This window comes from Nocardia goodfellowii, from assembly GCF_017875645.1.
In the GTDB taxonomy this organism is placed as follows: Bacteria; Actinomycetota; Actinomycetes; order Mycobacteriales; family Mycobacteriaceae; genus Nocardia; species Nocardia goodfellowii.
The window spans coordinates 3,534,028-3,591,698 of the sequence record NZ_JAGGMR010000001.1; the positions used below are offsets into that span (position 1 = coordinate 3,534,028).

A 57,671-nucleotide genomic window follows, 5' to 3' on the forward strand; every position below is an offset into this window, starting at 1 on the left:
AATGTTCTCGGCGACCGCCGCCCCGAATACCGGGAACAGTTCGGCGACGAGCCGCTGCCGTGGACCAGATCCAATCGCTGGCCACGCACTCCCACCGATTTTCGCCAGACCTGGCTCGACTACACCGATGCGATGGAGCGGTTGGCCGCGAACCTGATGGAACTGTTCGCCGTGGCTCTCGGCCTGGACCACGAGTTCTTCGCGGACAAGATCGATCAGCACATCTCGACCATCGTCGCGAACTATTACTACCCGCAGACCGTCGCCCCGTTGCCCGGTCAGCTGCGCAAAGGAGAGCACACCGATTGGGGCAGCCTCACCATCCTCTATCAGGACGATATCGGCGGCCTGCAAGTCCGCCACGGCGACCGCTGGCGCGAGGTACCGTTCGTTCCGGGCAGTTTCGTGATCAATATCGGTGACATGATGGCGTTCTGGACCGGCGGTCGGTGGGTTTCCACGATGCATCGTGTCGGTAATCCCGCGCATGGCGATTCCCCTGCGCGGGTCTCGATTCCGTTCTTCCATCTGCCCAATTTCGATGCGCGCATCGAGCCGCTGTCGGCGCTTCGATCGGCCGCGGGACCGGCCACCACAACACCCGGGCAGTGGTACCGGGAGAAAATGGCTGCGATCTACTCCTGATTCGACGTGGCCGGGTCGTCCTCCGCTCGCTCGCCGCGGTCGCCGGCCCGGCACACTGCCCTTCCTTCCAGCTGCGAAAACGGCGGCGGGCCAAGGGCTTCGGTAGCGTGGCGGCTGTCAGCGCCTGAGCGTCTGGGCAGGCGGAGCGGGTGTGGGTAGCGAGGTCAGCGTGGGCGAAATCGGGATCGATGAACCTATCAAAATGGTGGGGGGCGATTTTTACGCCGATCCGCACCAATATTACGAGCGGTGGCGTGCGTACGGGCCGGTGCATCGGGTGCAGTTCACGCACGGCGTGGCCTGCTGGGTGATCATCGGCTATGCCGAAGGGCGCTCGGCGCTGGCCGATCCGCGGCTGCGCAAGAACGCCTCGGAGATGTATGAGCTGTTCCGGCGGAAGAACGCGGAGATCCTGACCGACGAGAGTGCCGAGGCGCTGGGTTCGCACATGCTCAACAGCGATCCGCCCGACCATACGCGCTTGCGAAAGCTGGTCACCAAGGCGTTCACGCCCCGGCGGGTGGCGGCGTTGCGGCCGCGGATCGAGGAGATCACGGCCGCGCTGCTCGACGAGATGGCCGGGCGCGACGAGGTCGATCTGCTGCAGGCGTTCGCGAATCCGTTGCCGGTCACCGTGATCTGCGAACTGCTGGGCGTACCGTTCGCCGATCGGGCCAACTTCCAAGCCTGGACCAGAGTGCTGGTCGGTGTGGGCAACAAAAAGGAAGAGCCCGCCGCGGCGACGCTCGCGATGACCGAATATCTGCGAAAGTTGATCGCCGCCAAGCGTTCACAACCGGAGGCGGACCTGCTGTCCAGCCTGGCGCAACCCGCCGAGGACGGTGAGCGGCTCGACGAACAGGAACTGATAGCGATGTCGTTCCTGTTGCTGGTCGCCGGGCACGAAACCACGGTGAACCTGATCGCCAACGGGACCTACGCGTTGCTGCGCGACCGTGACCAGTGGGATGCCCTGCGCGCCGACCCGTCGGGCATCCCGGCCGCGGTGGAGGAGTTCCTGCGCTACGAAGGACCGGTCGGCTGGTCCACCGTTCGCTACACCTCGGAACCGATGCGCATCGGCGGCATCACCATCCCGGCGGATGAACTGGTGTACGTCGCGCTGTCCGCCGTCAATCGAGATCCGGCCCGCTTCGAAGATCCCGGCCATCTCGACGTCACCGCCAATTCCTCCGGGCACCTGGCCTTCGGACACGGCATCCACTTCTGTATCGGCGCGCCGCTGGCTCGCATGGAAGCCGAAATCGCCTTCTCGGCGCTGCTGCGCCATTTCCCGGACTTGGATTTCGCCGATCGCGCGTTCACCCCGGAATGGCAGCACAGCATCCTGTTTCGTGGTCTGGGTGAGCTACCGGTCCGTCCTGGCGGCTGAAACCAACCGAAAAGGCGGCAGCCCCCGCCGGATTCGTCCGGCGAGGGCTGCTGCGCGTATTCCGGACTACTTGTTGGTGATGTCCACGCCGGGCGCGGCATCGGTGAGGATGGAGTCCGCGGCCAGCACCGCGCGCCCCTTCTTCGTCCGCGTCCGCAACCGTTGCTCCAGCTTCGTCGCCAGCATCGTGAGCGTGCTGTTGAAGAAGATCATGATCAGGCCCACCACCAGCAGCGCCGGAATGGTGTTCTGCAGCGCGGCGCCCATCTGGAAGCCCGAGCGCACCAATTCGGTGTAGAGGATGAGGTAGCCCAGCGCCGTATCCTTCAGCGCCACCACCATTTGCGATACCAGCGCGGGCAGCATGGCGGTGATCGCCTGGGGGAGCAGCACCAGTCGCATGAGCTGGTTCTTGCGCATACCCAGCGCGACCGCGGCCTCGCTTTGACCCTTGGGCAGCGACCGGATGCCCGCGCGCACGATCTCGGCGATGACCGACCCGTTGTAGATGGTCAGCGCCGCCACCACGGCCGCCAGCGTCCGCTGGTCGGAGTCGAAGACCTTGTACTCGGCGAAGATCGCGTAGAGGAAGATCATCAGGATGAGCACCGGGATGGCACGCGCGACCTCGACCAGCGTGCCCGCGAAGCCGCGCATCAGCCGATGATCCGAGAGCCGCAGAATGCCGAAGACCATGCCGACGAGGAGCGCGAGCACGATCGCCAGCGCCGCGGCCGTCAGCGTGCCGCGCACACCGGGCAGCAGATAGGTCTCCCAGATCTCGGCGTCGGTGAACGGCTTCCACTTGTCGGAGGTGAACTGGCCCTTGTCCTGGAACTGCAGGAACAGCCACACCGCGCCCGCGAGCACGGCCACGATCACCACGATCGAGTAGACGAGATAGCGGACCCGCGCCTTCGGACCCGGCGCGTCGAACAGAACGGAAGCGCGTTTGGTCATCGGGCCACCTCGAATCGCTTGGCGAGCCAGCCGAACAGCAGGCCCATCGGCAGGGTCAGCAGCACGAAGCCGAACGCGAAGATCGCGCCGATGGCCAGCAGCGCGGCCTCGTTCTCCAGCATCTCCGACATGAGCAGCGCGGCCTCGGACACGCCGATCACCGCGGCGACGGTGGAGTTCTTCGTCAAGGCGATGAGCACGCTGCCCAGCGGTGCGATGACGGAGCGGAAGGCCTGCGGCAGCACGATGAATCGCAGATTCTGGCTGAAGGTCAAGCCGAGCGAGCGGCCGGCTTCCGACTGGCCCAGCGCCACGGTGTTGATGCCCGAGCGCAGCGATTCGCAGACGAACGCGGCGGTGTAGACCGACAGGCCGATGATGGCCCAGCGGTAGTTGGTGTCGGTGAGCTGGTCACTGCCGAGCGTCCAGCCGAGCGTCGAGTACAGGCCCAGCGAGCAGAAGACGATGATCAGCGTCAGCGGCGTATTGCGGAAGACGGTGACGTACGCGGTGCCGACCGCGCGCGCGATCGGAACGGGGGACACGCGCATGGCGGCGATGACGGTGCCCAGGATGAGTGCACCGACCGCGGAGAAGGCGGTCAGTTTGATGGTCACCCAGAAGGCTTCCAGGATCTTGGTGTCATACCGCGAGATCAGGTCGAACACGTGGGCGCGGCCCTCCGATCGGATGTGGATTTGCTAATCGGTTGGAACTGAGTGCGGGTGGTTCGAGGATCGCCCGAACCACCCGCGGAGGGGGAACCTCAGTAACGGTTCACCGTCGGCTTCTGGGTGGCCTGGAAGCCCGAGGCGCCCACGGTGGCGGCGATGGCCTTCTCCCACGAGCCGTCGGCGATCATCGCCTCGATCGCGTCGTTGATCTTGTCGCGGAGCTCCTTGTCGCCCTTCTTCACACCGATGCCGTAGTTCTCGGTGGTGAAGCTCTTACCGACGACCTTGAGCTTGCCGGGGGACTGCGCGGCGAAACCGGCGAGGATGATGTCGTCGGTGGTCAGCGCGTCGACCGAGCCGTTGAGCAGCGCCTCGACACACAGCGAGTAGGTGTCGAACTCCTGCAGCTGAACGTCCTTGGCGTACTTCTCCTTGACGTTCTGCGCCGGGGTGGAACCCTTCACCGAGCACAGCTTCTTGTTGCCGTTCAGCGATTCCGGACCGGTGATGTCGGTGTTCTCCGACTTCACCAGCAGCGACTGGCCGGCGACGTAGTACGGGCCCGCGAAGTCCACCTTCTCCTTGCGCTTGTCGGTGATGGAGTAGGTGGCGACGATGTAGTCGACCTGGCCGTTCTCCAGCAGCGACTCACGCTGCGGGGTGGGCGATTCCTTGAAGGTGATGTTCTCCGGCTTCACACCGAGCTTGTCGGCGACGTACTTGGCGACCTCGACGTCGAAGCCGCTGAACGAGCCGTCCTTGTTGCGCAGGCCCAGACCCGGCTGGTCGTACTTGATGCCGACGGTCAGCTTTCCGTCCTTGACGTTGTCCAGAGCTGACTTCTCGTCGCCGCCGCCACAGGCGGAGGCAGCCAGTGCCAGGGCGAGCGCCCCGACACCGAAGCGAAGTGCACGGGTGATCCTCATCGGGTTCCTAACTACTCTTCTCGGGTTTTCGAAGACGTTCAGTGGCTCAAGATCTTGCCGAGGAAATCCTTGGCGCGCTCGGATTTCGGGGCAGTGAAGAAGACATCGGGCGTGGCGTCCTCGACGACCTCGCCGTCGGCCATGAACAGCACCCGGTTGCCGGCCCGGCGCGCGAAGCCCATTTCGTGGGTGACGACCAGCATGGTCATCCCCTCCTTGGCCAGCGACACCATGACGTCGAGCACCTCGTTGACCATTTCCGGGTCCAGGGCCGAGGTCGGCTCATCGAACAGCATCACCTTCGGATTCATCGCCAGGGCGCGGGCGATCGCCACCCGCTGCTGCTGGCCGCCCGACAGCTGCGCCGGGTATTTGTCGGCCTGATTGGCGATGCCCACCCGCTCCAGCAGCTCCATGGCGCGGGTGCGGGCGTCTTCCTTCTTGATCTTGCGCACCTTCATCGGCGCGAGCATCACGTTCTCGAGGATGGTCTTGTGCGCGAAGAGGTTGAACGACTGGAACACCATGCCCACGTCGGCGCGCAGCGCGGCCAGTGCCTTGCCCTCGGCGGGCAGCGGCACGCCGTCGATGGCGATATCACCCGAGTCGATGGGCTCGAGCCGGTTGATGGTGCGGCACAGCGTCGACTTACCCGAACCCGACGGGCCGAGCACGATCACGACCTGCCCCTTGGGCACTTCGAGGTTGATATCGCGCAGCACATGCAGGTCGCCGAAGTGCTTGTCCACCTTTTTCATCGAGATCATCGGCGGACCGCTGGCGGCGGGCCCCGGATCTGTGGTCGGGGCGTCCTTGGTCAGCGTCGGCGGCGCGGAGGTGGTAGCGCCTTCGTCCCCGGTTGAAGCGTTCCCGGTTGTGTCGGGCGCGGCAGCGGCGTCGGTCATGGTCCAAGACCTTAAGGGGAAAACGTGCATTCGCCCCGATTTTGAGAACACGCCGCGCCGACACGCCGATGTGTCACATAGATGTAACAGTTCCATGTGATCAACCGCAGGGGGTGACGCGCGGAAAGCCCAGTTTGCCTACCCCCGTACCCTGGATGGGTGGATTGGAACGGACAGGTAGTGGTAGACGCACGCAGTTACGAGGTCCGCACCTTCGGTTGCCAGATGAACGTGCACGATTCCGAGCGCTTGTCCGGCCTGCTCGAAGACGCGGGATATGTGAAGGCCGCGCCCGGCGCGACGGCCGACCTCGTCGTCTTCAACACCTGCGCGGTCCGGGAGAACGCCGACAACAAGCTGTACGGCACCCTGGGCCACCTCGCGCCGATCAAGGCCGGTCGGCCGGGCATGCAGATCGCCGTCGGCGGCTGCCTCGCGCAGAAGGATCGTGACGTCGTCGTCCGCAAGGCGCCGTGGGTGGATGTGGTGTTCGGCACGCACAACATCGGTTCGCTGCCGGTGCTGCTGGAACGCGCCCGCCACAATGCCGAAGCCCAGGTCGAGATCCTCGAATCGCTGGAAGCCTTTCCCTCCACGCTGCCCGCCAAGCGCGAGTCCGCCTACGCGGGCTGGGTGTCGATCTCGGTGGGCTGCAACAACACCTGCACGTTCTGCATCGTGCCCGCGCTGCGCGGCAAGGAAGTCGACCGGCGTCCCGGTGACGTGCTCGCCGAGGTGCGGGCGCTCGTCGACCAGGGCGTGCTCGAGGTGACGCTGCTCGGCCAGAACGTGAACTCCTACGGCGTGAACTTCGTCGACGAATCCGAGCCGCGCGACCGGTCCGCCTTCGCGAAACTGCTGCGCGCCTGCGGCGCCATCGAGGGGCTCGAACGCGTCCGGTTCACCTCGCCGCATCCGGCCGAATTCACCGACGACGTCATCGAAGCCATGGCCGAGACGCCGAATATCTGCCCGCAGCTGCACATGCCGTTGCAGTCCGGTTCCGATCGGGTGCTCAAGGCGATGCGCCGGTCCTACCGCAAGTCGCGCTATCTCGGGATCATCGAGAAGGTGCGGGCGGCCATGCCGCACGCCGCGATCACCACCGACATCATCGTCGGTTTCCCCGGCGAAACCGAGGAGGATTTCCAGGAAACCCTGGACGTGGTCCGCCAGGCGCGCTTCACCAGTGCCTTCACCTTCCAGTACTCGATCCGTCCCGGCACGCCCGCCGCGGACATGGCCGACCAGGTGCCGAAAGCCGTTGTGCAGGAACGCTATGACCGGTTGATCGCGCTGCAGGAGGAAGTCTGCCTGGAAGCGAACCGCGAACTGATCGGCACCGAGGTGGAACTGCTCGTCGCCGAGGGCGCGGGCAAGAAGAACGCCGCCACCGCCCGGATGAGCGGCCGTGCCCGCGACGGCCGGCTGGTGCACTTCCGGCCGGGCGGCACGGACGAGACGATCCGTCCCGGCGACATCGTCGTCGTGGACGTCACCGAGGCGGCCCCGCACTTCTTGATCGCCGACGCGCCGATCAAGTCGCACCGCCGCACCCGCGCCGGTGACGCGCACGAGCGCGGTATCACGCCGAAGACGGAACCGATCGGCGTCGGGCTGGGGCTGCCGCGGATCGGCGCTCCGGTCCTCGAACCGGTCGCCGCGGCCGGGTGCGCTACGGGGTGCGCCAACTGACACTCCCGCCGTACCGGTCCGGAAACCTCGGTGTTCGATCGGCGGGGTGTGGTACTACCGGGACAACGCAGGAGGTGGCATGGACGGCGGCAACGCGGGCTCGGCGCATGGCGAACCGGATGATCGAGACGACGCTACTACCGGACGTAGTGGGCCGACTGATCCGGCGGCGAGCGGGGATGGCACAGTAGACACGCCAGGCGCCGCCGATTCAGCCGAAGGAGACTCTGTGAACTCGGTCGAGAGCAGCAAGGACTTCGAGCAGTTCCGCGCGGAACTCGACGCCGTCGAGCGACGCATCGCGGGGGAGATCGACCCGGGGATGCGCGCGATGGTGGTGGCCGGTGCGGTATTCGCGCTGCTGCTGTCATTGGTGCTGCCGCATGCCGGCGCCGCGCGCGGCTTCGACGTGCTGCTCGGCACCGACGTCACCCGGCTCGAGCACATCGGACTGCCCTCGCGCATCTTCGTCTGGTTCGCGGTCGTCTTCGGCGTCGGCTTCTCGCTGCTCGCGTTGATGACCCGTCGCTGGGTGCTGGCCTGGATCGCTGTCGCCGGCTCCGCCATCGGCTGCGCGTTCGGCGTCTTCTCCATCTGGCACCGGCAGACGCCCGGCGTCGGCAATATCTATGGCTCCGGCCCCGGCATCGGATTGATCCTCGGCACCCTCGCCATCATGGTGCTCACCTTCCACTGGGTCCGGGTCGTCTGGAGCCGTACCACCTTGCAATTGGCCGCGGAAGAACAGCGCCGCATCGCCGCCGCCGAGGCGGAGGAGCGCGATCGTCGCCGTCTCACCGGCGAATGACCTCAGTTCATTCTGGCGAGGATTCGGGCGCTGTAGGAGCGCTGCCGTTCGCTGTGCCACCGGCAGAGATATGCGCCGATGCCCGCTCCGGCCGCGTTCATGAGCACGTCGTCGACCGACGTGTAGCGGCCCAGATCCAGCACATACTGGGCGATCTCCAGCACCGTCGACAAGACCGCGCCGATCAGCGTCATCCGCAGGACGCCCGTCAGCTGCGGAAACCGCAGCGGCAGTAGGAAACCCAGCGGGATGAACAGCACCAGGTTCGCGGTCACCTGAACCACAGTGTTGGTCGACGCCTCGGTGAGCGTCTCGAACAGATCGACCAACGGAACCAAGATCACCTGCCCCGCACCTCCCGTGGGCGTCAGGATCATCCATACCCATGGCAGCGTCCCGCCGACCACCCCGGCCTCGGCCGCCGTATGCCGAAACGCCCGAACCGGCTCCTGCCCGCACCGCACCCGCAGCCGAAACCCCAACCCCGCCCCGGCAATCAGCACCGGCACCGCCAACGCCCACACGATCAGCACATCGCCCCATGACTCCCACACCTGCCGCACCATGCTGACGCTATCGCCGGATCACCACCCCTATTGCCGCCGCGACAAGACCCGCCCCAACCCTCCACACCCTCCGCACATGCGTGCGCCGATCGACCATTCATGCGAATCGGATCCGTACGTGCGCCGAAAAACGGCTCGCGCCAACGCCATCGGCTCGCATACGGTTGGCCGCGGCCATGGAGTAACTCAGTCGGTAGAGTTCCCTCACTGCATGGGGGGAGTCGCGGGTTCGATTCCCGCCTCCATGGCCGCCTGCGTCTTTCGAAGGGGTTCACCAGCCGGGCTTGACCCGGCCGCGCCGTCAGAGGTTGCTGACGGCGCCTTCCGCGGCTTCGGCCCACTCGCGCCACTGCTGGGCTTGGGCGAGGGCTTTTTCCGCGTCGCGAGTGTTGCCCGCGGCCTGGGCTTTCGCGGCTTGTTCTTCGAATTGGGCGACGCGCTCGCGGAATTGGGCGGCGCGGGCCACGGCTTCGGGGTCGCTGCGGCGCCATTGGGCGTCGGCGGCTTCGCGGACTCGCTTTTCGATGGTGCGGAGTTTGCCTTCGAGTTCCTGGATGCGTTCGCGCGGGACCTTGCCGATGGCGTCCCACTTGTCCTGGAGTTCACGCAGGGCGGCACGGGCGGCGTCCAGTCCAGTGGCCGGGTCGATGTGCTCGTAGGCGCGCAGCAACTCCTCCTTGGCGGTGGCGTTGTGCTCGAACTCGGCATCGCGTTCGGTGACGGCCGCGTTGCGGGCGGCGAAGAAGACATCCTGGGCGCTCTTGAACCGCCGCCACAGTGCCTCGTCGGCTTCGCGGGGTGCGCGGCCGGCGGCCTTCCATTCGGTCAGCAGATCGCGGAAGACGGCGGCGGTGCCGGCCCAATCGGTGGAGCCGGACAATTCCTCGGCCCGCACACACAGCTCTTCCTTGCGGGTCTTCGCGGCCGCGCGTTCCCGATCGAGTTCGGCGAAATGCGCGCCGCGCCGCCGGTTGAACGCTTCGCGGGCCTTCGAGTACCGCTTCCACAGCGCGTCGTCGACTTTGCGATCCACCCCGCGGATCGACTTCCACTCGTCGAGGATCTCGCGCAGCCGATCACCGGCCGCCTTCCACTGGGTGGATTCGGCGGCGATCTTCTCGGCCTCCAAGCACAGCGCTTCCTTGCGCTCGGTGTGCTCGTGCTTGGCGCGTTCCTTCTCCTCTTTGGCCTGCGCGGCCGCTTCCTCGGAATGCTCGGCGATTGCCCGCAGGCGCCGGGCGAGACTTTCGATATCGCCGATCACAGCGGCGGTGGGCAAGGATTCGGCCAGTGCGACGGCGGCGGCTTTGGTCTTGCGGGCATCCGCGCCCGCGGCCAGGCGCGCTTCGAGCAATGCCACCTCGGTGGCCAGATCATCGAAGCGGCGGCCGAAATGCGCCAGCCCCTCGGCGGCGTCACCGGCCTGCCAGGAACCGATGACCCGTTCGCCCTCAGCGGTTTTCACCCAGGCGGTGCCGTCTTCGTCGACTCGCCCCCAGGCGCTGGGATCGGAGACGGCGGGCACGACGACGGGATGCGGATGCGGCTGGGACGGGCCCGGAACAGGCTTCATCGCATGGGGCTTGGGATGGGGGGTGGGTCCGGGCTTCGGGGCACCGGAGTCCTGCGTGTCCTTCGCGGTCCCGTTGCTGTCGCTCATTGCTCTCCGTCCTTGCCGCGCGTCACGGCTGCCTGGTTACGCCCTAGCTCATTCCATTGAACCCGGTCCGAGCTCTTCGAGACCATCGATCCACGCTCTCCCCCGGTGGATTCCGGCGGATGTCAACCCATGATGACCTGGGTTGTAGCACCTCGACAGTATCAATCCCCGGCTCGGATCGGCGCAGAGACACTCGAGCCGGCGGCGCGCCGGGGCCGTCGTGTTCCCCGCGTCGCCGCGCACGGTGGTGCGTGAGCCGGTAGACGGCAACGACTACCGTTTACGAAGTGTTCTCCCTAGCGGCCCTGGTCCCGTCGCCGCCGATCCTGGTCCCCGAGCTCGGCGGCGCTGTCGCGCGCACCGCGGCGGACCCGGTGGCGCCGTTGCGTGCGGCGGCGTTGGAGGCGGTGCGGGCGCTGGACGCGGCGGGGGAGTGGGTCGTGGTCGGGATCGGCGACTCCACGCGGCGGACCCTGGAGCCGGATCATGGCACCGGAACCTTCCGCGGCTTCGGTGCCGACGTCCGGGTGGCACTGTCCGGACCCGCTCTGCGGGGAGCGGGCGACCAGGACGCTACCGCGCCGTGGCCGCTGTCCGCTTTGATCGCTGGGTGGCTGCGCGGGCAGGCCGCACCCGATACGCGCGTGTCGGTGTACTTCGCCGACGCCGACGAGCCCAGCGCGGAGTGCGTGCGCCTCGGGACAGCGCTGCGCGCGAGCTTCGGTGCCAGCCGGACGGCCGTCGGCGCGTTGGTGATCGCGGATGGTTCGTGCAAGCTGACCACCACATCGCCCGGCTACCTGCATCCCCGGGCCGCCGGCGTGCAGGCGGAGCTCGATCGAGCCCTGGCCACCGGGGACGTGGCCGGCGTGCTCGCGCTGGACCCGGAACTCTGCGCGGAGGTCGGCATCTCCGGCCGCGCCGCCTACCAGGTGCTGGCGGGCTTGTTCGCCGAGGACTGTATCGCGCCGAAGGCTGAAACCCTATATCAGGGCGCTCCTTTCGGCGTCGGCTACCACGTCGGTCTGTGGCGACCGGGTGGCTCCGCATGACCCGGTCCGTCGCGCCACACCACGACGTAGCGGGTGGTGGGTGGTGACGAAGAAGATCACACCGATCGCCGTGGTCGGGCCCACCGCCACCGGTAAATCCGATCTGGGCCTGGAGCTCGCGCAGCGGCTCGGCGGGGAGATCGTCAATATCGACGCGATGCAGCTCTATCGCGGCATGGACATCGGCACCGCGAAACTGCCTGTCGCGCAACGGCGCGGGATTCCGCACCACCAACTGGACGTGCTGGAGGTCACCGAGTACGCCACGGTCGCCGCGTACCAGTCCGCCGCCATCGCGGACGTCGAGGCGATCATGGCGCGCGGCCATGTGCCGGTGATCGTCGGCGGTTCGATGATGTATGTGCAAGCCTTACTGGACAATTGGGAGTTCCCGGCGACCGACCCGGCGGTCCGCGCGCGCTGGGAGGAGTTCCTGGCCGACCATGGCGTCGCCGCGTTGCACAAGGAATTGAAGCGGGCCGATCCCGCGGCGGCCTCGACGATCCTGCCGACCGACGGCCGCCGCATGGTGCGTGCGCTCGAGGTCGTCGAACTCACCGGCCGGCCCTTCGCGGCCTCCGCACCCACCATCGGCGAACCTCGTTGGGGCACAACCATTATCGGCGTCGACCGGGACACGGCCGAACTCGACGCCCGGATCGAGCTGCGTACCGCGCTGATGTTCGAGACGGGTCTCGTCGACGAGGTCCGCGGCCTGATCGGTCAGGGCTTGCGCGACGGTGTCACCGCCCGCCGTGCCATCGGCTACGCACAGGTCCTGGCCTACCTGGATGGCGAGTACGACCTGGCTCAGGCCCGGGAGCGCACCCTGATCGGCACTCGGCGCTATGTTCGGCGGCAACGGTCCTGGTTCCGCCGGGACCCGCGTGTGCGCTGGGTGGACGGCGCCGATCCGGATATCGTCGCGACCGCCCTCGCGGAATTACCCAGCGCCCCAGCAACTCTCACCTCCGGACCCGGCGCACCCGAACCGCGCATCGCCGACCGGTTCGACTCGACGAAACGGACAACGCAGTGAACCAGAACTCTCGGCACCGGCCGGGCCGCACCGAGGACGGCGGCGCTCGCCGGGTGAGCACCCGCAATGCCTCGGTCCAGGTCTGGCAGGCATATCTGACCAACCGCGCCACCCGCAACCGTGACTCCCGGTTCCTGATCCAGGGCGTGCGCCCGATCACACAGGCGATCGCCAACGATTGGCCGCTGGAGACACTGCTCTACCGCCTCGGCGCGCCCGACTTGTCCAGCTGGGCAAGAGAATTGCTGGACACCACCGACGTGCCGTGCATCGGACTGGTCCCGGAGTTGATGGCCGAGCTCGGCGAGAAGTCCACCGGCATACCGGAAGTGGTGGCCGTCGCGGAGTCCCGGCAGGACAGCCTGGACACCTTCGAGCCGGGAGAGCCGGGAGATTTCCCGATCATCGTGGTCTTCGACCGCCCCAACTCGCCCGGCAACCTCGGCACCCTGATCCGCTCGGCCGACGCGTTCGGCGCCAGTGGCGTCATCGTCACCGGTCACGGCGCCGACCAGTACGATCCGCAGGCAGTGCGCGCCTCCACCGGTTCGCTGTTCGCGATGCCGGTGCTCCGTGCCTCGGGCGCGGCCCAGGTGGTCGCCTTCCGGGATCGGCAGATCCAGCGCGGCATCCCCACTCGCATCGTCGGCACCGACGAACACGGCACGCACGCGATCTTCGACCAGGATTTCACCGAGGCCACCATCCTGGTAGTCGGCAACGAAACCAGTGGAATGAGCCAGGCATGGCTGTCGGCCTGCGACGATCTGGTATCCATCCCGATGGGCGGCACGGCCAGTTCGCTGGGCGCGCCCTCGGCGGGCGCGGTCGCCCTGTACGAAATTTCCCGGCAGCGCCGGACGTTTGCCCGATGAGAAGCGAGGAGACGAGCAACGTGACCGACATCGAGTTCACCAAGGGGCACGGCACCCAGAACGATTTCGTGGTGCTGCCGGACCTCGATGTCCGTCTCGAGCTCTCCGTCGACCGGGTGTCCGCCCTCTGCGACCGGCAGCGCGGCATCGGCGCCGACGGTGTGCTGCGGGTGGCGCGCGCCGGCGCCCTGCTCGACGCGGGCGTGCTCACCGAGATTCCCGCCGGTATCGCCGCCGACGATTGGTTCATGGACTACCGCAACGCGGACGGTTCGATCGCCGAAATGTGCGGCAACGGTGTCCGCGTATTCGCGCACTACCTCGCGGCCAAAGGTTTGGAGACCCGAGACCGTTACGTGGTGGGCAGCCGCGGTGGACCCCGCCCGGTCACCGTGCACACGGCCGACGCGGTCAATGGCGAGGTCACCGTCGCCATGGGCCATGTCCGGGAACTCGGTCCATCGACCGCCACCATCGCGGGCGGCGCGTACCCGGGTATCGGTATCGATGTCGGCAATCCCCACCTGGCCTGCGTCGACCCCGGCCTCACCGCCGAATCGCTGAGCAAACTCGATCTGTCGGCCTCACCGGGCTTCGACCCCGAACTCTTCCCCCGTGGCGTCAACGTGGAAATCCTCACCCCCTTGGACTCCGGCGGCGCGGTGGACATGCGCGTCTACGAGCGCGGTGTCGGCGAGACCCGTTCCTGCGGAACCGGAACCGTCGCGACGGCCGCCGCCGCGCTGGCGCACCAGGGCTTCGACATTCAGCAGGACACCGGTCAGGTGATCGTCCGGATCCCCGGCGGTCAGGTCACCGTCACCCTCACCGCCGGTGCGGCGACCCTGCGCGGCCCCTCGGTCCTGGTCGCGAGCGGTCGGCTGGCCGAACAGTGGTGGCAGACCGCCTGATCTTCGTTTCGCGCCGTGCGATTCTGTTGAACTCGTACTCGGAGGGGTGCGGGGGTTAACGGATCGGGTGTGCTGAACGACGAACGGAGTGGGGCGGCAGTAGATGCCGGGGCTCGAACCGTACGTGCACCACACCATCTGGGAAGGAACACGCTATGTCCAGCCGATCCGCATTTATCGCTTGTTCTGTCGCCGCACTCGCCACCGGTCTCTGTGCCACCGCGGCACCGGCCGCCGCCGACGGGGATCTCGACAACTATGTCCCCGTCAACCCCGCCGACTATCTGGTCGCGGACCCTGCCTACAAGGGCACCGTGTTCTTCACCACCCCGGACGGCCGGCACTGCGCCATCTATTGGAACAACGGCTACACCGGCTGCGACGCCGTCTCCCTCGACGCCCCCGCCGGCACGAACCAGCTGCGCGTAGCTCGGTGGGAAGCCGCCAATTTCCTGAACTCGCCCGAGCAAACGTTCACGCACCCCGAGGCCAAGGTGCTGCCCGAGGGACACAAGATCACCCATGATCAGACCACCTGCGGCATCGGTTACCAGGGCACCGTGAACTGCGAAGTCGTCGATCACGGCTTCGTGCTGTCCGCTGTCTACAGCGTCTTGCACTGATCCACATCGCACCGAGCCCGCGACGGCGAAAATGAGTCGCGGGGCGGTGGCGCGGGCGGTACGGTGAGCTTCATGTACGGGAAATTCGCAGCACTCACCTAGTCGGCACTCGCTGTCGCGTTCGATGAAACGCGCACGGGGGCAAGGCGATTCCGATCACCGCTGCCCGCCGTCCGCTCATCCGACGCCGGCCCCGGCCGGTCGCGTCGCATCGATACCGCTGCATGGCTCCCGCCCCAGTTCCACCGCTGGGACCGGACTTCCGCACTGCGATCATCGCGGCGAGCCGCGCTGCCGACATTCTCCCGAGATCCTCCGGCCCGGACGGCGGGCGCCACCCGCACGATGCCGCCCCGGTTCCGATGATCTTGCAAACCTGACACTCAGCGGCTCGTCACAGGACGCGCCGCGATATTCGATATGCGTCACGGCGTGGCAACGTGGCAGCATGGAGGGCGTATGACGAACCCAGAGACTTTTGACATGACTCCGGCCGACGGTGCGGACGGCACCGAGACGGCCGGAAGCACCGCGGATGCCCGCGATGTGGTCGCCGAACACGCCGCCCGCATGGCAGCGCGCGAGGAGCGACTGAAAGGCACCGCCCATTCCGGGTGGGCCGCCGATCCGGACGGGCCCGACCCCACCGTCGGTGAGATGCAGGTCGAGGAGCGTAGTTCGCTGCGCCGCGTCGCCGGGTTGTCCACCGAACTCACCGACATCACCGAGGTCGAGTACCGGCAGCTGCGCCTGGAACGCGTGGTGCTGGTCGGTGTGTGGACCACCGGTAGCGTCGCGCAGGCCGAAGCGAGCATGGCCGAACTGGCGCTGCTCGCCGAAACCGCCGGTTCGGAGGTGCTGGAGGCGCTGATCCAGCGGCGCGACAAGCCGGACCCGGCCACCTACATCGGTTCCGGCAAGGCCGAGGAACTGCGCGCCGTGGTCCTCGACTCCGGCGCCGACACGGTCATCTGTGACGGTGAACTGACCCCGGCCCAGCTGACGGCGCTGGAGAAGGTCGTCAAGGTCAAGGTGATCGACCGGACCGCCCTGATCCTGGACATCTTCGCCCAGCACGCCACCTCCAGCGAGGGCAAAGCGCAGGTCGCGCTCGCTCAGATGGAATACATGCTGCCGCGGCTGCGCGGTTGGGGTGAGTCCATGTCCCGGCAGGCCGGTGGTCGCGCGGGCGGCAACGGCGGCGGTGTGGGTCTGCGCGGTCCCGGTGAGACCAAGATCGAAACCGATCGTCGCCGCATCCGGGAGCGAATGGCCAAGCTGCGCCGCGAAATTCGCGAGATGAAGACCGCGCGCGACACCAAACGGGCCCGCCGCACCGGCAGCGGTATCCCGTCGGTCGCGATCGTCGGCTACACCAACGCGGGCAAGTCGAGCCTGATGAACAGCCTGACCGGTGCCGGACTCCTGGTGCAGGACGCGCTGTTCGCCACCCTGGACCCGACTACTCGCCGGGCCGCGCTCGACGACGGCCGCGAGGTCGTCTTCACCGACACCGTCGGTTTCGTGCGGCACCTGCCGACGCAGCTGGTCGAGGCCTTCCGCTCCACCCTGGAGGAGGTGACCGGCGCCGACCTGCTGCTGCACGTCGTCGACGGCTCCGACCCGATGCCGGCCGGCCAGATCAAGGCGGTCCGTGAGGTGATCACCGACGTGATCAAGGAGCAGGGCACCGTCGCGCCACCGGAACTGCTGGTGGTCAACAAGATCGACAATGTGGATCCGATGGAGTTGACCCGCCTGCACGCCATGCTCCCGGACGCGGTGTTCGTCTCCGCGCACACCGGCGCGGGCCTGCCGGAATTGCGGGATCGGCTCGCCGAGGTCCTCGGCGGTCTCGATGTGGAGATCAGCGTTCTGCTGCCCTACACCCGAGGCGATCTCCTCGCCCGCATCCACGCCGACGGCCGGATCATCGACTCCACCCACGAAGAGGGCGGAACCCGGGTCCACGCCCGCGTGCCGCACTCCTTGGCCGCGGCGCTGTCGGAGTATGCCCACGCCTCCACCAACGGGGCCGGGCCCGAGCCGGAGTAATACGCGGCGAGCGGCGTTACCCGCTGGAGTCGCGTGATCGCGGCCCGACGGCCGGAGAATGGATGAGATGCCACCTGCGTCATAGAACCGCAGGTGGCATCTCGCTTTTGCGCCTTGCAGCCGCGTGAACACGCTGGTCGGAAATCCCAGCTGGAGTCGCGTGATCGCGAGCCCAACAGCCGAGCAATGCACGAGATGCCATCCGCGTCATAGAACCCCCAGGTGGCATCTCGCTTTCTGCGCCTAGCAGCCGCATGACACGCTGGTCTGTGCCCTCAGCTGGAGTCGCGTGATCGCGGGCCCTACAGCCGAAGAATGCACGAGATGGCACCGGCGTCATGGAACCTCGGGTGGAATTTCGCGTTCCGCGCCCTCCAGTCGGCCGCACGAACATGGTGTTCCGCGCCCTCCAGCCGTATGAACACGCTGGTCGGTGCGCACTACACGCTGCTGGGTGACCTCAGCCGCGCGATCGCGTTGTGAACTCACCGGCCCATCTGTTAGTCGCGGGATGTCGCACATGGTTGGTTGTGGGTCCTGCGTCTCTAGGTGGGTGCCGAAGAAATGAGCGGGCGTCAGGCAATCGCCGCTAGCGTCTGCGCGGTCGCCGTGTTTGCGGCGTGATGGTTAGCGGTGGGCTATCGCTGATGGATTTGGTTACCGCGCTTCGACGCGGGTGGGTCGAGTCGTTCCGGCTCAGCGGAAGCCGGTGGCCGACAGCGATCTTTCAGGGGAGACAGCATCGGCATGGACGGTAGGCGCCTGTCGGCGTCACGGCCGTGCGAGGTTTCAGGCGCTGCTGAGGGGTACCCGACACCTATAACTTGTTGCAGTCGCATACGGTAATCTGTGGCGCACACGGCCGTATCTATCTGCGGCGCAGGGGAATTATTCCAATACGACGATGTGCTGGGATCCGACATTCGATGGGGACACCGATGCCTGAATCCTTGCCTGTTGAGGCAGTTCTGTCCGATGGAGCTCCGCTCGACGTGCGGTTGAGCGAGACCGACAAACTCTTGATCGACGCGATCACCGCGCCGACGCGCGCCTGGACCAGTCCACGTTTCTACGGCTTGGACAACATTCCTGCCGACGGCCCGGTGCTGCTGGTCGGTAACCACACGCTGGTGGGCGGCCTGGACGCGCCGCTGCTGTTGCCGGAAGTGCTGCGCCGCCGCGGCCGGCTGCTGCGCGGGCTCGCCGAAGACGTGCTGATCGGGGTGCCGGGTCTGCGAGATTTCCTGCAGCACTTCGGGATCGTGCGCGGCAACCGCCACAATTGCATGGCGCTGCTGCGGCGGGGCGAGGCGCTGATCGTCTTTCCGGGCGGCGGCCGCGAGGCGGTCGGCCGCAAGGGGGGCCAGAAGTATGTCCTGGATTGGTCCGGGCGCACCGGTTTCGCGCGAATGGCGATCGAGGCGGGCGCGACGATCGTGCCGATCGCGATGATCGGCGGCGACGACGTATACGACATCGTCTTCGACGGGCAGCATCCCGCGATGAGCCCGCTGCGGAAGGTGGTCGAGGCGGTCGGATTGAAGTCGAACCTGACGCCACCGCTGATCCGCGGTCTGGGCCCGACGCTGATTCCGCGTCCGGAGCGGTTCTACTTCTCGGCGGGAGCGCCGATCGATCCGGAACCGTGGCGCGACGAGCACAATGTCGAGGCCGCCGCGGCCGAATTGCGGGACGTGGTGCGCAAGGCGCTGGAGGAGGAGATCAAGTTCCTGCTCGCCGAGCGGGACCGGGACCCCGGTCGGACGCTCACCGGACGTCTGCGCGGGCTGCTGCCCCTATAGTCCGCACGGCCATAACGCCCGCACCGCCGCTCCAATGGACGTTCAGCGAGCGGCGGCGAGGGCGATGGGCGCCACTGCGCGCGTTCGGCTCGGGCGGGTTCGCGTTCGGCTCGGACGGGTCTGCGTTCAGGTCGGGCGGGTTCCTGGTCGGCTCGGACGGGTCCGCGTTCAGCTCGGGCGGGTCCGCGGTCAGCTCGGACGGGTCCGCGTTCAGCTCGGGGGTTCGCGTTCAGGTCGGGCGGGTTCGCGTTTAGGTCGGACGGGTCCGCGGTCAGGTCGAGAGTGCCGGCCGCGCTGATCGAACGCAATGACCTGGATCCCGCGATGCCTAACTCCGGGCAGCGAGCACCGTTTCGCGTTCGGCTGCCAGCATCGCCAAGCGCAACCGCCGATCCTCGGCGGTGGGAGTGGCATGTTCGGCTTCCGAACACCCGGGCCGGACTGGGAATCGACACGGGCCGAGAGTCGCGAATGTCACCGCAACGGTCGCTCCGGACGTGAGTCCTGTCGCACTGTCCCGGCAAACCTGTGTGTCGCGTGGGTCTGTCCCGTGCGGTGCGGCTCGGCCTGAGCTGGGATTGCGTTGAGTGATACGCCAACTGCCTGATGGTCCGCTGATAATCAGGTAGGCAATCTCTCAGCAACTGTTCCGTACGGTTGCGCCATGGTGTGGATGAGCAAGCAATCGGCGGTACTCGCGGGTGTGGTGGCAATGGTGTGCGGCCTAGGCGTCGCCTCAACCGGCCCCGCGACCGCCGCGACCCCGGTGGATCCGATCATTGCCGCCGGTCACCTGCTGGCGTCACCGCAGTCCGCCGACGGCTCACGCATCGCGAGCTATGACATCGTCGACGACCGCACCATCGAGCTCCAGGTCTATTCCGCCGCGATGGACAAGAACATCGAGATCGATGTGCAACGCCCGAACGACGCTTCGGTCCCGCGCCCATCGCTGTATCTGCTCCCCGGAGCAGGCGGCGGCGAGGACAAGGCGACCTGGGCGGCGCAGACCGACGTTCCGCAATTCCTCGCGGGCAAAGACGTGAACGTCATCCAACCTGTCGGCGGCAAGTTCAGCTACTACACCGACTGGGTCGAGGCCGACCCGGAACTCGGTGTCAACAAATGGAAGACCTTCTTCACCGAAGAACTGCCCCCGCTGATCGACGCGGCCCTCGGCACGAACGGCGCCAATGCCATTGCGGGCCTGTCGATGTCGGGCACATCGGTGCTGCAGCTGGCCGAAGCGAAACCGGGGCTGTTCGCGTCGGTCGCGGCCTACAGCGGCGCCGCGCAGATCAGCGACCCGGTCGGCTACGACTTCGTCAGCACCGTGGTGCGCGCGGGCGGCGGCAATCCCGACAATATGTACGGCCCCAAGGGCGACCCGAGATGGGCGCAGAACGATCCGCTGATCCACGCCGACCGGCTGCGCGGCACCGATCTGTTCATCTCCAGCGGTTCCGGTCTGCCCGGACAGTGGGACACCCTCGACGGGACGCACGCGCTGCCGGGTCCGGGCGGGCTGGCCAACCAGGTCGCACTGGGTGGCGCGCTAGAAGGCGCGACCAACTGGGGTTCGCACAACCTGCAAAACCGGCTGAACGAACTCGGTATCCCCGCCACCTACGACTTCACCCCCGTCGGCACCCATTCCTGGGGCTACTGGCAGGACGCGTTCCTGCGATCCTGGCCCGTCCTGGCTCGCGGCATGGGACTGCCCGCCTGATTCGGTCTTCCCAATCCAGTTGCCTGAGAATGTCACCTGATTACCAGGTGAGGCAATTGTTCAAGCCCCAGAAGTGAACTGTGGTTCTCGTTCGGGGTACCGTGGTGGCAACGACGGGTCGGTGTGGACCGCCCGGGTGTGGTCACTAGGAGGTTGGTGTGGAGCGCACACTGTTCGAGCCCGAACACGATTTGTTCCGGGAGTCGTTCCGCAAGTTTCTCGATCAGCATGTCGCCCCGAACCACGCGAAGTGGGAAGAGCAGGGGATCGTCGATCGCGACGTCTGGCTCGAAGCGGGCAAGCAGGGCTTCCTCGGCATGGCCGTGCCGGAGGAGTTCGGCGGCGGCGGCGTCAAGGACTTCCGCTACAACGCCATCATCACCGAGGAGACCGTGCGCGGTCAGTACTCGGGGCTCGGGTTCACCCTGCACAACGACGTCATCGCGCCGTACCTGCTGGAATTGGCCAACGACGAGCAGAAGCAGCGCTGGCTGCCCGGCTTCTGTTCCGGCGAGATCATCACCGCCATCGCCATGACCGAACCCGGCACCGGCTCGGACCTGCAAGGCATCAAAACCCGCGCGGTCAAGGACGGCGACGACTGGATCCTCAACGGCGCCAAGACTTTCATCACCAACGGCATCAATTCCGACATCGTCATCGTGGTCGCCCAGACTGACCCCGACAAGGGTGCGATGGGCTTCAGCCTGCTCGTCGTCGAGCGCGGCATGCCCGGTTTCGAACGTGGCGCCAACCTCGACAAGCTCGGCCTCAAAGCCCAAGACACCGCGGAACTTTCGTTCACCGACGTCCGCGTTCCCGGTAAGAACCTGCTCGGCACCGAAGGCATGGGTTTCATCCACCTCATGCAGAACCTGCCCCAGGAGCGTCTGTCCATCGCCGTCATGGCCGCCGGCGCCATGGAAGCCTGCCTGGACATGACCATCCAGTACGTGCGCGACCGCAAAGCCTTCGGCAAACCCATTGGCGCCCTGCAGAACACACGCTTCGTCCTCGCCGAACTCGCCACCAAGACCACCGCGGTCCGCCTCATGGTCGACCGCTTCATCGAGGACCTGAACGCCGGCAAGCTCTCCGTCGAAGACGCCGCCATGGCCAAGTGGTGGAGCACCGAGGAGCAGGTCGACCTCATCGACCGCTGCCTCCAACTCCACGGCGGCTACGGCTATATGAAGGAATACCCGATCGCCAAGGCGTACATGGATGCCCGCGTGCAGACCATCTACGGCGGCACCACCGAGATCATGAAGGAGATCATCGGGCGCTCGCTGAAGTTGAGCTGAGGGTAGAGCTTTCACCAACGGCCGCACGGATTACCGTGCGGCCGTTGGTGGATCGGCCTGCGTCTGGTGGTTCGGTCCGCGTCTGGCGGTCCGGGCCTGCGCCTGCCGGTTTCGGCCCGCACTTTGTAGTTCCGGCCGGCAGGCCCGCAATGCGGTGATTCAGAGGCTGGCGCCCAGCAGTCCGCCGGCCACTCCGCCCGCGACGGCTCCACCGAGGGCGAAGGGGATGCCGACCGCGGCGGCACCGGCGACGCCGCCGATGACTCCGCCGACAGTGCCGCCCACGGTGATGGCGATGACCGGATTCGCGATCCAGACCGGGGTCGAGACGACCGTGCCGATGAAGGTGCCGACCGCCGCACCGGCCACGCCGCCGACGATGGCGGCCGGGACGCCTGCGCCGACAGCGCCGAGGGCGGCTCCGGCGACGATCCCGGCCGCGATCTTGTCGGCGCGGCCCGGGTCGATGCCGATGGAGCGGCCGCCGGTGGAGATCGCGGCTTCGATGTTCGCGGCGGTGGTGTTCACCGGATCGAGGAGGCGGTCGGGGACGGTGTCCGGGACCGGCCGGGTGTAGTCGCCGAGGCGGAGCGTGCGCGGCGGCGGAGCGATCGGGACCACGGGGGCAACCGGGGTGGGGAGGTGAAGTTCTTGTACGACGATCGGCGGGGCCTGCGTGGGGGCCGGGATCGGTCGACGGTTCTCCGGCACGAGGTAGTCGACCGGTGGGCGGGGCGGTTCGGTGACGATGCCCGGTTGCACAGGTGCGGGGCGAGAAACCGCGGGGCCGGGAATCGCGGTACTCACGCCGGGCTGAAGTGCGGAGTAGCGGGGGACCCGACGGTCACCGGCCGAGGGCGCAGTGTGGGGGCCCGGGGCCGGCGGAACAGAGGCCTGCGTGGTGGGCGACTGCGGGATGGCCGGCTGAGTAATCGCGGAGCCCGGGATGGGTGTGGACGCAACCTGCTGCGGACCGGAGGCGTCGGAACAGGCGACGGCCAGAGCCAGGGGTAGCGCGCCGGCGATCAGGGGACGGAGGGCACGCCGCGACGCGCCGGACTGAACTTCTCGTTGCCGACTCACGTCGAAAAACCTCACCAGGATTGATAGTTGACTCAGGTCGGCCAGGTCAGCCAGCCGCTCGCGAGGCGATATTAGCTGAATGAAAGCTGAGTAGCGCACATGGAGTGCAGCGCTCACGATGCGCGACCGACGATGGGATCGATATGCCCAGCCCAGCTCGGATGCCTCGAGGGGGAGTCGATCTGCTTCGAGATGATTGCTCTTATTTCACTGCGTCACACATGCTGGCGTGCGAGCGGCCGTCGGCAACTCAATTCCGCGCGGTGGTACGAGATCCGTTCAGCGTGTCGCGGCGAGCGCGGCGCGCGAGGGCGTGCTCGGTGGCGCGCTCGCGGCGATGGCGACGACCTACGTGCTGCTGGTGTGTGGTGCGGTTAGCGTCGCCTCGAGTGCTCAAGTGCTCGAGTGCTCGAGTGCTCGAGTGCTCGAGTGCCCGAGTGCCCGAGTGCCCGAGTGGCTGACTGGCCGAGTGGCTGACTGGCTGACTGGCCGAGTGCCCAAGTGTCCGACTGCGAAAAGGCAATCCGGCAACCGGTCCTGCGCCGGGGTGGTAATCCGGCAACTGGTCTGGAGGTCGCGGGGCCGCAGACTGCGCGCTCACGAGATGCCTAAATTGTCATATGCGCATCGTGGTATGTGTTCGTCGAGTCGCCACGACCAGCAAGGGGGCCTCAGGGCAAAGAAGCATCGGTGCCGAATGTGATGAGGCTTCCTGCTCCGCTAGACGCGTTGCGGCGGTGGCTGTGCCGGCAGTGCGTCGGTGCTGGCGGGTGGTTTGGGCGGACGCCTAGCTTTGGTGGTCGGCGCGCCTGCTACTTGATCGTCGCTACTGGGCACGCACATTTCGCCGCCCCACCTGGTCTGATCGCGGTCGCGAATCGTGGGGTCGTGACCGGTCATCGCGATGCCGCTGCACGTCGTGAACATGTTGTCCCCGAATCGCATTGATGTCGTCGGGAGGGGTCGCGTGATCGATGACGCGTCTCCGACCGAGGCCTGGAAGGAACCTGCCCATTGCGCTCCCACTCAGGTTAGGCTAACTTTACCGACGCATGCCGGGTGTTAGCCCAGGCAAGCGCGGACTGTCGAAACAGAGTTAGGAATGGGTACAGCACGATGAGGATGAGGGAATTCGCTGCGGCGTCGATGATTACGGTGGCCGCCCTGACGGTTGCGGGCGGTACCGCCGGCGCCGCCCCGGCCCCGGTTGCACCGCAGGGCGGGTTCACCGTTCCGATCGTGCCCGGCGTGATCAACTACACCACCAACAACGACGGTAATTCCGCCGTCGTCACCACCGACGCGGGCAGCCTGGTGGTCAAGGACGGACAGTTCCAAATCCTTTCCCCCGCAGGCGATATCGTCGGTGGCGTGCCGCTCGAGGTGAACGTGGACGACATCGTCTACCCGATCAGCGCCACCATCGACGGCAACAAGGCGACCTTGCAGCCGGTGCTGGAAGGCGCCTACTACCGCCCGGCCGCGTTCGCGCCCAAGGAGGTCTCCAACAAGGCCGCCGAGCAGCGTGAACAAGCCGCCTGGTCTAAGTTCGGTAGCCGCCTGTCGGTGGGCGCCGCGGTGGGCGCGATCGTCGGCGCGATCGGCGCTGCGGTTGTCGGCTGTGTTGCTGGTGGTGTGCTCGGCCTCGGCCTGACTCTGCCGGTCGCGCTGCTGCTCGGCGGCGGCCCCATCGCGGGTTGCCTCGCCGGCGCCATGACCCTTGGCCCGCTCGGCGCCATGGCTGGCACCATCGTGGTAGGCGCCCCGGTCGCCATCGCGGCGGCGATCGAGTACTTCAGCACCGTGAACGCGCCGCTGCCGCCCGCGGAGCCCGCTAAGTAACGCGTCGCTTGTACGTGGTTTCGGCCGGTACGTCCCCTGTTCGGGGGCGTACCGGCCGCAGCCGTTTGGTGTCGGAGTAGGAGAGATCAGTGGTCGAAACACCCACGGTCACAACGGTAACGACCGCGGTGGCGGCACGGCGGACGCTATGGCTGCTGGTGGGGGTCGGGTTGCTCGCCGCGGTGTGTGTGCTCAGCCTGATGATCGGGGCCCGGGATATCCCGATGGGCACCGCGTGGGATGCGCTGTGGCACTTCGACGGCTCCGACGAGCATGTGGTGGTGCGCACGCTGCGGGTCCCGCGGACCGTGCTCGCGGTGATCGTGGGTGCGGCGCTGGGCGTTTCGGGCGCGTTGATCCAGGCGATGACGCGCAACCCGCTCGCGGACCCGGGAATCCTGGGTGTCAACGCGGGCGCGGGATTCTTTGTCGCGCTGGGTGTCGCGGCCTTCGGCCTCACCAGTGTCTGGTCCTATGTGTGGTTCGCCTTCCTGGGCGCGGCCGTGGTGACTGTCGCGGTCTACGCGCTGGGCTCGCTGGGCCGGGGCGGGGCGACGCCGATTCGGCTGACGCTGGCCGGTGTCGCGCTCGGCGCGGTGCTCAGCGGTATCACCATGGGTTTGATGCTGTTGGACCCCAAGACTTTCGACCAGATGCGCTTCTGGAACGCGGGCACGGTCTCCGGTCGCGGAATGGATATCGTGTGGCCGGTGTCGCTGTTCATCGCTGTGGGCCTGACCCTGGCGATGGCGGTGGCCCGTCCGTTGAACGCGCTGGCGCTCGGCGAGGATCTGGCCCGCGCGCTCGGTACCGATATCGTCCGGACCCGGGTCGCCGCCGTCGCCGCCGTCACCCTGCTGTGTGGTGCGGCCACCGCCGCGGCCGGCCCGATTGGCTTCGTGGGGTTGATGATTCCGCATGTGGCGCGCTGGATCGTGGGGCCGGATCAACGCTGGATCCTGCCCTACTCCATGGTCGGTGCACCGATTCTGCTGCTGGTCGCCGACATCATCGGCCGCGTGGTGATTCGTCCCGACGAACTGGCCGTCGGCATCGTGACCGCTTTCGTCGGCGCGCCCGTCCTGATCGCATTGATTCGCCGCAAGAAAGTGAGCTCCCTATGACGGTGCGTCTGCCTGTCCTGTCGGCGCCCGAGGTGGCCCAGTGGTGAAGACCTCTTCGCGAATCGAGTTCGGCCGCCGGATGGTGGTACTGCGCGCCGGGGACCGGATGTCGGTGCGGATCGGACTGCGGACACCCGCGGTGATCGCGGTGCTGTTGATGCTCAGTGCCGTGGTCGCGGTGCTGGCGTTGGGCACGGGCGAGTACGCGTTGTCGCCGGCGACGGTGCTGCGGGCGGTATTCGGGGATTCGACGCGGCTGGCCGAATTCGTGGTGATGGACCTGCGGATGCCGCGGGTGCTGCTGGCGTTACTGCTCGGCGCGGCGCTGGGCGCCAGCGGTGCGATCTTCCAATCGCTGACCCGCAACCCGCTCGGCAGCCCCGACGTGATCGGATTCAATACCGGCGCCTATACCGGCGCGCTGGTGGTCATGTTGATCTTCGGCGGCGGCTACCGGCAGACCGCTGTCGGTGCGCTGATCGGCGGAATAGTCACCGCCGCAATCATTTACGCGCTGTCGCTGAAAGGCGGCATGCAGGGCTTCCGGTTGATCATCGCGGGCATCGCGATCAGCACCATGTTGCAGTCGGTGAATGTGTGGCTGTTGCTGAAGGTCGACGTGAATACCGCCATGGCGGCGGCGGTGTGGGGTTCGGGTTCGCTGACCGGCCTGGATTGGAGCCAGGTGACGCCGGTCGCCATCGCGCTCGTGGCGCTGCTGCCGGGCGTGCTGTGGCTGGCGTATCGGATGCCGCTACTCGAACTCGGTGATGACACCGCACAGGCGCTGGGTCTGCGGTTGGAGCCGACCCGGCTGGCCGCGGTACTGGTGGGTGTCGCGCTGACCGCGGTCGCGACAGCGGCCGCCGGACCCATCGCGTTCTTGTCTTTGGCCGCACCGCAGTTGGCGCGCCGTTTGACGCGCTCGGCCACGGTCGCACCGGCGCCCGCCGCCGCGCTGGGTGCCTTGCTACTGCTGCTGAGCGATTGGATCGCTCAGCGCGCTTTCGCGCCCACTCAGCTGCCGGTCGGTGTGGTGACCGTGTCGGTGGGCGGCGCGTACTTCGTGTGGCTGCTCGCCCGCGAGGCCCGACGGTGAAACGAATTCGATGGAAAGGAAGTCGCCGATGACAACGCGTGCGCATGTGGAGCGGATCGCCGAGGTCCGGGCCGGAGCCGGGGGCGAGAAGGTGCCCTATCCGATCGGTCTGCGGGAATTGGAGGTGCTGCGCACGGAGATGTTCGGTTCGGCATTGCTGCGCTTGACGTTCGGTGGTCCGGAGCTCGAGGGCTTCGAAAGTCACGCGCCCACCGAGCATGTGCGTTTGGTCTTCCCGGATGCGGATGGGACTCTGCGGTTGCCGGAGAAGGTCGGCCAGAGTTTGAAATGGCCGCGCCCGCTTCCTGTTTCCCGCGAATACACGGTGCGGCGCTACGATGCCGTCGCGGGCGAGCTGGATATCGACTTCGCTTTGCACCCGGGTGGTTTCGCGGCGACGTGGGCCGCGCGGGCCACGCCCGGGACCCGGGTCTACATCGCGGGTCCGCCGGGTGGGCTCGTTGTTCCCGATACCTACGACCGTTATCTGCTCGCCGGTGACATCACCGCCTTGCCCGCTATGGCGAGGTGGCTGGAGACACTGCCGCCTACCGCGTCGGGTTGGGCATTCATCGAAGTGGCGGACGCTTCGGAGGTCATCGAACTGACCGCGCCGCAGGGGGTTCAGGTCACCTGGCTGTTCCGGGACGGCGTCGCCGCCGGGCATTCCGAGGTGCTGGTCCAAGCGGTGCGAGCGGTTCCGGTTCCGGTGGGGGAGCGCGTCTATGCCTGGGTCGCCGGTGAAGCCGTGACCGTGCGTCCGCTGCGCCGGTGGCTGCGCGAGGACTTCGGGTCGGCTCCGGCGGATCACCTGGTCACCGGGTATTGGAAGCGCGGCGTCGCGGATTTCGAAGAGGCGCACGAGCACTAGTGATGTTGCGCGCGCCGCGGCAATCTAGGTTCCAGTTTCGGGGCGCGATGGTTTAGGCTCATTGAAGTTAGGTTTGCCTATCTTTGGCGAGCGGTTCGAAGGATGAGGAGTTCGGTGTGGGTGCGCTGCCAGTTGTGGATTCCGAAGCCGGTGGCACGCGGTTGCTTTCGCTGACGGGTGCGCAGCTCGGCATCTGGAACGCGCAGCGGCTGGATCCCGAGTCGCGCAGCTACCTCGTCGGTGAGGTGCTGGAGATCACCGGCCAGGAGCCGATCGATATCGAACTGCTCACCGAAGCGATCCGGCGGACCATCGGCGAGGCCGAGACTATGCGGCTGCGGATGATCGAAACCCCGGATGGACCACGGCAATTCGTCAGCCCGGCGGAGCCGGAACTACGGCCGATCGCGGATCTGCGCACCGAAGCCGACCCGGTCACCGTCGCGCACGCGCTGGTCGACGCGGAGCGCGGCCGGGCCTCGGAATACTGCCGGCACATGGTGGAGCGCCAGCTCTACACCTATCAGCTGATCCGGCTCACCGACCGCGAAGTCTGGTGCGTGCAGCTCTACCACCACCTGATCGTCGACGGATACAGCGCGGCCATGCTGTCGCGCCGGGTGGCCGCCCACTACACCGGTCTGGTCCGCGACACCGAGGTTGCCGCAGCCGGATTCGGCTCGATCGAGACCCTCGTGGCCGAGGACGAGCATTACCGCGCCGGTGCGCAATTCGAGGGTGACCGCGCCTACTGGCGGGACCTGCTCACCCCGCTGCCCGCCCTGGACGGCCGCGGTCAGCAGGTCGACGGCCCGGCGGAACGCACCATCCAGGCGCGCGCGGTGCTCTCGGCCGCTGATCTGGAGCAGGTCCGCGCGGTCGCGCAGGCCACCGGCACCACCTGGGCCGAAGTACTGATCGCCTGCTACGCGAGCTTCGTGCACCGCCTGCTCGGCGAGTCCGACGTGGTGATCGCCATGCCGCTGATGGCGCGAGTCGGCCGTACCGCGCTGACCACCCCGGCGATGGCGGTGAACGTGCTGCCGCTGCGGCTGACCGTGCGCAGCCACGACACGCTGGCGGCGTTGAGCAAGCAGGTGGCCGACGCGATGCGCGGCCTGCGCGCGCACCAGCGTTACCGCGGCGAGAATCTGGCCCGCGACCTCGGCGCGGCCGGCACCGGCGCGCTGCTGCACGGAATCGGCATCAACCTCAAAGCATTCGACTTCGCCCTGGATTTCGCGGGGGCGGTGGGTGTGCTGCGGAACGTCGCGGGTGGTCCGCCGGAAGATCTGGGGCTCACCGTGACTCCGATCGCGGACGGCGCGGTCCAGCTGGGTTTCGAGGTGGACGCCCGCACCAACAGTCGCGAGACGGTGCAGCGGCGTTTGTCGGGTCTGGTGCGAATCATCCAGGGGCTCAGCGCTTCCGGTGATCCGTCGATCGGCCGCGTGCGGCTGTCCGCGGCGGGCGAGAGCGAGCGCCTGCTGGCGGAGCGGGCCGCGCCCGCGCTGCCCGGCGTCCCCGAAGACGTTCCCACCGCGCTGAATCGGCTCGCCGAACAGTCACCCGACGCGGTTGTTCTGGTGTGCGGGGAAGAACGGCTCACCGCCGCTGAGCTCGCGAGCCGGGTGCATCGGCTGGCGCGGTCGTTGCGTGCCCGGGGGATCGGCCCGGAAGACCTGGTCGCCGTCGCCCTGCCCCGCACGGCGGGCCTGGTGGTTGCGCTGCTGGCGGTGCTCGACGCGGGGGCGGCGTACGTGGCGCTGGATCCGGAGCATCCCGCACAGCGATTGCGCGCCATCATCGACGACGCACGACCGGCTCTGGTGCTGAGCTGCGCGGGAATCGCCGACTCGCTCACCGGCGACGGTCGTCCGGAACCGATTCTGTTCGAATCGGATTCGTTCACCGCCGAACTCGCCGCCCGAGCGGCGGGCCCGCTGAGCGCCGGGGAACTCGCCGCCGCACGCGACCGCGAGCATCTGGCCTACGTCATCTACACCTCCGGCTCCACCGGCACACCGAAGGGCGTGCTGGTGCGCACCGGCGGCCTGGCCCACCTGCTGCACCACCATCGGAACACGATCTACGCCGACGCCGCCGCACGTGCCGGCGACCGGCAACTGCACACCGCGCACACCGCGTCGTTCGCCTTCGACGCCTCCCTCGATCAGCTGCTGTGGCTGTTGAGCGGGCACCGCGTGCACGTCTACGACGCCGAATTGCAGCGGGACGCGGCGGCTCTGGTCGCGGCCTTCGCCCGGGACGGGATCGATGTCGTCGACACCACCCCGTCGATGGGCGCGGCCCTGGTCGACAACGGTCTGCTGACCGCCGCCCGGCCGCAGCTGCTGGTGATCGGCGGCGAGGCGGCCCCACCGGCGCTGTGGGACACCATCCTCGATGCCGGAATCGCCGGCCACAATCTCTACGGACCGACCGAGGCCACCGTCGACGCCATCGGCACCCCCATCGCGGAGGGCACGCCCCGCATCGGCCACCCGCTCGCGGGTACCCGGACCTACCTGCTCGACAGCGCGCTGCTCCCGGTGGCGGATGGTGAACGCGGCGAACTTTATTTGGCCGGGCCACAATTGGCGCGCGGCTACCTCGGCCGTCCGGCGGCTACCGCCGACCGCTTCGTCGCCGACCCGTTCGGCGCACCCGGCGAGCGCATGTATCGCACCGGTGACCGCGCCCGCTGGGTGCCGGGTCTGGGCTACGAATTCCTCGGACGCAACGACAAGCAGGTCAAGATCCGCGGTCACCGCGTGGAATTGAGCGAAGTGGAAGCGGTTCTGGGCGCGCTGCCGGGCGTCGCCGCCTCCGCGGCCGTGATCACCACGACCACCCCCGCCCAGCTCATCGGTTATGTCGTCGCGACGGCCGGAAGCACGCTGCCGACCCCCGACGAGCTGCGGCGCACCCTGGCCGCCGATGTCCCCGACCACCTCGTGCCCGCGGCGATCGTGCTCCTCGACGAACTGCCGGTGACGGTCAACGGCAAACTCGACCGTGCGGCTTTGCCTGCGCCGCAGCTGGATTCGCACGGCCGCGCACCCCGCACGGAACGCGAAACCGTGCTGTGTGAGGTGATTGCCGACGTCCTCGGTCGCCCCCGCGTCGCCGTCGACGACGACTTCTTCGGCCTCGGCGGTGACAGCATCACCGCCATCAGCGTGAGCAGTCGCTTGCGTGCCCGCGGCCTGATCCTGCAACCGAAAGAGCTGCTCGCGCAACGCGATCTGGCGACGCTGGCCACGCAAGCCGCGGCCGTCGAAGCCGACCGGGCGCCCCGCATCCCGGACGTCGCGACCGGCACCGTGCCGATCCCGCCGATCGTGCGTGCGCTGTTCGAGCGCAACCCCGACCTGTCCGCCGTGGCCGGATATGCCCAGTGGACAACGGTTCTGGTGGCGGAGGCCCTGTCGCTGGCCGACCTCATCACCGCCGTGCAGACCATCCTCGACCGCCACGACGCGCTGCGCCTGCTGCTGCGCCGGGATTCCGCCAGCGGTGCCCCCGATTTGATCATCCGCGATGTCGGTGCGGTGTCCGCCCCCGACGTCGTCACCGAAGTGCCGGAACCCGCCGGCACGGATTCGGCCGAAGCCCTCGACGAGGCGGTCCGGAATCTGGCGGAACAGACCGCGGCCCGGCTCGACCCGCACGCCGGAGACCTGCTTCGCGTTGTGCTGCTGCGCACCGAGACCGGTCCGGATCGATTGATCGTCGTAGCGCACCACCTGATCGTCGATGGGGTGTCCTGGCGCATCCTGCTTCCCGACCTGCACGAAGCGGCTCGGGCGGCACGCGAACGGCGAGCATTGCCCCCGTTCCCGGCCGGCACGTCGTGGCGACGGCATGCGACCGTGCTGGCCGAGCAAGGCGCGAGCGGCGCGCGACGCGCCGAACTGGCCTACTGGCAGTCGGCACTCGACGCGGCTGTCCCGTTGGGTGCTCGTGCCCTGGATCCGTCCCTGGACCCGGTCGAAACCGCCGTGCGCACACACACTTTCGCCTCCGCGGACCTCACGCACGCACTGCTGACGACGCTGCCGAACGCCTATCGCGCCCGGGTCGACGAGGTGTTGCTCGCGGCGCTGATGCTCGCGCTGCGCTCGTGGCGGCAGTCCCGCGGCGAGGCCGGCGCCGCCGGTCAGCTCGTGGCCGTGGAGAGCCATGGCCGCGACGCGCTCACCGCCGACACCGATTTCGCGCGCACCATCGGCTGGTTCACCAGTGAGTACCCGGTGCGGGTGCCGACAGCGGCGATCGCCGCGGCCGACGACCTGTCCGACGCCTTGGACGGCGGTGACGCCGCCGGACGGTTGTTGCGCGCGGTGAAGGAAGCCAAGCGCGCGGTCCCGGACGGTGGCGTCGGCTTCGGTGTGCTGCGCTATCTCGATCCCGACACCGCGCCCGTCCTGGCCCGGCTCGGCGCTCCCGAACTGCTGCTCAACTACCTCGGTCGATTCCCCGCCCTGCCCGGAACCGGATGGCGGCTGCCCGAGCGGGATCCGTTCGCGGTCTTCGAACCGTCGGCCAAGGCGCTGTCGGAAGTGCTGGCGCTCAACGTCTTCGTGCACGAATCGCCGGCCGAGGAGCGGCTGGCCGTCGAGTGGACGGCCGCCTCGAACGTGCTGGACGCGGCCGATGTGGCCGCGTTGCAGGAACATTGGGAACTGGCCCTGGAGGCGCTCGCGGCACACGCGGTGCTGGCTCCGGGTGGTCTGACACCGTCGGATTGTCCCGAGGTCGAGGTGGACCAGGACGGCATCGACGAACTCGAAGCCGTGCACGGCCCGCTCGCGGATCTACTGCCGTTGTCGCCCCTGCAGGAAGGGCTGCTGTTCCACGCGGTCCGCGACGGCGAGAACGATGTCTACACGCTGACAGCGCGATTCGACCTCACCGGTCCGCTCGACGCCGACCGGCTCGTCCGGGCCTTCGATCGGGTCGTCGCCCGGCACTCGAATCTCGGCGCGGCGTTCCACTATGAGCAGTTCGAGCGGCCGGTGCAGGCGATTCCGCGTGCGGTGCGGGTGCCGTGGCGGCACGTCGACCTGTCCGCGCTGCCCGCCCGCGCCGCGCTGCGCTCGGCGGACCGGCTGGAAGACGAAGTGGCGGCACAGCTGTTCGACGTGAGCACCGCTCCGCTGCTGCGCGCGTTGCTGATTCGCCTGCCCGGCGACGCGCACCGGCTCGTGCTCAACGCGCACCATCTGCTCACCGACGGCTGGTCCACGCCGATCATGGTGCGAGAACTACTCGCGCTGTATCACGCCGCCGACGACCACGAACTGCCCGCACCGGCGCACTACCGCGACTACCTGCGGTGGATCGCCGACCGCGATCACGCGGTGGCGCAACGGATTTGGGGCGAACGCCTTGCCGGGCTGACCGACCCGACGCTGGTCGGCGCACCCGGTGCTCGCGGCACCCGCTCCGCGCTGCGCGTGCCGCTTCCCGAAGCGGCCGCCGCCGCGCTGTCCGCGCTCGGCCGCGCCCGCGCGCTCACCTTGAACACCCTCGTGCAGGGTGCCTGGGCGGCCGTGCTCGCCGAACTCACCGGCCGCCACGACGTGGTCTTCGGCGCGACCGTCTCCGGACGGCCCGCGGACCTGCCCGGCGTCGAATCCATGGTGGGCCTGTTCAGCAACACCATCCCGGTGCGCCTGACCATCGATCCGGCGCAACCGCTGCTCGACCAGTTCACCCGGCTGCAGGAGGCGCAATTCGCCATCCAGGAGGTCGAGCACACCGGTCTGGCCGAGGTCGAGCGGATCGCCGGCCTCGGTCAGCTCTTCGACACTCTGGTGTTGTTCGAGAATTTCCCGAATTCCGGTCCGGGGCAACCGGAATCGCATGATCTGCGCGTCGCGGGCTTCACCAATCGCGGTGTCACGCACTATCCGATCACTCTGCTCGCGCCGCCCAGCGCCGGGCTGGATCTGATCCTGGATCACGACACCGCCGCCGTCCCGGCGGAATTGGCACAGCGGACGGCCACCCGCTTGGTCGACATCCTCACCGGATTGATCGCCGCTCCGGAGCAGACCGCCGCCGCCTTGTTGACGGAGGCGCCGGATCCGTCGGTGCTCAGCCGTCCCCGCCGTGCGGTCACCACGGTGTCGCGGGTATCAGAAGCCGCGCCCGCCGCACAGCTGCCGGACGGCGCTGTGCCCGAGGGAGCTGATCCGGCCGGCGGTGGTTCCGCCGGTGTCCTCGAAGCCGTCCGTGCTTGCGCGGCAAAGGTTCTCGAAGTGCCGGAGGTCGGCCCCGACGACGACTTCTTCGGCCTCGGCGGTCATTCGCTGACCGCCATGCGCCTGGTCGGCGCCCTCCGCAAACTCGGCCTGCGCATCGTCGTCGCCGATATCTTCGACGCCCCGACCGCCCGGGGCCTGGCGGCTTGCGCCGTGATCGATCCGGTGCGCTGGGCACAGGCCCGCCCGGATCGGCGCACCTCGCGCGATGAATCCCTTGCGGCGGAGTTCTCACCCGGTGTGGTTGCCGATCCGACGAACGCTGCCCCGAGCTCGCAGCCTGCAAGCCCCTCGTCTCGGCACTCGGTCGTTCCCGTCGAGCCGGACCCGGAGCGGCGCACGGAAGTCCCGCCCGGTGTCGCGGTCGGCTTCGCGGCACAGGTGCGGCGTACCCCGGATTCCGTAGCCCTGATCGATGCGGGACAGTCCCTGACCTATGGCCAGCTCGGGGCCAGGGTGGACGATCTGGCGCGGCGGTTGTACGCGGCCGGTGCGGGGCCCGAACGGGTTGTGGCCGTGGCGCTTCCGCGTTCGGCCGACCTCGTCGTCGGTCTGCTCGCGGTGCTGCGCGTCGGTGCCGCCTACCTGCCGCTCGATGTCGACTATCCGGCGCAGCGGCTGGAGTACATGCTCGAGGACGCGAACCCGCTCTGTGTGCTGACCAGCTCGGTGGTGGCTGATCGGTTGCCTGCCGGGGCTCCTCGGACGCTGCTGGTCGACAACACGGAGGCCGTCGACGCCTCGGTCACCCTGCCCGAGCCGCCGCGCGCCGGTGCGCACCTGGCCTACGTCATCCACACCTCCGGGTCGACCGGTAACCCGAAGGGCGTGCTGATCACCAGCGCGAACCTCGCGGCGTTCGCCGAGACCGTGGTCGCCGACGGCTGGATCCGTCCCGACGACCGGTTCGTCGCGGTCACCACGGTGTCCTTCGACATCGCGGTGCTGGAGTTGCTGTGCCCGCTGACCGCCGGCGCCACCGTGGTGGTCGCCGACCGTCCGACGGTGCTCGACCCGGACGCGTTGCACGCCTTGATCTCCGAGACCGGCGCGACCGTGGTGCAGGCGACGCCGTCGCTGTGGCGAGTGCTGGTCGAGCACGAGGACGCCGGGCGGCTCGGTTCGGTGCGTGCGCTGGTGGGCGGGGAGGCGCTGCCCGCCGACCTCGCCGAGGAGATGGTCGCGCACTGCGCCGCCGTGCGAAATGTGTACGGACCCACCGAGGTGACGGTGTGGGCGACCTGTGCCGAATTGGCCGCTGGCGACCCGGTCACCATCGGCGCGCCGTGGACCGACGTGCACGTCCGGGTACTCGGCGACGACCTCCGGGACGCGCCCGAGGGTGCGTTGTATCTCGGTGGCGCCCAGGTCGTCCGGGGCTACCTGAACCGGCCCGCCATGACCGCCGGCCGTTTCGTCGCCGATCCGGCGCACCCGGGACGGCGGTTGTACCGCACCGGTGATCTGGTGCGCCGCACCGGCGATGGACTGCTGTTCCTCGGCCGCGCCGACGACCAGGTGAAGGTGCGCGGCTTCCGCATCGAACTCGGCGAGGTCGAGTCCGCGTTGCGCCGGGTGCCGGGGGTGCGTGCCGCCGCCGCGTGCGTGCGCGCCGATTCGGCTGGTACCGGAAGGCTTTTCGGCTACGTGGTCAGTGCGGACGGTGCGGTGCTCGATCCCGTGGCGGTGCGTGCGGGAGTCGCCGCGCTGGTACCGGAATACATGGTGCCGCAGTCGATCACGACGGTTCCGGCGCTGCCGTTGACCCTGAACGGCAAACTCGACCGAAAGGCGCTGCCGGGCGCGACGTCGGCCGGCGCGACCGCGTCTCCGCCGCCGCTGCTGGAGTTGGCGGCCGAGGACCGCGCGCGCCTGGATGTCCTGAGCCCCGGGTGGGTCGAAGCGTTGCCGTTGGGCCCGCTGCAGGAGGGCATGTACTTCCAATCATTGCTGGACAGTGCCGCCGGTAGCGATGCCTACCATATGCAGCCTCGATTCTCCTTCGCCGCAACGGATTCCGGCGCGGCCGCGGTCGACGTGCCCGCGCTGCGCGCCGCCGCCGACGCGCTGCTGCGCCGATACCCGAACCTGCGGGCGGGATTCACCCACGCCGGTTTCGCCCAGCCGGTCCAGTTCATCCCGGCCGCCGCGACCATGCCGTTCCGCGAGGTCGATCTCACCGCGCTGCCGGAAGCCGACGTCGCCGCGGCGCTGCGCGAACTCGACCAGACCGAGTTCGCGACGCCGTTCGACTACACCGCGCCGCCGCTGATCCGGATGACCCTGGCGTGGTTGCCCGGCGGTGGCGCGTACCTGGTGTGCACCCAGCACCACCTGCTCACCGACGGCTGGTCGCAGACCTTGATGTACCGCGAACTGTTCGCGCTGTATGAGCAGGCCCGCGCCGGCGTCACCGCGCTGGACGCGGTACTGCCCGCGCCCGCCGATTTCCGCGACCATCTGCGCTGGCTCGCCGAAACCGACAGCGCCGCCGCCGAATCCGCCTGGTCGGCCTATCTCGCGGACCTGCGCCAGCCCACACTGGTCGCCTCGAAGCAGGCCGCCGAGAAGGCGGAGCTACCGGTCTTCACCCGGACCGGCCTGTCCGACAGCACGACCCGGGCGTTGCACGGTTTCGCGCGCGGCGCCGGAGTCACCTTGTCCACGGTGGTCTCCACCGCCTGGGGCTTGGCGCTGCGCGCCGGCACCGGTACCGATGACGTGGTCTTCGGCGCGACCGTGTCCGGCCGTTCGCCCGAGGTGCCCGACGCCGACCGGATGGTGGGCCTGGCGCTCAATACCGTGCCCGTGCGGGTCCGCACGCGTCCCGGCGAACGCCTCACCGACCTGGTGCGCCGGGTATTCCGGGAACAGGGCCGTCTCACCGAACACCACCAGCTCGGCCTCGGCCGGATCCAGCGGGCGGCGGGCGTCCCGGCACTGTTCGACACCCTCACCGTCTTCCGCAATGTGCCCCGTGATCACGAGGCACAGTCGGAGATGTTCCAGCGCAACGGAATCACCGGTTTCGACGCGATCGACGGCACGCACTACGCGATCACTCTCGACATCGACCCGGGATCACCGGCCACGCCGATGGCGATCACCTGCGAGCATCGCCCCGACCTGGTCACCGACGGCGAAGCCGCCGCGCTCCTGGAACGTCTGGTGGCGGTGCTGGGCCTGTTCGCCACCGAAGCCGCTGCGCACGTGGCCGATACGGTCGTGCCCGCGGCGAGCACCCCCCTGGAGTTCGCTCCGGAACGCGTCGCGGTACCCGAGCCCGGTCAACCGGGCGGCAGTGTCGACGCGCTGCTGCGCGAGCGCGCACAGGCGACACCGGAGGTGACAGCACTGGTGTGCGGCCCGGTCTCGCTCACCGCCCGGGAACTCGACACCCGGGTGGACCGGCTGGCTCGCGTTCTCGCGGGCGGCGGCGTCGGCTCCGGTGACACCGTCGCGCTGGCGCTGCCCCGCACGGCTGATCACGTGGTCGCGATCTTCGCGGTCATGCGCACCGGTGCGGCCTACCTCCCGCTCGATCTCGCGCACCCGCCCGCCCGCCTGCGGGACCTGATCGCCGACAGCGCCGCCGCGGCGGTGATCTCGACGACCGCCGAGGCGAGCGCGTTGCTCGACGAGAACCATCGCGCGGTGCTGCTCGACGACCCCGCGGTCGCCGACGTGCTCGACGGCCGCAGCGCCGCACCGGCCGTGCCGGACATCGCCGTAGGCGGCCCGGTCACCGCGGACCAGCCCGCCTACGTCATCTACACCTCGGGATCGACCGGTAAGCCCAAGGGCGTCGTGGTCGGCCATCGCGGGCTGACCGCGATGTACCACAACCACGTCGACGAAATCTTCCGGCCTACCGAACAATCCGCGAACCGGGGCCGGTTACGGATCGCGCACACAGTGTCCTTCTCCTTCGACATGTCCTGGGAGGAATTGTTCTGGCTGCTCGCCGGTCACGAGGTACACGTCATCGACGAACGAGCTCGCCTGGAACCCACCGCACTGGTGCGGCACTACCGCGCGGTCGGCATCGACGTCATCAACGTGACGCCGTCCTACGCGCGGGAACTCATCGCGGGCGGCCTGCTCGACGGTGAGCACATCCCGGCCCTGGTGATCCTCGGTGGTGAAGCGGTACCCGCCGACCTGTGGACGCGGTTGCGCGAACAGCCCGGCGTCGACGGCTACGACCTCTACGGGCCGACGGAGTTCACCATCAACGCGATGGGCTCGCCCGTACAAGGCTCCAGCACACCGTGTTTGGGTCGACCGGTCCGCAATGCGCGTGCGCGCGTGCTGGATTCGGGTCTGCGCGAAGTCCCGGTCGGCGCGGTGGGTGAGCTGTACATGTCCGGAGACGGTGTCGCCCTGGGCTACCTGGACCGGCCCGGCCTCACCGCGACCGCCTTCGTCCCCGACCCGTGGTCCGCCGGTGCGCGCATGTATCGCACCGGAGATCTGGTGCGGCGCAGGCGCGACGGCCAACTCCAGTACCTGGGCCGCGGCGACCACCAGGTGAAGATCCGGGGCGTGCGCATCGAACTCGGCGAAGTCGAAGCCGCGCTGGCCGCCTGTGCCGGGGTACGCCGGGCCGCGGCCCACGTCCGCCGCGACGCGGCCGGCACGACCCGCCTGATCGGCTACGTCGTCCCCGAGCCGGGCCGGGTTCTCGAGGACCTGCGACCCGAATTGCGCAAGCGGCTACCCGCCCAGCTGGTGCCCTCGGACATCGTGGTCATCGCGTCGATCCCGTTGACCCCCAACGGGAAACTCGACCGCGCCGCCCTGCCCGAACCCCCGGCGCGCAGCACCGGCGGCGGACCGCGTACCGACACCGAACGAGCGCTCTGCGCGGTCTTCGCCCGGGTCCTCGGCGTCGCCGAGATCGCCGATGTCGAGGACAGCTTCTTCGACCTCGGCGGCGATTCCCTGCGGGTCATGCGCCTGGTCGGCGAACTGGAGCGGGAGTTCGGCGTCACTCTCGCGGTCGGCACGGTGCTGGCCCAGCCGACCGTCGCCGACCTCGCCGCAGTCCTGGAGTCCACCCGAGTTTGAGCCCCAGCAAGGGGCTTACCCATCGGCCGGCACGGCCGAGCACAACTAGGAGAGAAATGAAGTCATCGACCATGCCGTCCGGCAGGCGCCCGCGGCGGGTAGCCGCCCTGGTGGCCCTGCTGCTCGTTGCACTGACGGCGTTGATCGGTTGCGGTTCGGACACCGACAAGGCGTCCACCGAGGGCGCGACCCGGGTCATCCAGACTGAACGCGGCCCGGTCACCGTGCCCGCGCAGGCCAAGCGCATCGTTGTGCTCAGCGGTGGCCTGGCCGGCTACCTGTACGCGCTCGACGCCCCGGTGGTCGCCACCGACACCCGGGTGCTCGGCGTGACCAACTTCGACGGCGGCTTCCCCCCGTCCTGGGCGGCGAAAGCCAAGGCGCAGGGCACCACTCAGCTGCCCGCCGGTGAGGAACTCAACATCGAGGCCGTCGCCGCGGCCGCGCCGGACCTGATCATCGGTGGCGGACAGGGCATCACCGCCGTGCAGGCCGAAAAGCTGTACGACAAGCTGACGGTCATCGCGCCGACCATCCTGGTCCCGAAAACCGTTGCCGCTTGGCAGGATCAGCTGCGCCAGGTCGCCGACGCCGCCGGGCGCGGGGACCGGGTCGAAGCCATGATGACCGCCTACCGCGACAAGGTCGCCCAGGTGAAGTCCGCGATCAAGGTGCCGGCCGGGAACTTCGCCGTGCTGCTGTCGCTGCCCAACAACGAGCCGTACCTGATCCCGCCGACCGCGGCGCTGCCCGCACTGCTGAAGGAGCTCGGTTTCACCCCGGACGACGTGCTGGCCAAGGCCGGTAACCCGAAGCTGTTCGGTTCCGGTGACTCCTTCGCCGTCAGCCCGGAACTGCTGGGCAAAGCGGCCGACGCCCCGCAGGCCTTCGTCCTGCCGGTGGGCGGCCGCTCGGTGGAGCAGCTGAAGCAGGATCAGGTGTACGCCAACCTGCCGTCGTTCAAGAGCAACACGCTCTATGAGCTCCCGGCGACCAGCTACCGCCCGGATTACGACGGCGCCATGGCCACCCTCGACGTCATCGCGAAGCGCTTCGCATGAGAAGGCTGGGTGGGCTGGTCATCGATATCGCGCCGCTGCGAACCAGCCGCGCGTTCCGGTATGCCTTCGCGGCGCGGTTGATCTCGCTGCTCGGCATCGGACTGCTGATCGTCGCGGTACCGGCCCAGATGTATCAGCTCACCCGGTCGAACCTGCATGTCGCCGGCGCCTCGGTGGTGCTGGCGGCGGCGATGTTCGCCGGCAGCCTGGCCGGTGGCGTACTCGCCGATCGCTTCGATCGGCGGCGCACCATCCAATTCTCGCGTACCGCGGCGGGATTGGGGTTCCTCGTGCTGGGCGTCAACGCGACGCTCGACCATCCGGCGGTATGGGTCATCTACGTGGCCGCCGCGATCGACGGCCTGGCGGGCGGAGTGAGCAGTACCGCTCTGATGGCGCTCACCCCGGCGCTGGTGGGCCGCGACAAGATGGCCGCCGCGGGCGCGCTGGTCACCCTCACCACCGATCTCGGCACGATGGTCACCCCCGCGCTGGCGGGCGTCATCATCGCCGCGGGCGGCGTCTCGGTGACCTATTTCGTCGCCGCCGCCACGACCGCGATCACCGTCACGCTGTTCCAGGAAGTCGGTCCGTCCGCACCCCCGGAGATGGCCCGCGAGACGCCCTTGCGCGCCTTGCTCACCGGCCTGCGATTCGCCATGGGCGAGCGGACGATTCGCGGCGTGCTGATCGTCGGCCTGGTGGTCATGCTGGCCAGTGGTCCGACGGTGCTGCTGCCGGCGTTCGTCGACCAGGTGCTGCACGCGGGCCCGGCGACGCTGGGCCTGCTCTACGGCGCGCCCGCGGTCGGGGCCGTCGTGGGCACGCTGACCAGTGGCTGGACCGGCAACGTACGCCGCAGCGGGCGCGCCCTGCTCGCCTCGATGTTGCTGCTGCCGATCGGTTATCTGATCCTCGGCGGCGCGGGCAGCGCGGCGACCGGCGCCGCCGCGGTGGCTTTCCTCGGTCTGGCCGGATTCGGCCTGGCCCGCGCGGTCAACGACATCTTCCGTTTCGCCGTGCTGCAACACAGCACACCCGACGAACTGCGTGGCCGGGTGTCGAGCCTGTGGCTGATCCAGGCGGTCACCGGCACCGCGCTCGGCTCGATGACGGCGGGCGTGCTCGGCCAGTACTTCGCGCCGGATACCGCCCTGCTGGTCTACGGGCTCGGGGTCGTGGTCATCAGCGCCGTACTGTTCGCGACACTCACCGCGGTCCGCTCCGCCACCGCACCGGAACCCGTCGAGGTCTGACCGAAACGTGTGGCCGGGACCCGGGCATCAGCCCGGATCCCGGCCACAACCGGACTGGGACAACCGAATCAGCGGTCGGCGTGCTCCGACAGGGCGGCGCGCAGCGCCCGCCGGCTGGTCTTGCCGACCCCCGTCTCCGGGAAGCTGTCGACGACCTTGATCAGATCCGGCAGTTTCCACGCCGCCACCCCGCGCTCCCGGACGAAGCGCCGCAACTCCGACAGTGTCGGGGCGGCATCCGGTTCGACGGCCAGGATGAACGCGCAGGTCCGCTCGCCGAGCGCCGGATCGGGTACCGAAACGATGGCGGCGTCGCGCACGGCCGGGTGCTCGAGCAGATGCTCCTCCAATTCCTCGGCCGACACCTTCTCGCCGCCCCGGTTGACGTGGTCGCCGTTGCGGCCCTTGACCACGAGGTTGCCGTCGGCGCGCAGGGCGACCACGTCGCCGGTCCGGTACCAGCCGTCCGGGGTGAAGGCCGCCGCGTTCGCCTCGGGATTGTCGTAGTATCCGCGAATCGTGTACGGGCCCTTGGTGATCAGCATGCCGTCGGTACCCGGCGCGACCGGCTGCCCGGTCTCGTCCACCACGGCGACCTCGTCGAGGTCCGACATCGGCCGGCCCTGGGTGCCGACGATCACCTCCTCGGAATCGTCGAGCCGCGTGTAGCACACCAGTCCCTCGGCCATGCCGAAGACCTGTTGCAGGGTGACGCCGAGCGCCGGGCTGATTCGCCGGGCCAGCTCGTCCGGGCAGCGCGCGCCCCCGACCAGCAGTACGCGCAGACTCGAAAGATCATGCGGGGTACCGGCTTCGGCGCGCTCGGCCCAGACCCGGGCCAGCGGCGGGACCAGGCCGGTGATGGTCACACCGAACCGCTCGATGGCCGCGAACGCGGTGCTCGGGGTCGGGTCGGCCGCCAGGGCGACGGTGCCGCCGGCCCACAGTGCGCCCAGGATGCCCGGCGAGCTCATCGGGAAGTTGTGCGCCACCGGCAGGGCCGCGAGATACACACTGCCGGCATCGAGTGCGCAGATCTCGGCACTGCGGCGCACGCTGTAGAGATAGTCGTCATGGGTGCGGGGGATGAGCTTCGGGATGCCGGTGCTGCCGCCGGAGAGCTGCAGGAATGCGACATCGGCGGCGTCGAGGGCCGGGAATTCCCCAGCGGGCCTGCGCAGTTCGTCGAGCGTGCGGCAGCCCTCGGGCGCGGCCGCACCGCGATCGGGCACCACGATCACATGCTCGAGCTCCGCCGCCTCCGCGCGCACGGTCGCGGCCAGCGCCGCGTGGTCGAAGAGCTGGTGGTGGTGACAGGTCACCATCGCCACCGCGCCACTGGCTCGCGCGATCGGCACCAGTTCGGCCTGCCGGTGCGCGGGCAGGCAGAACACCGGCAGTGCCCCGGCCTGGAACAGCCCGAAGATCACCTCGACGAACTCGGCGATATTCGGCAGTTGCACCAGCACCCGGTCCCGCGGCCGAATCCCGAGCTCGGCGAAGCCGGCCGCCAGTTCCCGTGCGCGGGAATGCAGTTCGGCGTATGACCAGCGGTTGGCGTCGTCGACCACGGCCACCGCGTGCGGCTGGTCCGCGGCGCGCGCGGCCAGCATGCCGGTGAAGGTTTCGCCGGTCCAGTAGCCGAGCGACCGGTAGAGCTCGGCTTCGGCGGGCGGCCACGGAGTGAAGCCGGGGAGTGGGGAGTCCAACATCGAGCCCTTCCATCGAGCATTGTCATTCGCAAGAAAGTCAGTATAGGCTAACCTTATGTCGCAGAGCTGGGAAGCGTGTGGTCCGGTCATCGTCACCGGAGCGGCGGCAGGGATCGGGCGTGCGGTCGCGGAATTGTTCGCGGCGCGTTCGGCTCCGGTATCACTGTGGGACACCGATCCCGCGGTTTTCCGCGTGCGCACCGAGATCCGTGCTGCCGAAGGTGATTTCGTCGGTCATGCGGCCCGTGTCGATGTCGCCGACGCCGATTCGGTCGCCGAAGCCTTCGCCGACGCGAACCGGGCCCTCGGGCCGGTGTCGGTGCTGGTGCACGCCGCGGGCGTGCTGGAAACCGGTGACGCGGCGGATCTCACGGCGGCCCAGTGGCATCGATGCATGAGTGTGAACGCCACCGGGACGATGAACGTCACCCGGCAGGCGGCCACCGCCATGGCCGCCAACGGCGGCGGCTCGATCGTCGTGGTCACCTCCAACGCCGCCAGCACCCCGCGCGCGGGGATGGCGGCCTACGGTGCCTCCAAGGCCGCCGCGGCCGCCTTCGCCCGCTCGCTCGGGTTGGAGGTCGCCGCGCGGGGCGTCCGGGTGAACCTGGTGTCGCCGGGTTCCACCGATACCCCCATGCTGCGCGGAATGCACGGCGCCGACGCCGAACTCGCCGACATCGCCCGGGAACGCATCATCGCGGGCGATCCCGACCGCTATCGCGCCGGAATCCCGTTGCGGCGCATCGGGCTTCCCGAGGACGTCGCCGAGGCCGCCTACTTCCTGGCCTCGCCGGCCGCCCGGCACATCACGCTGCACGACCTGCGGGTCGACGGCGGCGCCACCCTCGACATGTGACTACCCCGAAAACCGTTCTGCCGTAGGAGGATTCTGTCTTGGCCATCCCGCCGATCGCCCCGTATTCGCTGCCCACACCCGATGAGGTGGACGACAACCGGGTGTCGTGGTCGCTGGATCCGTCCCGCGCCGCGCTGCTGATCCACGATATGCAGCGCTACTTCATCGATGCCTACCGTACCGATCAGGAGCCGATGGCCACGGCGCTGGCGAACATCCGCCGGCTGCGCCAATTCTGTTCCGCGGCGGGCATTCCCGTGATCTACACCATGCAGCCCGGGGACCAGCACCCTTCGCGCCGCGGCATCCTGGCCGACTTCTGGGGTACCGGCCTGGAGAGCGGCCCGCAGGCCGAGGTGGTGCCCGAACTGGAGCCCGCCCCGTCCGACATCCAGGTCACCAAGTGGCGGTACTCCGCCTTCCAGCGCACCGATTTACGGGAACTGCTCAACCACTATCAGCGTGACCAGCTGATCATCACCGGTGTCTACGCGCATATGGGCTGCATGCTCAGTGCCGCCGAGGCGTTCATGAGCGATGTGCGGCCGTTCTTCGCTTTGGACGCGACCGCCGATTTCAGCCGCGAGGACCATCTGATGGCGCTGAACTACGTGGCCCGGCGCTGCGGTGTGGTGGCGACGACCGACGAGCTCGAAATGAGCCTGCGCCAAGTGAAAGCGGCCTGACCGGGAAGGTGACGCGGGTCACTTTTTACCGAATTGGCCAAAGTATGGTTAGGGTTTCCTTACCTTTTCCGGCCGGAAGGGTGCCGGTCCGGGAACACGAGGTGACGCAGCAGTGCCGATGATGACGCGAATCGCGGACGCGGTCGAAGGGATCGGACACTCCTTCGACCGCCCCGCGATTCTCGACGACGGCCGGCGGACGGCAACCGACCGCCCCGGCGTGGCCGGGGAACCCTGCCTGCACACTTACGACCTGCTGGCCGAGGCCGTGGACCTGCTCGCCGCCGAACTGCGGGCCGCGGGCGTGCGCTCCGGCGACCGGGTCGCCGTCTACATCCATTTCGGCTATCCGGCGCTACTAGCGGCGCTCGCGGTGGACTACGCGGGCGCCGTGGCCGTCCCACTCGACATTCGGGAAGAGTGCGCCCGCACCGAACAGAAGCTGCGGGTCGCCGGCGCGCACTGGGTGCTCGGCCACACCGGCGACGGCCACATCGTGGAAGACGTCGTGGGAGTGGATGACTCGCCGATGACCACTGTCGCCGAGGACTACACGCTGGTGGCGATGCCGAGCCCCGCCGCGTGCTCGGAGCCGGCCGCCGGTTTCGCCTTCTGCACCCCGGACGGTTCCCGGTGTCACGTCGTGGACGCGGCGGTTCTGACAGATACCGCGCGGACCGTGGCCCGGCAATGGAATATCAGCGCGGACGACACCGTCGCGCTGGACACCGAACTCGGTGAGTTCGAAGCCTTTCTGGCCGCCACCGCGACGCTGATCTCGGGCGCGACACTGTGCCTGACACGTCGAGCGGAGCACGGCCGGCACGCGGGCCTGGCGACGATGCTCGTACACGGCCCCACCGCGGCCGAGCGATCGGCGGACGCGCCGGGCGCGGCACTGTCCGGTCACTGGTCCGCCGCGGCGCCGGAGTCAGCCGGCCACGAGTTGCGCCAGCTCCGTTTCGCCGCGCGCCCGCAAAACTTCGCCGACAGCGGGCAGATCCGTCGCTGCGGGTAACCACACCGCTTCCGCGAGTGCGGCCGGCAGTTCGCTCTTCGGCAGCCGCGTCGCCCCGGAATGGCCCGTCGCGGCCAGGGCCCGGCGCAACTTGTCACCGCCGGTGGCCGCTATCACCGGAACCACATCGAACCGCAATCCCGTTGCCCCGGGTGTGAATTCGAGGAAGACCTCGTCTCCGGCCGACAACCCCAGATCATCGACGAACCGCTTGATGGTGCCGCAGCGCGCCTGCACCGACACCCACAGCACGGCCTGCGGTCCGAGCCGGCTCGCCAGCTCCACGGGGTGGTTGGGTCCGACGCCGATCAGCCCCGCCAGCGCCGAGGGCAGATTGAACGCCGAGCCCTTGATATGAGCGGCGGCGATAGTGGTCCGCCAGCGGAATACCTCGCCCTCGCGATACAGCCCACGCGTCTTGGTGGGCGACTTGCGCGGCGTGTAGCTGCGTTCCCGCCTGGTCACCACACCCGCGGTGGTGACGTATTCGCCGGTCGCGGCGTAGGTTCGGACGCTGACCGGGCGCACGTCGAAGCTGCGGGTCACCTGCCGCACCAGTTCCTCGAGCTCGATCCGGCCGCCGTGGGCATCCAGGATCTCACCGATCTGCCGATGAATCGGCACATAGCGGGTGCCCCACCGGGTCAAGCCCCAGCGGGTGCGATCGGCCTTACCGAATCGGTCGTCGGCCACCATCGCGTTCCGGATGCTCGATACCGACCGGCGCGGGACGACCGCCGCCTGGATCTCGGCGACCGTCATCGGCTCGCCCGAGAGCGCCAGCACCGCGGCGATCGCATCGTGCACCGAGGTGGAACGCAGCAGTACATGCCGGTCGAGCACCCGATAACCGAGATAGTTCAGCATCTGCTCGGTCTCCTCGGCCGGCAGCCCGAATTCGGCCGCCGCGACGACGATTTCGACCAGGCCCTCGGCGGATGCGGATGCGGCCAGGGTCTTTCGCACGCGCTGGCGGGCCGACTCGATCGAAGTGCCGACGATCCAGCCGTCGATCACATCGATCCGCTCGTCGAGCCGAATCAGCACCTGCCACAGCCGCATCCCGAGCCCCGGCACCGGGGCGGCGAGCTCCGGCGCGCTGTCGCACACCCGGGCAAGCGCCGCCATCGGCCGCGCGGCCCCGGCCAGCACGTCGGCGGCGCGGCGCAATACCCCCGACGCCTGGAACATCGTCCGGACCTGAGTGCGCAACCGGCTGTCGAGTTGATTGACCCGCTCCCGCGAGATGCCGAGCTCCGTGCCGCAGCTGATCAGGGTCTTGGGTTTCGCCGCGAGAATCCGGGCGGTGAGCAGAAACCGGTCCCGGTCGCTCAGCCCGGCGACGAAGGACTCGAATTCCGCGACGGCGGGCCCGGCAAACCGCGCCGGAATGCTGCAACGCACCAGTGCCGCACCGATTTCGGCGCGTGCGGCCGGCCCGATGCCGGGGAGGGCGGCCAGCTGCCGCATGGTGCGAGTGCCGAGCGCGGGCAGGTCGGCGTGGCCGGCCAGCGCGAGGCGCACTTTCGCGCTCAATCCCAAATCATCGAAATCGGCGGACGCGAACGCGACCGGGAATGCGGCAGCCAACCCCATATCCCGGTGCTGCTCCAGAAAAACTCCCGCGATCCGCCGGCACACCTCGTCGAGGAATTCCGGGGGCACCCCCGCGCCGGCCGGTGTCGACATCCACGCGTTCGGAATGAGCTCGTTGTCCCCGAGCAGCGAGGGACCGGCGCGATGCGCCTCGAGCCACGGCAGGACCTCCAGCCAGGTTCGTCCCATGGCCGCGCGCGGTTGGGTGGTCACCTTTTCGGCGGCGCCCGGTGACCCTCTCACCGACTGTTTCTCCCTCGCTCTGCCCGGCGGTGCTGAACAGGGTCGATCATAGGCGCACTCGCCGAATTCACTTCGTCCGTGCGGTGGTCACGGACGGATTCGGCGTGTCAGAAACCGGGCGGTCCGGAATTCAGTGTTCGGTCGCGCCCAGCGCGGCGAGCATTGTCCCGAATTTTGTTGTGGTCTCGGCGAGCTCGGCCTCGGGATCGGATTCGGCGACAATCCCGCCGCCCGCGTAGGCCAGAATCGAACGGCCATCGGCGGACAATTCCGCGCAGCGGATACTCACCATCCATTCGCCGTCACCGTCGGCCGCCGCCCAGCCCACCGCACCGGCGTAGAAGCCGCGGTCGCCTTCGAGGTCGGCGATGAGGTCGCGGGCCGCGGCGGTGGGGGTACCGCAAATCGCGGGCGTCGGATGCATGGCCAGAGCCAGATCCAAGGCGGTGACGGCCGGGTCGCGCACGACGGCCGTGATCGGAGTGCCCAGGTGCCACAGCTTCGGGGTGCTGGTGAGTTCGGGCATGTCGGGGATATTGACCTCGCGGCACAGCGGCGTCAGGGCGGCGCGCACCTGGTCGATCACGAACGCGTGCTCACGCAGGTTTTTCGGCGAATCCAGCAGGGCCGCGGCGGTTTCCCGGTCGACGGCCGGATCCGGGTGCCTCGGTGCGCTACCGGCCAGCGGGTGGCAGGTGACCACGTCGCCGGTGCGCCGCACCAGGACTTCCGGCGTGGCGCCGACGAGCGACTTGCCGGTGTAGGCGGGGCCGGCCGCGGTCAGGTCGACGCTGAAGCCGTTGCCGAACGCGTCACCGGCGACGAGCCGGTCCAGGATCTGTGCGGCGGTCACCGGCGACGCGGCGGCGAGGCGCAGCGCGCGGGCCAGTACCACCTTCTCCAGCGCCGTGTCCGCATCCGACAGCGTGGCGATCAATGACTTCAGCCGCTGAAGATGCTGCGCCGCTTCGGGAATCGCGGCCTCGACGGTGATCCGGGGCAGCGGTGCGCCGGTGGCGCGCAGCGGGCCCTCCGTGATCGTGACCGACGTCGGCGCCCACAGCGCGGCCGGTGCGGCCGGGTCGAACGGCAGCGCGCCGACGATGTGCGTGACCGTGCCGGAACGCAGTGCGGAGGCGGCTTTCCCGGCGTCCTGGTACGTCGCGGTCTGACCGTCGGCTTGCACGGTGGCATGCGGACGGGACAGGACGAACGCTGTCGCGGAAGGGGAGAGGGCTGCCGTGGCCTCGCTGCGTGCCGGGCTGAAGATGTTGATGGCGTTGCCTTTCCGTGCGCGGCCGGCTCCCCGAGGCATTTGACAGCCTATCCCGGCTACTGACCAATATGGTAGAAGTTAGTGTAGCCTAAACAAATGTTGGACGGGCTGGGCAAGTGTTCCAGCCGCACGGACCGAGGAGTCGCATGAACGAGGCTTTGACCGGGCTGGACCGGCAGCAGGTGCTCGCCGATATCGCCGCCGCACTCGACCTGCGACCAGAGGAATTGACCGACGACACCAACCTGCTCGACGCGGGTCTGGATTCGGTGCGCCTGATGTCGCTGGTGGAGAAGTGGCGCGCCGCGGGCGCGGCGCACACCGACTTCGTGACGCTGGCCGCGGAGCCCGTGCTCGGCGTGTGGCTGGATGTGGTCACCCCCGAGGCCGCGTGATGCTGGAGTCCGACGACATAGTCGATATCGCCGGGATCGGATTCGGCCCGTCGAATCTGGCGCTTGCCATCGCGCTCGAGGAATTCAACGAGAACCGCAGCGCGGGAACGGAGTTGACCGCGCGCTTCGTCGAACGCAAAGAACAGTTCGGCTGGCATCCCGGCATGCTGCTACCTGGCGCGACGATGCAGATCTCCTTCCTCAAGGACCTGGTGACGCAGCGGAATGTGCACAGCCGCTACACCTTTCTGAGCTACCTGGCCGAACGTGGCCGGCTCAACGACTTCATCAACTACCAGACGTTCTTCCCGACCCGGGTGGAGTTCCACGACTACCTGGAGTGGGCGGCGAGCACGGTCGGCGCCGATGTCAGCTACGGCACCGCCGCGGAGGCGATCACCCAGACCGGCGACTGCTTCGAGATCCAGCTGAGCGGCCGCGACGCCGGGGTGTTGCGGGCACGCAATATCGTTGTGGCGGGTGGGCTCTCGGCGAAGTTGCCGGACAACGTCACCGCCGGTACGCGGGTGTTCCACAACCATCAGTTGCTGCCCGGACTGGCCGCGCTGCCGGAACGCACGCACCAGCGTTTCGTGGTACTCGGCGCGGGGCAGAGCGCCGCCGAAGTGGTGCAGTACCTGCACACCACCTATCCGGGCGCCGCCGTGCACGCGGTATTCGCGAAGTACGGGTTCAGTCCCTCCGACGACAGCCCGTACGCCAACCGGATCTTCGACCCGGCGGCGGTCGACGACTTCCATTCCGCCACACCGGAATTCCGCCGCCGCCTGATGAATTACCATCGCGGCACCAATTACTCGGCGGTGGACCTGCCGTTGATCGAGGAGCTCTACGCCCGCGAATACGCCGAACGGGTCAGCGGTGTGCGGCGACTGTTCATGCACGGCGCCTCCCGTGCGGTCGATGTCACCGACACCGGTGACGGCGTCACGGTCACCGTCGAACACGAGCCGACCGGACTGACCGAGGAATTGCGGTGTGACGCGGTCATCTGCGCGACCGGTTTCCGTCCGATGGATCTGCGTGCGGTGCTGGGCGAGCTGGCCGCCGCCGTGGTCACCGACGCCGAGGGACCTCGGGTAGCCCGCGACTACCGGCTGGTCACCACGACACCGCTGCCCGGCGGTATCTACCTGCAGGGCGGGACCGAGCACACGCACGGCATCTCCTCGTCGCTGCTGTCGAATGTCGCGGTGCGGTCCGGGGAAATCGTGCGCTCGGTCGCACGCGATCCCGCGGTGCGGCCGGTGGTGGCGAACCACGGGTGAACTGACGCACCATGGCTGAGTGCGGGTTTGGTACGCGTCCTACGGGTCGAACATGCATCGGCACCGTCTGCGCTGTTATCTGCGTGGCGGGCGCCCCGACGGCGGCGCGCTCACCCTGCCCGGCTGCCGTGACCCCGCCGATCCGGCCCGCTCGGTCCCGTTGCTGCTGCCCGGCGTGCTGTATTTCGCCACCGAGTCGCTCACTTGGACCGGCGGGCGAGCCTTCTACGACCCGCTGGTGCCTGGGGAGACCGCGGTCGCCGCGCATCTGCTCACCGGTGCGCAATTCAGCGATATCTGCGCGCAGGAGATGTATCGGCCGCCCGGTGCCGATCTCGATCTGACCGAGGTGCTCGACACCGGCCGGATGACACTCGGCCCCGGCCGGTACGAGACGCTCGTGTGCGCGGGTGCCTACGCCGGTCATCCGGTGCTGACCTGCACCGCGCCCTGGCGCTATCGCGACCTCCCGGGCAACCCGCCCGCACCCGCCTATCTTCGGCACCTCGCCGCCGGCCTGCGCAGTACGCACGGCTGGACGACCGAGTCCATCGCCGGTTATCTCAGCTCGCGCGCGGGCGCGGATCTGCGCTGGACCCCGGAATCGGTCGCGGCGTTGCTGACCTGAGATCGTGCCCATCCTCCGACCCCGCGGCGACGAATCACAGTCGAATCCGTCGACGTCCTTCTTCGACGGCGGCGACGGTTCGTACGGATCGGGTAAACCGCACTGTAAAACTATGGAGGTCCACGATGATTCCCCAACTCATCGGCAGCATCCTCGGCGCAGTCCATGGCTTCGTTGGCAGCACCGTCGGCACCGTCAATGGTTTTCTCCAGGCACTGTTGATGCCGTAGTTCGCGGCCCGGAACGGGGTTCAGGCGCCGTTCCGGGCACAGCCGATTCCACGTTGCCCCCATCGCATTCGTGTCGGCGCATAGGCATTGTCCCGCCCACGTGCGCGAGTTAGGTTTGCCTAATTATGCCGATATGCCGGATCTCGGTCGGCGGAAAGGGCGAACACATGAGCTCCGAGGTAGAACTGGATGGCGTCCCGCTGACGATGCTGTGGACGCTGCACAATCGCGCGTCGGAATCCAAACGCGCGGGCGGGGTGCTACACGACCCCGATTGCGAGCGAATCTATGACGCGCTGGCCTTCGACTACAAAGGCACATTCGGACCTCCGGACGGCACACATGCCGTGCGGTCCAAGAAATTCGACGAGGTCCTCGAACCCTGGCTCGCCGCGCATCCCGGCGGGACCGTCGTGGAACTCGCCGCCGGTCTGGAAACGCAATTCCAGCGTTGCGACGACGGTTCGGTGCGCTGGCTCTGTGTCGACGTGCCCGAGTCCATCGCCGTGCGCGAACGATTCCTGCCCGCCACCGAGCGCTGCCGCTATCTGCCGATCAGCGCCCTCGATCCCGCCTGGATGGACCAGGTCGATCCGGCGCGCGGCGTATTCGTCACCGCCCAAGGGCTTTTCATGTATTTCCAGCCCGAGCAGGTGCGCGAACTCTGCGTGGCGATCCTGGACCGTTTTCCCGGGGTGGAGCTGATGTTCGACACCATCCCGCCGTGGTTCTCCCGGAAAACCGTGCGCGGCTTCTGGAAGACGCCGCATTACCAGGCGCCGCCGATGCCCTGGGGCATCGAAGGCAGCAAGGTGCCGGTTCTGGTGCGCGGATGGAGTCCCCGCGTCACCGAGGTGCGGATGTCGGGGTTCGCGCCCTCGCACGGCATCCTCGCGACCACCGCGCCGCTGTTCGCGGCGCTGCCGATCATGCGCGACATCCCGCCCGCCATCGCGCATGTCCGCACCGCCGCGGCGTAGCGCTAGTTGCCCGACGGGTTGTCGATCACATACCGCCACTGCCCGTCGAAGCCGCGCCGCACCACATCGGTGGCGGTGCCGGACATGTCGACGGGCCGGCCGTCGGCGGCGGTGCCCCGCATCGTCCAATCGACCAGCAGCAGGGCGATATTGACGACGGTGTAGCACTGCCGGATATGCGCGGTCATCGGCACGCCGAAGCTCACCAGATGGGCGAGCGCGGCCGAACGGCCCGCCTCGCTGACCGCGTGTCCGGGCGTCGGTACCACCACCGCGTCCGGTTCGTACAGGAGATCCAGGGCGGCGAGGTCGCCCGCGTTGAACAGCTCCACCCACTGGGCGATGAGCTGCGTGATCGCATCGGGGACAGGGGTGGACGAACCGGGCAGGTCGTGATCGAGCGTCATGATTCAGGAATCGTAATTCGTTGCCGGACAGGTTGATCGCCGGATGGCCGCGGAACCGCGCCGGGGGCGGCGAAACGCACCGCCCCCGGACGCGCTCATACCTTGCGAATGACGGTGACGACCTTGCCGAGAATCCGGGCGTCGTTACCGGGAATCGGTTCGAACAGCGGATTGTGCGGCAGCAGCCAGACATCACTTCCGGTGCGCTTGAACGTCTTCACCGTGGCTTCGCCGTCGATCATGGCGGCCACGATCTCCCCATTGTCGGCGACGTTCTGCTGGCGCACGACCACCCAGTCGCCGTCGCAGATCGCCGCGTCGATCATCGACTGGCCGACGACCTTCAGCAGGAACAGTGAACCGTCACCGACCAATTCGCGCGGCAGCGGGAAGACATCCTCCACCGCCTGCTCGGCCAGGATGGGGCCACCGGCGGCGATCCGGCCCAGGACCGGAACGAAAGTCGGGGTGGGGCGGGCGGCATCGCCGTTGTCGGCATCGTGGTCGGCGCCGTGCAGGCTCGTCACCGAACGCACCGTGTCGTCGAGGCCGCGAACGTCCACCGCGCGTGGACGATTCGGGTCGCGTCGTAAATAGCCCTTACGCTCGAGCGCCCGTAACTGATGGGCAACCGAGGAGGTGGAGGTCAGCCCGACCGCGTCGCCGATCTCCCGGATGCTCGGCGGGTAGCCACGCTCGGCCACCGAGGTGCGAATGACCTCTAGGACCTTGCGCTGACGCACGGTGAGATCTGCCCCGGTCAGGGGCTGGTCGGTGCCGACTCCGCTCTCGTCGCCCGTGTCGTCTGTGTGGCTCACCGGAACCTGCCTTCCCTGCGTAGATGATGTGCCTTTCGAATTTAGTCCGGTCACGCCGATGTTTCAAACACCTGTTCGACCTAAGTCGTGTTTTCTGCTGACTTTGTCGGTGCCGCGTGGTAGAAATCGAACACAAGTTCTTCGAACACATGATCGAGTAGCGCGTCTCTCCTCAGCACCTACCACGGAGGTTCGTCCGATGAGCACAGCGATCCGCGAGACCACATCCCCCTCCTTCGACGACATCGCCCTCGTGCCGGTCGGCCTCGATGTGGCCCCCGGTGCCGCCGCCGTATCGCTGGTGCGCCGCCCGCACCGAACCGGCCTGCGCACAACCGATTCGGCGCCGCGTCCGCTCGCGGATCGCCGTCCGCGCGACAGTCGCCCGTCGGGCGCGGCGCAGCTGTACCGCGGCGGTCCGGTGCGCACCGCCGGCATGCGCCCGCCGCACGGCGCGCATCCGATGGACACGCGAGTGGCGGAGGCTCAGGTCGGCTTCGCCGTGCTCGCCGTGGCGGCGCTGCTCAGTGCGCTGGTCGTCACCGCCCTGATCCTGCTCGCGCAGTGGCGCGCCGGCACTTTCGGCGTGCAGCCGGCGACCACGCCGGTGGTGGTAGAACAGCTTCCCGCGCCGGAGCCCGCCCCATTCCGATAGGGGATTTCTTGCGGCCGAAGGCGGTCGCGGAGTGGTGGCCGAAATTACCGATCGAGAATTAGAACAAGTTGCTACGGTGCTGAGCGAAGTGTCTCAGGCAGTTACTGCCACGATCGATGTCGGGATTTCACGCGATGACGCACCACTTTGCCGGACGTTCGATCCGCGCGACCACCGGCGACTATCCGACAGCGCGCCGAACACGGTCCGCCCGGCTCGTCGTGCTGCTGACCTGTCTGCTCCTCGGGCTCGGCGCCATGCCCTCGGCACACGCCGAGCCCGCCTACGCCGCCTACCTCGGCATGCCCGCCGTCACTGCTGACGGAACGAACGGCGGTGGCCTGAATCCCGCACTGCCGCTGGACGAATCGGTGCTGCGCGCGGCGCTCGACCAGGCGCGCGCCGACGGTGTCGCCCCGCGGCGCTACGGCACGCTGCTCCAGCAGTACTGGCTCGTCGTGGCCAGCCGCAACGCCGGAATCGACCTTGCCGCCTGGGATCCCACTAGCGGCGTCGCGGCCAACGAACGCACGTTCAATCAGGTGTATGTCAACTATCTGCGCCTGACCGTTCAGCATCCGGAACTGTGGTGGGCCGGGTTGGCCGGCATCGCGGGCGGATCCTTCGCCTCCGGTTTCTTCGATATGGGTGACGTAGGCGTCGTCCTGGACGTGCCCGGCATCCAGCAACTCGGCAACGCGGTGGCCGACCTGTTGCGCGGTACCCCAGCGGAATTGGTGGCCGGGCTGCCCGCCGACCTCGCACTGCTGGCCACCGAGGGCCCTCGCCTCGACCCCGCCGACATCACCTGGTACCAGACCCGGCTGATGATCATGCAGAAACACATCTTCACCGACCTGGTCCCGATGCACGAGGCCTACCTTGCCGAGGGCATGGCCGCTATCGAGGAGATGCTCGCCGCCGGGGTGATCGACGACAGCGCCCACACCGCCTGGCAATCCATCGCCTCGGGCACCCGGGAGGGCTACATCGACGCGCTCGTCCGGATGACCGACCGCGAACAGAACTACGTCGTCGCCGATCAGTGGGATGCCACCGCCGGCGGGCGCGGCGCCATCGGCCGTGTCCTCACCTATGTCAGCACCTTGGCCGGCAAGCCCGCCGTACCCGGCGTCCGCGCACCCGGCAACTTCCGCCCGGCCGTCGTCAGCGCCGACGTGGCAGGCCGCACCCTGAGCTTGCGCACCCCGCTGCCCGCCTTCAATTGGGCCGACCGCGAGGACCGCTGGGCCTACATCATGGGCGACCTGAACCCGCGCCACATCGACCTCGAGTCCAACCCCGCGCTGGCCGCTTCGGTACTCGGTGAATCGTTCTGGAACAAGCTCACCCGCGGGCGCGCCGTCGCCCGCATCCCGGAGTTGATCTCCGATATGACTCGACAGTGGGCAGTGGTGTAATAGCCGCCGGACGAAATCGGTGGTAGGCGCCGAGTATCCTCGAAGAACTATGGCATCGACGAAGGATCTCTCGGATGCATTGCCCGTACTGCCGACACCCTGACTCGCGGGTGGTCGACTCGCGCGAGGCCGAGGAGGGTGCGGCCATCCGCCGTCGGCGCTCCTGCCCCAACTGCGGCCGCCGGTTCACCACCGTCGAGACCGCGATCCTATCCGTGGTCAAGCGCAGCGGGGTGACCGAGCCGTTCAGCCGCGAGAAGGTCATTCGCGGTGTGCGGCGCGCCTGTCAGGGCCGCGAAGTCGACGACGACGCGCTGAACCTGCTGGCCCAGAAGGTAGAAGACGCGGTCCGCGCCAAGGGTTCCCCCGAGGTGCCCAGCCACGAGGTCGGCCTGGCCATTCTCGGTCCGCTCCGCGACCTCGACGAGGTCGCCTATCTCCGCTTCGCCTCCGTCTACCGCTCCTTCACCTCCGCCGCCGACTTCGAACGCGAAATCATCGATATGCGCGCGGCTCGCGCCGAAGCGACCCGCGCCGAGTAGATCCACCCCGCCGAACCGCCGAGCGCTACGGCTCTCGGCGGTTCGCGTGTGCACGGGCCGGCGCGCTCAACGGCGGATGGCGGCGATGGCCTTTTCGATGCGCTTCACCGAGATGGGATACGGGGTGCCGAGTCTCTGCGCGAAGAGGCTGACGCGGAGTTCTTCGATCATCCACCAGATCTCGGCCACGTCCGGGGCGTGTTTGCGATGCTCGGGCAGGGCGTTGACCAGGCGGTCGTAGGCGGCGAGCGCGCGGTCGACCTCGACCATCCCCTGGCGGTCGCGGGTGGCGGAGGCGGGCAGGGCTGCCAGCCGGGTGGCGGCCGCTTGCAGGTAGCGGGGGATCTCGCGCAGGCGGGTGGTGCCGAATTCGGAAATGAAGCCGGGAAAGACGAGTTCGTCGAGCTGGTGGCGGACGTCGTCGGCGATATCGGCTTCGCGAGTTTCGGCAAGGGCCGAGGAAACACGATGTGCCGCACCCAGAATCGGCACCACGAGGCGGACCAGGCGGGCCACGGCGCTGGACAGTTGCGGGCGGACGGCGGCGACCAGGGCGTTGAACCGCTCGGGGTCGTTGACGGGACCGCCCGCGGCGGTGATCAATTCGTCGGCGGCCGCGGCGCGGCAATCCTCGACCAGCGCGTCGAGGGAACCGTAGGGGTTCTGGCTCAGGGCGAGGCGGTCGGCGGGCGGTAGACCGGCCGTGACGGTGCGCGGTGAGGTCGGGATGGCATGCAGGACAAGGGCCCTGGTGCCGGCGCGCATCGCGGCGGCCTGCTCGGCGGGGGAGCTGAGGACGCGCACGGCCACGCCGTCGCCTTCCGGGACCAGCGCGGGATAGCCGGTCACGGTTTGGCCGGCCACCTCGCGGCGCACCGTCGGTTCGACGGTGCCCAGGGATTCCGAAGTCCACACTGTCGTCGCCGCACGTTCCGCGCCCGCCGTCGCGCGCGCGACGGATTCGGAAACCTTCTCGGCCAGTTGGGCTTTCAACTGGGCGAGGCTCTTACTCTTGGCCAGTACCTTGCCGGAGGTGTCGACGGCGGCGAAAGTCATGCGCAGATGGTCGGGCAGCGCGCCGGGGTCGAGATCGGCCGGGGAGATGGTGACCGAACCGAGGCGCGACAATTCCCGGGCCAGGCCGGTGCGCAGCGGCTCGGCCCGGGGAGTGAGCGCGGACAGCGCGGCGGCGGCGAAGTCGGGAGCTGGAACCACCAGGCGGCGCTGGGTTTTCGGCAGCGTCTTGATCAGCGCGGTGGCGAGCTCTTCGCGCATGCCGGGAACCAGCCAGTCGAAACCGACGGGGCGTACGTGCGCGAGCTGCTCGACCGGAATGCGGACGGTGACGCCGTCGTCGTCCTGGCCCGGCTCGAACTGATAGGTGAGCGGGAAGCTCAATTCGCCTTGCCGCCAGGCATCGGGGAAAGCGGTCGGGTCCAGCGGCGCGGCGCCGTCGTTGACGATCGTGGACTTCGAGAACTCCAGCAGCGCTGGGTCTTTGCGCTTCGCCGTCTTCCACCAGCTGTCGAAATGGCGGACCGAGACGATGTCAGCGGGGATGCGCTGATCATAGAATTCGAACAGCACCTCGTCATCGACCAGGATGTCGCGGCGGC

Annotated in this window: 44 protein-coding genes and 1 tRNA gene (2 of these 45 only partly in view); 32 read left to right on the forward strand and 13 right to left on the reverse strand. The window is 68.4% G+C overall.

The window, feature by feature from the left end; genetic code table 11:
• On the forward strand, nucleotides 1-645 hold the 3' portion of the coding sequence (locus BJ987_RS38010; RefSeq protein WP_209890323.1) for an isopenicillin N synthase family dioxygenase. It extends 348 nt beyond the left edge of the window; only the last 645 of its 993 coding nucleotides appear in the window; its start codon lies off the left edge, out of view; it ends in the stop codon at nucleotides 643-645.
• Between the two features lie 202 nt (nucleotides 646-847).
• Nucleotides 848-2,038 carry a cytochrome P450 family protein gene (locus BJ987_RS16120; protein ID WP_209890326.1) on the forward strand — a complete coding sequence of 397 codons (1,191 nt, stop codon included), beginning with the start codon at nucleotides 848-850 and terminating at the stop codon, nucleotides 2,036-2,038.
• A 66-nt stretch (nucleotides 2,039-2,104) separates the two neighbouring features.
• On the opposite strand, the gene BJ987_RS16125 is transcribed toward BJ987_RS16120, so the two are convergent.
• The 4 genes from BJ987_RS16125 to BJ987_RS16140 form a co-directional block, all read right to left on the reverse strand.
• Complete coding sequence (locus tag BJ987_RS16125) at nucleotides 2,105-2,998, reverse strand: amino acid ABC transporter permease (RefSeq protein WP_209890329.1); 894 nt, start codon at nucleotides 2,996-2,998, stop codon at nucleotides 2,105-2,107.
• Nucleotides 2,995-3,666: an amino acid ABC transporter permease gene (locus tag BJ987_RS16130; protein WP_209890332.1), complete on the reverse strand. Its 672-nt coding sequence runs from the start codon at nucleotides 3,664-3,666 to the stop codon at nucleotides 2,995-2,997. The genes BJ987_RS16125 and BJ987_RS16130 overlap by 4 nt, the downstream gene beginning before the upstream one ends.
• Nucleotides 3,667-3,764: 98 nt before the next feature.
• A complete protein-coding gene (locus BJ987_RS16135; RefSeq protein ID WP_209890334.1) occupies nucleotides 3,765-4,598 on the reverse strand; it encodes a glutamate ABC transporter substrate-binding protein in 834 nt (277 codons plus the stop codon).
• 38 nt (nucleotides 4,599-4,636) lie between these two features.
• On the reverse strand, nucleotides 4,637-5,365 hold the full coding sequence (locus BJ987_RS16140) for an amino acid ABC transporter ATP-binding protein (protein WP_209898489.1): 729 nt from the start codon (nucleotides 5,363-5,365) through the stop codon (nucleotides 4,637-4,639).
• Between the two features lie 318 nt (nucleotides 5,366-5,683).
• On the opposite strand from BJ987_RS16140, the gene miaB reads away from it, so the two are divergent.
• The gene (gene miaB / locus BJ987_RS16145; RefSeq protein ID WP_209898491.1) at nucleotides 5,684-7,198 is read left to right on the forward strand and encodes a tRNA (N6-isopentenyl adenosine(37)-C2)-methylthiotransferase MiaB; all 1,515 of its coding nucleotides are present in this window, start codon (nucleotides 5,684-5,686) and stop codon (nucleotides 7,196-7,198) included.
• A gap of 229 nt (nucleotides 7,199-7,427) precedes the next feature.
• Entirely contained in the window at nucleotides 7,428-8,006 is a 579-nt protein-coding gene (locus tag BJ987_RS16150) for an Rv2732c family membrane protein (protein WP_209890337.1), read from the forward strand.
• Nucleotides 8,007-8,008: 2 nt separating this feature from the next.
• Here the strand turns inward: BJ987_RS16150 and BJ987_RS16155 are convergent, their stop codons facing one another.
• Nucleotides 8,009-8,569, reverse strand: a complete 561-nt coding sequence (locus tag BJ987_RS16155; RefSeq protein ID WP_209890340.1) for a VanZ family protein — start codon at nucleotides 8,567-8,569, stop codon at nucleotides 8,009-8,011.
• Between the two features lie 178 nt (nucleotides 8,570-8,747).
• On the opposite strand from BJ987_RS16155, the gene BJ987_RS16160 reads away from it, so the two are divergent.
• A tRNA-Ala gene (locus BJ987_RS16160) sits at nucleotides 8,748-8,820 on the forward strand.
• Nucleotides 8,821-8,873: 53 nt separating this feature from the next.
• Here BJ987_RS16160 and BJ987_RS16165 read toward each other — a convergent pair.
• The gene (locus BJ987_RS16165) at nucleotides 8,874-10,232 is read right to left on the reverse strand and encodes a DUF349 domain-containing protein (RefSeq protein WP_209890344.1); all 1,359 of its coding nucleotides are present in this window, start codon (nucleotides 10,230-10,232) and stop codon (nucleotides 8,874-8,876) included.
• A gap of 287 nt (nucleotides 10,233-10,519) precedes the next feature.
• Here BJ987_RS16165 and BJ987_RS16170 point away from each other — a divergent pair, with 287 nt between their 5' ends.
• From BJ987_RS16170 to BJ987_RS16215, 10 genes are all read left to right on the forward strand, one after another.
• Nucleotides 10,520-11,284 (forward strand): class III extradiol dioxygenase subunit B-like domain-containing protein, encoded by a 765-nt coding sequence (locus tag BJ987_RS16170; protein WP_209890348.1) that lies wholly within the window; start codon nucleotides 10,520-10,522, stop codon nucleotides 11,282-11,284.
• Nucleotides 11,285-11,324: 40 nt separating this feature from the next.
• On the forward strand, nucleotides 11,325-12,323 hold the full coding sequence (gene miaA / locus BJ987_RS16175) for a tRNA (adenosine(37)-N6)-dimethylallyltransferase MiaA (protein ID WP_372446866.1): 999 nt from the start codon (nucleotides 11,325-11,327) through the stop codon (nucleotides 12,321-12,323).
• The gene (locus BJ987_RS16180) at nucleotides 12,320-13,198 is read left to right on the forward strand and encodes a TrmH family RNA methyltransferase (protein ID WP_307869629.1); all 879 of its coding nucleotides are present in this window, start codon (nucleotides 12,320-12,322) and stop codon (nucleotides 13,196-13,198) included. Before miaA ends, BJ987_RS16180 begins: the two co-directional genes overlap by 4 nt.
• Nucleotides 13,199-13,227: 29 nt before the next feature.
• Nucleotides 13,228-14,109: a diaminopimelate epimerase gene (dapF, locus tag BJ987_RS16185; RefSeq protein ID WP_209898497.1), complete on the forward strand. Its 882-nt coding sequence runs from the start codon at nucleotides 13,228-13,230 to the stop codon at nucleotides 14,107-14,109.
• Nucleotides 14,110-14,264: 155 nt separating this feature from the next.
• Nucleotides 14,265-14,732, forward strand: a complete 468-nt coding sequence (locus BJ987_RS16190) for a hypothetical protein (protein WP_209890353.1) — start codon at nucleotides 14,265-14,267, stop codon at nucleotides 14,730-14,732.
• A gap of 570 nt (nucleotides 14,733-15,302) precedes the next feature.
• Nucleotides 15,303-16,787, forward strand: a complete 1,485-nt coding sequence (gene hflX, locus BJ987_RS16195) for a GTPase HflX (protein ID WP_372446940.1) — start codon at nucleotides 15,303-15,305, stop codon at nucleotides 16,785-16,787.
• Between the two features lie 324 nt (nucleotides 16,788-17,111).
• Complete coding sequence (locus BJ987_RS16200; RefSeq protein WP_209890357.1) at nucleotides 17,112-17,270, forward strand: hypothetical protein; 159 nt, start codon at nucleotides 17,112-17,114, stop codon at nucleotides 17,268-17,270.
• A gap of 509 nt (nucleotides 17,271-17,779) precedes the next feature.
• On the forward strand, nucleotides 17,780-18,589 hold the full coding sequence (locus BJ987_RS16205; protein WP_307869630.1) for a lysophospholipid acyltransferase family protein: 810 nt from the start codon (nucleotides 17,780-17,782) through the stop codon (nucleotides 18,587-18,589).
• 673 nt (nucleotides 18,590-19,262) lie between these two features.
• Nucleotides 19,263-20,318 carry an alpha/beta hydrolase gene (locus tag BJ987_RS16210; protein ID WP_209890362.1) on the forward strand — a complete coding sequence of 352 codons (1,056 nt, stop codon included), beginning with the start codon at nucleotides 19,263-19,265 and terminating at the stop codon, nucleotides 20,316-20,318.
• 158 nt (nucleotides 20,319-20,476) lie between these two features.
• Nucleotides 20,477-21,622 carry an acyl-CoA dehydrogenase family protein gene (locus BJ987_RS16215; protein WP_209890366.1) on the forward strand — a complete coding sequence of 382 codons (1,146 nt, stop codon included), beginning with the start codon at nucleotides 20,477-20,479 and terminating at the stop codon, nucleotides 21,620-21,622.
• 159 nt (nucleotides 21,623-21,781) lie between these two features.
• Here the strand turns inward: BJ987_RS16215 and BJ987_RS16220 are convergent, their stop codons facing one another.
• Complete coding sequence (locus BJ987_RS16220; RefSeq protein ID WP_307869631.1) at nucleotides 21,782-22,705, reverse strand: hypothetical protein; 924 nt, start codon at nucleotides 22,703-22,705, stop codon at nucleotides 21,782-21,784.
• A gap of 1,122 nt (nucleotides 22,706-23,827) precedes the next feature.
• Between BJ987_RS16220 and BJ987_RS16225 the strand changes: the two genes are divergently transcribed.
• From BJ987_RS16225 to entS, 7 genes are all read left to right on the forward strand, one after another.
• Nucleotides 23,828-24,547, forward strand: coding sequence for a DUF8020 domain-containing protein (locus BJ987_RS16225; RefSeq protein WP_245365989.1), 720 nt, complete (start codon nucleotides 23,828-23,830; stop codon nucleotides 24,545-24,547).
• An 89-nt stretch (nucleotides 24,548-24,636) separates the two neighbouring features.
• The gene (locus tag BJ987_RS16230) at nucleotides 24,637-25,671 is read left to right on the forward strand and encodes a FecCD family ABC transporter permease (RefSeq protein ID WP_307869632.1); all 1,035 of its coding nucleotides are present in this window, start codon (nucleotides 24,637-24,639) and stop codon (nucleotides 25,669-25,671) included.
• Nucleotides 25,672-25,750: 79 nt separating this feature from the next.
• Nucleotides 25,751-26,770, forward strand: a complete 1,020-nt coding sequence (locus BJ987_RS16235) for a FecCD family ABC transporter permease (RefSeq protein ID WP_209898506.1) — start codon at nucleotides 25,751-25,753, stop codon at nucleotides 26,768-26,770.
• Nucleotides 26,771-26,798: 28 nt separating this feature from the next.
• On the forward strand, nucleotides 26,799-27,641 hold the full coding sequence (locus BJ987_RS16240) for a siderophore-interacting protein (protein ID WP_209890372.1): 843 nt from the start codon (nucleotides 26,799-26,801) through the stop codon (nucleotides 27,639-27,641).
• A gap of 116 nt (nucleotides 27,642-27,757) precedes the next feature.
• Nucleotides 27,758-38,983 (forward strand): non-ribosomal peptide synthetase, encoded by an 11,226-nt coding sequence (locus BJ987_RS16245; RefSeq protein ID WP_209890375.1) that lies wholly within the window; start codon nucleotides 27,758-27,760, stop codon nucleotides 38,981-38,983.
• 56 nt (nucleotides 38,984-39,039) lie between these two features.
• Nucleotides 39,040-40,044 (forward strand): Fe2+-enterobactin ABC transporter substrate-binding protein, encoded by a 1,005-nt coding sequence (locus BJ987_RS16250; protein ID WP_209890378.1) that lies wholly within the window; start codon nucleotides 39,040-39,042, stop codon nucleotides 40,042-40,044.
• Nucleotides 40,041-41,300, forward strand: coding sequence for an enterobactin transporter EntS (gene entS / locus BJ987_RS16255; protein WP_209890381.1), 1,260 nt, complete (start codon nucleotides 40,041-40,043; stop codon nucleotides 41,298-41,300). The genes BJ987_RS16250 and entS overlap by 4 nt, the downstream gene beginning before the upstream one ends.
• Nucleotides 41,301-41,368: 68 nt before the next feature.
• On the opposite strand, the gene BJ987_RS16260 is transcribed toward entS, so the two are convergent.
• Nucleotides 41,369-43,012: a (2,3-dihydroxybenzoyl)adenylate synthase gene (locus BJ987_RS16260; RefSeq protein WP_209890384.1), complete on the reverse strand. Its 1,644-nt coding sequence runs from the start codon at nucleotides 43,010-43,012 to the stop codon at nucleotides 41,369-41,371.
• Between the two features lie 55 nt (nucleotides 43,013-43,067).
• Between BJ987_RS16260 and BJ987_RS16265 the strand changes: the two genes are divergently transcribed.
• The 3 genes from BJ987_RS16265 to BJ987_RS16275 all read left to right on the forward strand — a co-directional run bounded on the left by BJ987_RS16265 (nucleotide 43,068) and on the right by BJ987_RS16275 (nucleotide 45,575).
• Entirely contained in the window at nucleotides 43,068-43,871 is an 804-nt protein-coding gene (locus tag BJ987_RS16265) for an SDR family oxidoreductase (protein WP_209890387.1), read from the forward strand.
• 38 nt (nucleotides 43,872-43,909) lie between these two features.
• Nucleotides 43,910-44,557: an isochorismatase family protein gene (locus BJ987_RS16270; protein ID WP_209890389.1), complete on the forward strand. Its 648-nt coding sequence runs from the start codon at nucleotides 43,910-43,912 to the stop codon at nucleotides 44,555-44,557.
• Nucleotides 44,558-44,678: 121 nt separating this feature from the next.
• On the forward strand, nucleotides 44,679-45,575 hold the full coding sequence (locus BJ987_RS16275) for an AMP-binding protein (protein ID WP_209890392.1): 897 nt from the start codon (nucleotides 44,679-44,681) through the stop codon (nucleotides 45,573-45,575).
• On the opposite strand, the gene BJ987_RS16280 is transcribed toward BJ987_RS16275, so the two are convergent.
• Nucleotides 45,489-47,414, reverse strand: coding sequence for a hypothetical protein (locus tag BJ987_RS16280; protein WP_209890395.1), 1,926 nt, complete (start codon nucleotides 47,412-47,414; stop codon nucleotides 45,489-45,491). The genes BJ987_RS16275 and BJ987_RS16280 overlap by 87 nt on opposite strands.
• Before the next feature lie 130 nt (nucleotides 47,415-47,544).
• Nucleotides 47,545-48,729, reverse strand: a complete 1,185-nt coding sequence (locus BJ987_RS16285) for an isochorismate synthase (RefSeq protein WP_209890398.1) — start codon at nucleotides 48,727-48,729, stop codon at nucleotides 47,545-47,547.
• A 107-nt stretch (nucleotides 48,730-48,836) separates the two neighbouring features.
• Between BJ987_RS16285 and BJ987_RS16290 the strand changes: the two genes are divergently transcribed.
• The 4 genes from BJ987_RS16290 to BJ987_RS16305 all read left to right on the forward strand — a co-directional run bounded on the left by BJ987_RS16290 (nucleotide 48,837) and on the right by BJ987_RS16305 (nucleotide 52,212).
• Nucleotides 48,837-49,085 (forward strand): phosphopantetheine-binding protein, encoded by a 249-nt coding sequence (locus BJ987_RS16290; protein WP_209890401.1) that lies wholly within the window; start codon nucleotides 48,837-48,839, stop codon nucleotides 49,083-49,085.
• Nucleotides 49,085-50,374 (forward strand): lysine N(6)-hydroxylase/L-ornithine N(5)-oxygenase family protein, encoded by a 1,290-nt coding sequence (locus tag BJ987_RS16295; RefSeq protein ID WP_209890404.1) that lies wholly within the window; start codon nucleotides 49,085-49,087, stop codon nucleotides 50,372-50,374. Before BJ987_RS16290 ends, BJ987_RS16295 begins: the two co-directional genes overlap by 1 nt.
• Before the next feature lie 19 nt (nucleotides 50,375-50,393).
• Nucleotides 50,394-51,002, forward strand: a complete 609-nt coding sequence (locus BJ987_RS16300) for a histone deacetylase (protein WP_209890407.1) — start codon at nucleotides 50,394-50,396, stop codon at nucleotides 51,000-51,002.
• A gap of 397 nt (nucleotides 51,003-51,399) precedes the next feature.
• Nucleotides 51,400-52,212, forward strand: a complete 813-nt coding sequence (locus tag BJ987_RS16305; protein ID WP_209890410.1) for a class I SAM-dependent methyltransferase — start codon at nucleotides 51,400-51,402, stop codon at nucleotides 52,210-52,212.
• Nucleotides 52,213-52,214: 2 nt separating this feature from the next.
• Here BJ987_RS16305 and BJ987_RS16310 read toward each other — a convergent pair whose 3' ends face one another.
• Both BJ987_RS16310 and lexA read right to left on the reverse strand, forming a co-directional pair.
• A complete protein-coding gene (locus tag BJ987_RS16310; RefSeq protein WP_209890413.1) occupies nucleotides 52,215-52,619 on the reverse strand; it encodes a YybH family protein in 405 nt (134 codons plus the stop codon).
• Nucleotides 52,620-52,714: 95 nt separating this feature from the next.
• On the reverse strand, nucleotides 52,715-53,437 hold the full coding sequence (gene lexA / locus BJ987_RS16315; protein ID WP_209890415.1) for a transcriptional repressor LexA: 723 nt from the start codon (nucleotides 53,435-53,437) through the stop codon (nucleotides 52,715-52,717).
• Nucleotides 53,438-53,636: 199 nt separating this feature from the next.
• On the opposite strand from lexA, the gene BJ987_RS16320 reads away from it, so the two are divergent.
• The 3 genes from BJ987_RS16320 (at nucleotide 53,637) to nrdR (ending at nucleotide 56,055) form a co-directional block, all read left to right on the forward strand.
• Nucleotides 53,637-54,092, forward strand: coding sequence for a hypothetical protein (locus BJ987_RS16320; protein WP_209890418.1), 456 nt, complete (start codon nucleotides 53,637-53,639; stop codon nucleotides 54,090-54,092).
• A gap of 134 nt (nucleotides 54,093-54,226) precedes the next feature.
• Nucleotides 54,227-55,513, forward strand: coding sequence for a hypothetical protein (locus tag BJ987_RS16325; RefSeq protein ID WP_209890421.1), 1,287 nt, complete (start codon nucleotides 54,227-54,229; stop codon nucleotides 55,511-55,513).
• A gap of 74 nt (nucleotides 55,514-55,587) precedes the next feature.
• Nucleotides 55,588-56,055 carry a transcriptional regulator NrdR gene (gene nrdR / locus BJ987_RS16330; RefSeq protein WP_209890424.1) on the forward strand — a complete coding sequence of 156 codons (468 nt, stop codon included), beginning with the start codon at nucleotides 55,588-55,590 and terminating at the stop codon, nucleotides 56,053-56,055.
• A gap of 66 nt (nucleotides 56,056-56,121) precedes the next feature.
• Here the strand turns inward: nrdR and hrpA are convergent, their stop codons facing one another.
• Nucleotides 56,122-57,671, reverse strand: the 3' portion of a protein-coding gene (gene hrpA, locus BJ987_RS16335) for an ATP-dependent RNA helicase HrpA (protein WP_209890427.1). Its footprint extends 2,533 nt past the window's final position; only the last 1,550 of its 4,083 coding nucleotides appear in the window; its start codon lies beyond the right edge, outside the window — the gene reads right to left on this strand; its stop codon occupies nucleotides 56,122-56,124.

Excerpts from the sequence above, each read along its gene's own strand:
- BJ987_RS16120 (WP_209890326.1), top strand. The coding sequence starts at position 848 with ATGGTGGGGGGCGATTTTTACGCCGATCCGCACCAATATTACGAGCGG.
- BJ987_RS16125 (WP_209890329.1), bottom strand. The coding sequence starts at position 2,998 with ATGACCAAACGCGCTTCCGTTCTGTTCGACGCGCCGGGTCCGAAGGCG.
- BJ987_RS16135 (WP_209890334.1), bottom strand. The coding sequence starts at position 4,598 with ATGAGGATCACCCGTGCACTTCGCTTCGGTGTCGGGGCGCTCGCCCTG.
- BJ987_RS16140 (WP_209898489.1), bottom strand. The coding sequence starts at position 5,365 with ATGATCTCGATGAAAAAGGTGGACAAGCACTTCGGCGACCTGCATGTG.
- BJ987_RS16165 (WP_209890344.1), bottom strand. The coding sequence starts at position 10,232 with ATGAGCGACAGCAACGGGACCGCGAAGGACACGCAGGACTCCGGTGCC.
- BJ987_RS16190 (WP_209890353.1), top strand. The coding sequence starts at position 14,265 with ATGTCCAGCCGATCCGCATTTATCGCTTGTTCTGTCGCCGCACTCGCC.
- hflX (WP_372446940.1), top strand. The coding sequence starts at position 15,303 with ATGGCAGCGCGCGAGGAGCGACTGAAAGGCACCGCCCATTCCGGGTGG.
- BJ987_RS16200 (WP_209890357.1), top strand. The coding sequence starts at position 17,112 with ATGGCACCGGCGTCATGGAACCTCGGGTGGAATTTCGCGTTCCGCGCC.
- BJ987_RS16210 (WP_209890362.1), top strand. The coding sequence starts at position 19,263 with ATGAGCAAGCAATCGGCGGTACTCGCGGGTGTGGTGGCAATGGTGTGC.
- BJ987_RS16225 (WP_245365989.1), top strand. The coding sequence starts at position 23,828 with ATGAGGGAATTCGCTGCGGCGTCGATGATTACGGTGGCCGCCCTGACG.
- BJ987_RS16235 (WP_209898506.1), top strand. The coding sequence starts at position 25,751 with ATGGTGGTACTGCGCGCCGGGGACCGGATGTCGGTGCGGATCGGACTG.
- BJ987_RS16240 (WP_209890372.1), top strand. The coding sequence starts at position 26,799 with ATGACAACGCGTGCGCATGTGGAGCGGATCGCCGAGGTCCGGGCCGGA.
- BJ987_RS16250 (WP_209890378.1), top strand. The coding sequence starts at position 39,040 with ATGAAGTCATCGACCATGCCGTCCGGCAGGCGCCCGCGGCGGGTAGCC.
- entS (WP_209890381.1), top strand. The coding sequence starts at position 40,041 with ATGAGAAGGCTGGGTGGGCTGGTCATCGATATCGCGCCGCTGCGAACC.
- BJ987_RS16260 (WP_209890384.1), bottom strand. The coding sequence starts at position 43,012 with ATGTTGGACTCCCCACTCCCCGGCTTCACTCCGTGGCCGCCCGCCGAA.
- BJ987_RS16265 (WP_209890387.1), top strand. The coding sequence starts at position 43,068 with ATGTCGCAGAGCTGGGAAGCGTGTGGTCCGGTCATCGTCACCGGAGCG.
- BJ987_RS16275 (WP_209890392.1), top strand. The coding sequence starts at position 44,679 with ATGACGCGAATCGCGGACGCGGTCGAAGGGATCGGACACTCCTTCGAC.
- BJ987_RS16285 (WP_209890398.1), bottom strand. The coding sequence starts at position 48,729 with ATGCCTCGGGGAGCCGGCCGCGCACGGAAAGGCAACGCCATCAACATC.
- BJ987_RS16290 (WP_209890401.1), top strand. The coding sequence starts at position 48,837 with ATGAACGAGGCTTTGACCGGGCTGGACCGGCAGCAGGTGCTCGCCGAT.
- BJ987_RS16295 (WP_209890404.1), top strand. The coding sequence starts at position 49,085 with ATGCTGGAGTCCGACGACATAGTCGATATCGCCGGGATCGGATTCGGC.
- BJ987_RS16305 (WP_209890410.1), top strand. The coding sequence starts at position 51,400 with ATGAGCTCCGAGGTAGAACTGGATGGCGTCCCGCTGACGATGCTGTGG.
- BJ987_RS16310 (WP_209890413.1), bottom strand. The coding sequence starts at position 52,619 with ATGACGCTCGATCACGACCTGCCCGGTTCGTCCACCCCTGTCCCCGAT.
- BJ987_RS16320 (WP_209890418.1), top strand. The coding sequence starts at position 53,637 with ATGAGCACAGCGATCCGCGAGACCACATCCCCCTCCTTCGACGACATC.
- BJ987_RS16325 (WP_209890421.1), top strand. The coding sequence starts at position 54,227 with ATGACGCACCACTTTGCCGGACGTTCGATCCGCGCGACCACCGGCGAC.
- nrdR (WP_209890424.1), top strand. The coding sequence starts at position 55,588 with ATGCATTGCCCGTACTGCCGACACCCTGACTCGCGGGTGGTCGACTCG.